Genomic DNA, 53,240 nt, shown 5'->3' with positions numbered 1-53,240 from the left:
CGGCCGTGAAGACCTTCAACATGACATCCGAGCTGCCGAGCCGGGAGCTCTGGACGATCTGACGGGCTCGGTCGGCCTTGAGCCAGCCGTCCTCGCCGAGCGTGATCAGCACCGGACAGTCGGCGCTGGAGGCCATCAGCGGCGCATGCGGCACCGGCACGATGCCGACGTCGCTCAGCGCGAATCGGCTGGCGAAGAAGGCGCGCTCGTGCAGGTCCCACAGGCCGCCGTCGCAGACGGCGGCGGCAAGCCGCGGCTCCTGCAACACCGCCCGCGCCACGAAGGAAGAGCCCCAGCCATCGGCAATGATCCCGACGCGCGCGAAATCGACCTCGCCGCGCGTCTCCAGATAGTCCATGACGGAAGGAATCGCGCTCTCGAGATCGCGGCGCCGCAACAGCGCATCGATGAAATCGTCGCGCTGCTCGCCGAACAGATCCAGCGCCAGCAGCGAGAAGCCACGCTCGCGCGCATGCGGCGCGAGCTTGAACAAGAACTCTTCCTTGCGGTGGCCGGGCTCGCCGATGCAGATCACGGTCGGCGCTCGCACGCTGCCCGACGGTGCCGGGAGGAAGTAGCCCTGCAGCGCATGTCCGTCGAGCCAGGGGATGGTCACGACCTCGCCGGCCGGACTGCGCGCCGAAAGGTAGCGGCGTGCGCATTCCTGCATCGCCAGCACCGCGACCCAGCGGCGCTCGTCGTCCTGCTCGAGCGGCATGGCCGCTGCACCATAATAGTTCATGGCGCGCAGCCAGTTGCGCTGTGCGCTCGCCATATGGCCTTCCGCGAAGGCGGCCTCGGCGCGCTGCCGGTTGGCTTGCGCCAGCCGCTTCCATTCGCGATGCCAGGAGCGATCGTCGCCGCGCTTCAGCTGCCGCGCGATCATCAGGCATTCGGCGATCGTGGCGCCGCCCTCCTGGGCCGCGGTGAGCAGCCGCGTGAATTCAGCGGAGATGTCCTCTCGCTCCGGGCAGAGGATCCAGTCGTCGGAGAGGCATGCGGGTATCATCGGAGCTGCGCTCTATCATCGCGTTACCCCTGATTGACTAAACCATTTCAGGTGTCCGACCAAGACGCCGCGCGCGGCATTACAAGCGTTCGAGATCACCTTCGCTTGAGCGACGATCCGTGACGCATGCATGACATTCCGATCCGACATGGAGAGCCGGGGATTGGCAAGAGGTGGCACGCAATATCACGCGCACACCCCTTGTCATGATGACTATCATACCTATATCGGCGCGCCCGCCGGCGGTCTCAACCGAGCTTCCAGCCGACCTCCTGCGTAAAGCTTTCGTAGAAGGCGCGGTCATAGGCCTGCTCGGGCGTGGCGCGCACGCGTTCGTCCAATCGCCTGGCGTCCTCGCCGACGAGGATGCGCCAGCGCTCCGCCTTGACCCCGTCGAGAATGATCTTGGCCGCTTGCGCGGCCGTCGTCGGCGCATCCTCCAGGAAGCTGCGGGCGCGCTCGGCGAACGCCGCCTGAATGTCCTCGTCCGACATCCTGTCGGCATCCGGCACGCCCGCCGCGACCATGCGCTTGCGGGTCAGCGCGACCTCGTCGGCATTGAGTCGCTCCGAGCCGTCGGCGCTCTGCACCTTGCGCGAATTGGAGACGATCGAGGTGCCGATATGGCCGGGCATCACCACCGAGCATTTGACGTGCGGCGCGTGCAGGCGGAGGTCGTTGATCAGGGCTTCGGTGAATCCCTTCACCGCGAACTTCGCCGAGCTGTAGGCAGTGTGCGCCTGGTTCATGCCGATCGAGGCCCAGAAGCCGTTGACGCTCGCGGTGTTGACGATGTGGGCCTCGTCCGCCGCGACCAGCATCGGCAGGAAGGTGCGCACGCCGAGATAGACGCCGCCCCAGCAGATGTTGAAGGTGCGTTCCCACTGCTCGCGCGTGTTGGTGAACAGGCTGCCGCCGCCGCCGATGCCGGCATTGTTGAACAACAGATTGACGCGATCGGTCTTCTGCTGCTCGGCGAGCTCGTCGCGAAACCGTTTCAGATGATCCTCGATCGAAACGTCGGCGACATGCGTGGTGACGCGCAAGCCTTGCGGCAGCTTCTCGGTCTCGCACAGCCGCTTGGTCTCGGCCATGGCCGCTTCCGAGACGTCGCACATCGCGACGTTGCAGCCCTCGGCCACCAGCTGCCGCGCGAGCTCGCGCCCCATACCCGTGCCGCCGCCGGTGATGACCGCGATCTTTCCAGCAAAATCCTTCATGGGACTGGAGTCCCTCCCTTGTCGGTATGTTTCTTCGTCGCCGCGCCGTTCGCCGACGCGCGCGCAAAATGTAGCAGCGCTGCACCGGCAGGTAAAAGCAGGCGCCCGCGGTGGCCGACATCGCTTATTTCGGCGGATGGACTATTCCGACGTTTCGTCGCGCCGCTGCCCCTCCGAGCCACACCCCCGCAATCGGACATAACCATCCGGTTCCCGTATTTGTCCGGCTTCGGTTTATAGGCAAATTTTTTACAATCCGAATCATCAAATGGACACCGGACGCTGGGTCGAGTCGGCCAGGCCAGCGTGTTGTTTGCGTGTCACAGGCTCTGGCACTCCGCTTGCATCCTCTTCGTGGTCCAGAACTACCGATGAGGTGACAGGAATGTTCGTGACCGTCGTAGCCGTGCTCTGCCGGCTTAGCGCAGCTAGCTCAGGCAGTTGCGTCGAGGAAATCGTGACCGACAGCAACATGACGCCCGAGATTTCGATGATGCAGTGCGCGGTCGGCGCACAGGCACCCCTTGCGAAATGGATGGGCGAGCATCCGATCTATCACGCCAATTGGCGCCTCGAGCGCTTCAAATGCGTGCCGGGTCACTACGAGATCAAGGGCCACGCCTGAAGATCCCGCAAAACTACTGACGCGAAGATAGAAGACGACGAGGAAACGCCCCGGAGGCCGCCTCCAATGGGCCCCGCGCCAGTCGACACGACGGCGCATCCCTGTGACAACGGTCACACGCCTCTCACGCCACCGCCCGCAAAATCATCGCCCGCGCGCGCCGGCCCTCCGGCGTCGGCATCAGCGCATAATTGTGCGGCTGGTCGCGGAGCAGATGCAGATCCACCGGCACGCCCACCGCCCTCGCCCGCTCCGCCAGATCGACGCTGTCGGGATAGAGCAGATCACGCGTGCCTGAGAAGATCGTCATGGGCGCGAGGAAGCGGAACGCGCCGTTGAGCGGACTGACGAAGGGGTGGCCGACATCGAGCTCGCCGGCATATAGCCTGGCAGCCTCGACGATGCCGGGAATGTCCTGGACCGGATCGCGCGCGGCGATCTCGATCTGCTCGGGACGGCTGACCGAGGCGTCGGCCGCCGGCGAGATCAGCATCAAGCGCGCCGGCTGTCGGTGCCCGCGATCGCGCAGCCATTGGCAGGCGGCGAGCGCAAGGCCCGCGCCGGCGGAATTGCCGACCACCGTCACCTTTGCGGACCCGGCATCCTCCAGCAGCATCCGCAGCAGCTCGGAAGTCCTTGGGACAAGGTCCTTCGCGGTGGCGCGCGGCGCCAGCGGATAGATCGGCACGACGCAGACGACGTTCGCCTTGCGCGTCATCTCGCCGACAAAGCGCCAATGCGCCGGCACGATCTCGTTGATGTAGCCGCCGCCATGCAGGAACATGACGAAGTTGCAGCCCTCATGGCCCGACGCCGGCGCGGTGTAATAGACCGGCCAGCCGCCCATCCTGGTCAGGATCGCTTCGACGCCGCGGCCAAGCCCGGTCGGCTCGAACGAGGCCGGCTGCAAGGCAAGCTTCTGCACATGCGCCTGCACCGCTTCGGCGGAGGCGAGCTGCTGCTTGTAGGGGAGCTGCCGCAGCACCGCGTTGAACAGACGGCTCTGCAGGCTCGGCGTGGGATCGTGGTTGCGCGGCGCGCACATCGCAGGACAAAACTGCAGGGACGACACAAGTCTTGCGACGCTCATGGTCCGTTCTCCGCCTGGCTTTCGCATCCATATGGCGACGAAGATGGTTGCGAGAAGGCCGCCATAGGCAGATATAATGCGAGCATTCGCTCGCTTTTCCTACTCGCATTCGGATCGCAATGCCATGGCCCGCACGCCACCGACAAATCCGCGCAAAAACGCCTCACAGGCGCGCTCACGCGCCACCGTCGACGCGCTGGTCGAGGCGACCGCTCGCATTCTGGTCCGCGACGGTTTCGAGAAGGCGAGCACCAACCGCATCGCGGAGATCGCCGGCGTCAGCGTCGGCTCGCTCTACCAGTACTTTCCAAGCAAGGAAGCCCTCGTCGCCGCTGTGATCGAGCATCACAACGAGGAGATCATGGGCATCGTCCGCGCCGCCCTCGTGGAAGTCGCCGACCTCCCGATCGAGAAAGCCGTGCGAAAACTCGTCACCGTCGCGATCGAAGCCCACCGCATCAACCCGAAACTGCACCGCGTGCTCGCCGAGCAGATTCCCCGCACCGGCCAGCTCAAAGACGTCGAAGCCTTCAACCGCGAGGTCCAAACCCTCGTGCGCAGCTATCTCGAAAGCCGCCGCAAGGAGATGCGCAAGGTCGATTTGGATGTAGCGACCTTCATCTGCGTCAGCGCGATCGAGTCGGTCGCGCACAACACGGTGCTGCACGGAGCCGAGATGCTGTCGGAGAAGATGGTGAAGGTGCTGGTGGACGAGACGACGCGGCTAGTGGTGGGATATTTGAGGTAGGTGGAACGATGCCCGAAACCTGGACGCGCTTGCTGGACTGCGAGGCCTAGTCGTGTTCGCTGTCGGGGCCATCACGCCTCTCCGGCTTTCGGCGTGGAAGGGAACGCCGGCTTTTCCCAAGGCTCCCCGCGCCTCAGCCCGTCGGCCAGCGCGCACGCGCATGCGGCCAGCAACGCCTCCCCCTTGTCCCGCGAGCTGCGTCTGGCGTCCCCTGCAACGCCAGTCGAAGTCACCTGCTCGAACGACACAAACCGCTTCAGCGTCGGCACCAGCGACGCAACAACGTCAAAGGCCGGCCCCTGCGCTTCCCCGAGACGATCGGCATCGACCAACTCGGGACATGCGGCCATCATCATGGACGTTTCAGCTTCGCATGCGTGCATGAGACCGGGCTGATCCTCCAGAATACTCGAGATCGCCTCCCGGGCCGCCATGAAATAGGTCGCTGTCGCGATCGGCGCATTCAGCTCACGCGTCAGATCTGTCGTGATCGCAGCCAAGGCCGCGATGTTTCCGGCATGTCCGTTGACAAGAACGATCTTGCGAAAGCCGGCCTCCAACACGGAGCGGCACAGGTCCCTCAAGAGCAGATAATATGTCTGAAGCGTCAGCGAAAACGTCCCTCCGAACGGGACATGGTGGTCAGCCAAGCCACACCATACCGTCGGTGTGACCACGACGGGCAGTTCTGAAGTCAACAAGCCAGCCACCCGTCGGCACACGTTCGTCACCAGCATGTCGTCGACGCCGGTCGGCAAGTGCGGACCATGTTGTTCCGTTGATGCGACGGGCAGAAGCACAATCGCGTCCCGCGCAGCGAGCGTTCGCAGAGTGGCCGCATCCAAGCAATTCCAAGTCGTGCATGCCATGACCATCATTCCGACGATATGACGACCGCGCCGGCGGCCCGGGTTACTTCTTGACCAACGGGCATTCGCTCTCGCTCAAGGGAAAGTAAGCCTCGCTACTCGGCACGGTTTTGATGATGTCATAGTAATCCCAGGGGGCGGTGATTTCCGACGGCTCCTTGACCTGCGCCAGGTAGAAGTCGTGAATAAGCTTTCCGTCTTCCCTGATGGTCGCTCCTCTCGCGTAGAAATCATCAATCGGGGTGGCACGCATTTTCTCCAGAACCGCATCGGTCGCGTCAGTACCGGCCGACATGGCGGCCTTGAGATAATGCAGCACGCCGGAGTAGGTGGCCGCCTGCGGCTCAGTCGGCATTGCGTTTCGAAGTTTGAAGAAGCGTTGCGAGAACGCTCTCGTTTCCTCATTCCGAGCCCAATACCATGCAGTCAGAGTGGTCAGACCTCGCGCGGTCTGGGCCCCCATGGCATGCACGTCGCTGATGAACATCAGTTCGGCGATCGGCTTCTGAGCGCCTGCGGTCATGCCGAACTCGTTCCATTGTTTCATGGAGTTTACGAGTTGGTCGCCGGCATTGGCGAAGGCGACGACCTTGGCACCAGAGGCTTGCGCCTGAAGAAGGAACGACCCGTAGTCGGCATTCCCGAGCGGATGGTAGACGGCCCCGAGGGCCTTGCCGCCGGTCGAGGCAAGCACTCGCTGCGACTCGAGCACCATGTTCTTCCCAAAAGCATAGTCGGCGGCGATGAAGTACCAGCTATCGAAGCCTTGAGAGACGAGTGTTCGAATTGGCCCTGCTACGAGGTTGTAGGAATCATGAAGCCAGGCCAGGCCTGTTTTGGTGCATTGTTTGCCGGTCAATTCGGTCGTCGCGACTGACGTATAGATGACGATCTTGTTCTTGTCTCTTGCCTGCGATTGGATGGCCAGCCCGACAGCCGAATTGCCGACATCCGCGACCATGTCGACGCCTTCGACATCGAACCATCTGCGCACGATGCTTACGCCTATATCCGCCTTGTTCTGATGGTCGGCCGATACGACCTCAACCTTGACCGAGGGATTCGTCCTCTGAAAGTCCTCAACCGCAAGCTTGGCCGCTACGACTGATCCCGGTCCATTGATGTCGGATAGCGGACCCGTCTGATCGTTGATGATACCGATCTTGATGAGGCCGCCTGAGAACTCCGCGGCATCGGCTTGGCCACAATGCGATCCGAACGCGATGATCGCCAGGAGAGCCGTCACGCGGGCACCTCGCCGCCCCTGACATCGCACCAACAATTCCTGCTTAGACCCATGGCTGGTCATTCGACGCTCCCAATATATGTCGCGTGGTCGCTTCAAGATTGCTGCCGTGAAGTCTGCCGTCGTGCGAAATGACATGGGCGTCGCAGCTGGTGGTCCGCGACCCCTGGCCTTGCCGCTTCCTAAGCCGGCACCGCCTTGCGCGACCGGAGCTTTTCCGCAGCCTGATCGACGGCGGCCTGACGCGCGCGGAGCCAGGGCAGCGAGGCTGATTTGATCTCCGACAGGAGCTCCGGAGGAGCGTTCTGGACCGTGAGATCGAACGGCGGCTCAGGTTGATATTCGAGGAACAGCTGCAACCTTTTCGCGACGTCCTCGCCGCAGATTTCGGCGGCGACCCGGAAAGCGAAATCCACCCCGGCCGTGACCCCTCCCCCCGAGATGCGATTGCGGTCGACGACGACGCGCTGGTCGACGGCGATGGCACCGAACGAGGCCAGCATGTCCCGCATCAGCCAATGGCAAGCCGATTCGTAACCCGTGAGAAGGCCAGCCGATCCCAGCACGAGGCTGCCGGCGCAGACAGACGTCACATAGCGCGCCGAACCACCCTTCTCGCGGACGAAGGCAATCACCTCGTCATCGCTCATGATCGACGTCATGCCCGGACCGCCGCCGATACAGAAAATGTCGAGGTCGGGGCACTCGCTGAACGTCGTTGTCGGCAGCAGCGGCAGTCCGACGTCGCTGACGATCGTCTCGATACGCTTCCAGAGCAGATGAACCTTGGCGTTCGGCAATCGGGCAAGAACCTCGAATGGCCCCGTCACATCAAGCTGGGTCATACCCGGGAAGCAGACGATCCCGATTTGAATGGGCTTGTCGGACATTTGTCGCCTCTTCCTTTGACTGATGCCGTCTCGTTCTTTGACTGGACGATGTTGACAGCCGCCGGACTTTGCCGAAATGTCAATCTACACGCATTTTCTGCCAAGGCTGCCATGCCCGCCGCTTCCCCCCGACGTCTCGTCTTCGTCTTGTTCGAGGATGGGCTTCTGCTCGATTTTGGAGGGCCGCTTCAAGTCTTTGAGTTGGCTTGCGAAAATGACGCATCGAATCCGCCTTACGTGTGGGAGATCTGCTCCGCCAACGGGGGGCTTGTTCGGACCTCCGCCGGCCTTGAACTGATGACGCGACCACTCCCTGTCGATTTGGAGGGCATCGACACCCTGGTCATCGGCGGTGGGCCCGGCGTTCACCGAGCCGCCACAGATCTCAAGCTCATCGCATTTTTTCGCTCGGCCGCTCCGCACGTCAGGCGCATCTGCTCGGTCTGTACGGGAGCATTTGTCTTGGCGGCAGCCGGCCTCCTTGCTGGTCGTCGCGCCACGACGCACTGGGGCTCATGCGACTTGCTGAGGACCCGCCATCCCGACACCACGGTCGAAGTCGATCCCGTGTTCGTTCATGACCGGGGCATCTGGACGTCGGCGGGTGTCACCGCCGGTATCGATCTGGCGCTCACGCTTCTGGAGGACGATTTGGGCCATCGCGAAGCGATGAGGGTCGCGCGAAGATTGGTGGTCTTTCTCAAGCGACCTGGAGGCCAAGCCCAGTTCAGTGTGCCGCTTTCAGTACAATCGTCCGACCATCCGGCATTTGAGGAGATCACCGCCTGGATCCAAGACAATCTGGGAGGAGACCTGCGCGTCGAACGATTGGCCGAGCAGGCGAAGATGAGCCCTCGCACCTTTGCCCGGCTATTCCGGAAAAGAACAGGTCAGTCCCCCGGCAAGACCGTTGAGGAATTTCGTGTCGAGGCGGCACGGCGGGCTCTCGAGGAATCCGAAGCCAGTATCAAGGAAATCGCTGTCCGTGCCGGCTTTCAAAGCGAAGAGCACATGAGACGGGCTTTCCGTCGGCGTTTGAGTGTTCTGCCGAACGAATATCGCGCCAGGTTTCACGCAGGCGGTGATCAGCTTCGCGAGCCGATAGCAGGGCAATAATCGGCTCAGCTGTCCTGCGCATTATGCTGAGCTGCATAGATAGGAACGCGCCATCGCCGGAGCACTTGCGTGATGGCAGCCTTCGGCAATCCACCCATCAAAATCTTACGGGTTTTGATCATCCCGCTAGATCGCCTCCATCCTCCCGCCGATGAAAAGGCGGCCATGCCCCGTATGACCAACCCCCAAAACCAATTCGGAAAACCGACATCCCCCCAATGACTTCGGTACTGTGCATGGGGTTGTTTTTGACATTTCCACTTTTAGCACCTCGTCGGGCAGCGATGTCGCGCAGCGCAACGCCGGCAGCAGGCTCGCGCCAACAGTCAATCCACCCGACAGATGCTTTGAAAAAATGGTCGGAGCGAGAGGATTTGAACCTCCGACCCCTAGTCTCCCAGATTAGCGCTGAACTTTGATATCGTTAGACTTTTCTGCAAACCGCCCGATTCCGGCGGTATTGAAATCACAGCGCTTTTGACCCCCGCTGCAAACCCGTTGTCCGCAACGGTCAAGTGCATGACTTCGACTCAAACACGGTCCGCACGTCGTCTTTGCTCCTGAACTCCGTCTGCTGCAGCGCGAAGTTGTAGAGCAAGAAGCCGGAGGAGTTAGTGCGAAGAATGATGCGATCAATGCAAGTGCCGCTCACCAATATCAAAGATTGCTGATTACGCGGCTCCGAGATTTCGCTAGCGGCCCAAAAACTTCCCGATGAATAAGAGAAGTTCGCTGCCGCGATCACTGTCCAAATGCCGAAGGCCTTAAAACTAGTTGTGCCTTCCTGAAATCCCGTCCACAGGCTGAGCAAAAAAACTCCCTGAAGAATTGCGATCGGTAACAATGCCAGGGTGAAGCTGTGACTCTCGATCATAGACCCCAGCACGTAGGGGATAACTAGCAGGGCAATCACAGCCAGGATGTTGTAAGGCACCTCTAACGTGTCGAGAGCGTTCCAATTCTTGATAGCCCAACGCTTAAGATCGCCGGCAACGTCCCCGGGCAGGATGGAGAAATAGAATGACAGGATTACATAGCAACCAATAGCAGCGGTCAGATACTGGAGAATTGCGATATTCGATCCTATCAGATCAGCAAACGAAAAAAGTTGTAAGAACTGCCCTTTTAGCCGCGAGAAGTAGCCTGCATTGAACGAAGCAATGCACAAGACGTACAACGCGGACAGTCCTGCGATGACCTCACCAAATGTGAATTTAGGCGCGTCCTGACTGTAGACGGTCTCGTCGTCGTGTGCATAGGGCATTGAAATTGTCTGGGTACAATTACTGGCGTCCGCCGAATCGCATTCAACCTTACCGAGCGCATGCTTTCAACAAGAAGGCGTAACTCCCCGCGCCTTCTTAACAAAATTCGTTCGCACCAGTGCTCAGCTAACCGCGGAGCCCTCGACTGCTGCCAACAGCGCCGCGCCATAGATTTCCTTCGGCCAGTAGTCGCCATCCACGCCCAGGCAGTGCTTGACCTGATCGGCGGTCATCCGTCCGCTGCACGGGCACGGCTCAAGATGCGCCAACCGCTCAGCCAACCCGGGACGGTCATGCAACAGCGGTCCCATTGCAATCTTGATCAGCTCAACGTCGCCCTGCCCGGCAACCTTGGTCGTCCGCTCGACAATGAGCGCGTAAAGTCCGTTCGGCAAAAAGCTTTCAGTTGTCATGTCAGCCCCATGTGTGATGCAACGGAACCGAAATGAATCGATTTGCGAGCTGGCAGCAAGCGGTCGACTTCGACAAAGGCGAAAATGTAAGTTGGTGCTGATATCGACCGCGAACGATATCCGGATGTTGGCGGCTGAAAATATTTTCGATGCAAGCCAACGCTTACAGCCCAGCGACCACCCGCAAATTTCCCAGGGTGACCGGGGCGATCCTGTAACGCAGCGTTACTGACCGGGGCGATTTGCGGCGTTACATGACCGGGGCGATTTGAGGCCGAGCGTTACATGACCGGGGCGATTTTCAGCCTTATCTAATTGAAAGCACAAGAAATCATGACCGGGGCGATCCTGTAACGCTGTGTCGTCTAAGTAAGAGAAGAGAAGTAAGAGGGTATATCTATTAGATAGTCGGCGCGGCGTTACAGCCACCGCCCTGGTCAGCCCACCTCCGGAATGGAAAACTGCTCCCGGAATGCAAACTCCTCCGCCGCCGTCGCGCCTGTAAGTATACAATTTCGACAATCCGAAATTCCGCTTGCGCGCAATTTGAAACCGTGAGATTATATTTGCGTCGGTGATCGCTCGCGAGAAAACGCGATCACGACTTCAGAGCAAACAAAGGGGAACTACACCACGCATCCGCAATTCAGCGGACGCGCAAACCCCTTTGGTCTATGTCTCTCACGTCGCGCCTCAAACAACTGATCGGACTCGAAACCAAGTCAGGCATCTCCTCGCCTGAGCCTTGGCTTGTCGAGATGTTCGGCGCGAGCCCAACCCTTTCAGGCGTGACCGTCTCGCCTTACTCCGCCATGTCCTGCGCGCCCGTCGCGTGCGCGGTGCGATCAATCAGCGAAGCGGCGGGCTCACTACCGCTCCACATCTATCGCAAGCTTGATGACGGCGGCAAAGAGAAAGCCCCCGAACACCCGCTCTACGCGCTCCTGCATGACGCGCCGAATACCTTCAGCCCCGCTGCCCTATTCCGCACCCAGCTCATGGCCGACGCGCTGTTGCAGCCGCACGGCGGCTTCGCGCTCATCAATCGCGTTGACGGTGGCAAGCCCGCTGAGCTGATCCGGCTTGATCCCCGGACCAACCCGGTAGCTGTTGACGACTCCGACGTTGAGCCGACTTACAAGCTCGATGGTCGCGAGATCGCGGGTACGGACCTGATCCATCTTCCGACCCCGGCTTATGATCCGCGCAAAGGCCTGGTCGGGGAAGGTCGCGAAGCCATCGCGCTCGCCCTGGTTTTGGAGCGCCATGCAGCGAGGCTGTTCGGTAAGGGCGCCCGCCCCAGCGGCGTCCTCACGGCCAAGGGCAACGCCACCCAGGAAGCGCTCACGAAAGTCGCCACGGCCTGGAATGCTGCTCACGGCGGCAACAAATCGGGCGGCACGGCAATCTTGCCCGGCGACTTCAACTGGCAAGCGCTAACGCTCAACAGCGTTGATGCTCAGTTCCTTGAAATGCGCACCTATGCGGTCGCGGAGATCGCCAGACTTTGGCGCGTCCCGCTGCATATGCTGATGCAGGTTGACCGCGCTCAGCCGCGATCGATTGAAGCCATCGGCCAAGAATTCCTCTCGCAGGCTCTACTGCCCCGACTGAAGTCTTTCGAGCAAGAGCTTGAGTTGAAGCTTCTGCCCCCGGAAGAGCGCAAGCAATACTGTATTGAATTCAACGTTGACGGCTTCGCCCGCGCCGACCTTCTCGCGCGCGCCCAGGCGCTCAGCGCTACTGTATCCGCTCGCATCCTGAACCCGAACGAAGCCCGCCAACTTGGCTTTGGCTATCCCGCCTATGAAGGCGGCGACATCTTCGAAAACCCCAATACCAGCTCAGCGCATCAGGGCGGCAAGCTCAACGGCAACGCCCAAGCGGAGGCCGCATGACGATGCGTTTAGTCCACCTGCACGGCAAGCTCGGCAAAGAGTTCGGCGCGTCCCATCGCTTTGACGTAGCGACGGCCGCTGAAGCGTTGCGCGCGCTCAACTGCGCTTTCCCCGGTCGCTTCGTCAAATCGCTTGAGCACGGGGCTTATAAGCTCGTGCGGGGCGACAAGCGCAGCGGGATGCAGCTCGACATCGATCTGATCAACCAGTTCAATCTGGGTCAAGCCGACCTGCACGTCATTCCGGTCGCAAAGGGCGCGGCCTCCAATACTGCGAAGGGCACCACCAAGATCGTGCTCGGTGCGGCCCTTGTCGGTGGCGCAATCTTTCTGTCAGGCGGCACACTTGCCACCCCGCTTGCGGCTTCTGGCATTTTGAGCGGTACAACTTACGGCACCTTGGCCGCGCTCGGTCTCGGTCTTGCGCTATCCGGCGCTTCTACTCTGCTCACCAAACCTGCCGGCGACCAAGCCCAGGCATCCAATTCGCTCAGCGTGAACGGCGGCAACATCGGCAATTCGGGCAAGCAAGGTAACGCCGTTCCTCTGATCTACGGCGAGTGCTTTGTCGGATCGACCCCGGTTCAAGCGTGGTCGGATGTGGAAGATATCAGCGTCTATGCCGACAACGCCGGCTCAATCGAGACCGCCTTTGGGGAGGCCGGTTGATGACTGATCTGTCTTACATCGCGTTCTTTGGCGATGGCGAACACACATTCCGCCTCACCAAGCGCGAGATTGAAGAGCTTCAAGTCAAGTGCGGCTCCGGTATCGGCGCTATCGCCAATCGCCTATTCGCGCGCAACTTCGCCCAGGCCGACATCAACGAAACTATCCGGCTTGCCCTCATCGGCGGCGGCATGACGCCCAAGCGCGCGCACGAGCTAATCGCGACCTATGTCGAAGGCCGCCCCCTCATCGAAACATACGAACTTGCCGCAAAGATCCTTGAGCGGACGTTGTGCGGCAATCCCAACGAAAAGGAAACTTCAAAGTGACTTTTGCCACCGGCACGCCCGTTAACGACGCCAACCCGCTGCCGATAGTCGTGACAAGCGACGGCTCGCGCGTCGATTACAGCGCGGCAGCGACCATTGCCAATGGACAAAGTCTCTCCGCGCCTATCGATCTGGCAAACCACGCACTGGCGAGCATCGAATTTCCGAGCGCGTGGACGGCTGCCGTGATCACGTTCCAAGTTAGCAGCGACGGGGTGACCTATCGCGATCTCTGGGACGAAAATGGCGAAGTCTCTTTTCAAGCAGCAGCGAACCGCGCCATCCGCCTTGCGTCATGGGGATGGTTCGCCATTCGCTACTTGAAAATCAGAAGCGGCACGTCGGCGGCGCCGGTCGCGCAAGCTGCCGATCGCGTCGTCAATCTTTACAGCGCCTATCGGAATAACTGATGGACCGCCTAGAGATCAAAGCAACGCTGAGCGTCAGTGACGAAGGCGAGATCACCGGCATCGCTTGGCCGTTCAATGCTGGCCCAGACAGCTATGGCGACCTGATTCAGAAAGGCGCCTTCAACATCGCTGTCACCGACATGCCCATTCTTTTCAATCACGACCCCAGCGACCTCATTGGCACCTGGACGGAAGTGAAAGAAACGGAGGAAGGCCTGATAGTGAAAGGCAAGCTGCATATGGATCGGCCGCGCGCGCGATCTGTGCTCGCCATGATCCGGGGCCAACTCGCCAGCGGTCTCAGCATCGGCTTCCGAACCAAAACCGCGATCAAGCAAGGCGCGCGGCGTCTCATCACCGCACTGGACGTGTTCGAAACGTCGATCGTGCGCAACCCCGCCCATCCGCGTGCCCGGGTAACCGGCACCAAATCCGACGACGCGGCGCGTGCCGTGGCCGATCTCATCAAGCGTTTCACGGCAACGCTGAAATCCTAGGAGCTAGACGACCCAATGAAAACTGCCCATGCACTCGAATTCAAGGATACCGGCGAGGCCGACGACCCGATCGCGTCGGTTGCTAAAGAGCTGGCGGACCTGAAAGCCGCCCTCGAAACGAAGGCCGCAAACGACAACACCAAGCTCACCGAGCGTTTGGACCGCATCGAGGCAAAGGTGAACCGGCCCGGCAATCGTGCCGCGAACGACAATGAGCCCGGTCTCGAAACCAAGGCGCTGAACAAGTATTTGCGCGGCGGTGCCGGCGCCCTGGACGACCTTGAGCGCAAGACGCTCAATCTTGGCACCACCACGGCGGGCGGATACGTCGTCAGCCCGGAATACGGCAAGAGCGTGCTGGAGAAGGTGCGCCAGTATTCGCCGCTTCGCGGTCTCGCCAGTGCTATGACCATCGGCACCACCGAAGTCTACATTCCGACGCTGGAAACCGACGCGGACGGCGAAGGCTGGGTCACGGAAACCGGCAACCGCACCGCTACCGAGCCGGTATTCGGCCAGCTCAACATCAAGACGTTCGAAAACGCCCGCTATATCCCCATCAGCCAACAGTTGTTGGAAGATGCGGATATCGACCTGCTTTCGTTCGTCGCGGGTCATATCGCCAAGATCACCGGCAAGGTGGAAGCGAAGGCTTTCATGATCGGCGACGGCAACGGCAAGCCGACGGGCCTGCTCAATACTCCCGCGAACTATGCATTCGTGAACGCTGCGGCGGACGGCTCCGACATCGTCACAGCACTGATTGACGCATTCTACAAGCTGCCCGGCGCCTATGCGGCCAACGGCTCTTGGATGATGCGCCGCGAGACCATGGGGCTCATTCGCAAAATGGCCGACATCGTCATCGGCACCAAAGGGCCGATCTGGTCGGATGGCCTCGCCAACGGCACCCCGCCGACGCTCTTGGGCCGCCCGGTCTATGAGTCGATCGACATGAGCCTTCTGCCGGCGACGACGGGCACAACCTACCCGGTGGTGTTCGGTGACATGGCGTCTGCTTACCAGATTGTCGATCGCGTCGGTCTCGCCGTTCGCACCGATGACCTGACGGGCGCGGATAACGGTATCGTCAAGGTTCGCTGGCGTCGTCGCGTCGGCGGCAAGCCGCTTCTGAGCGAAGCGGCCGTCGTCATCAAGTCGACGAAGCCCTAATGGTTATGCCGCTCGCAAATGACGAATTGGTCATCACGCTCTCGCCAAGCGTGACGCTGACCTTGCGCCCGTCTTTGCGGGCGGCATTCCGTCTCGCTCATTCCTACAGCGGCTTTGAGTCGCTGTTTCAGGCAATCAGCGAAGGCAATCTTACGGCAATTTCCGACCTAATCACCATGACCTGCGCCGATCAATTGGGCTGGGCTGAATATGCCCGCAACGAAGACCCGAGCATGATCCCTGCCCTCATGGCAGCGCGCGAACAGCTTCTCGCATTCATTCCCGCCCTATGCGGCGTCACTAACAGCGACTCGGAACCTCAGTCCGGTGAGCCTCTGTCATTCGAGGAGTATTTCACCCAGCTTTACCAGATCGGCACCGGCTGGCTTGGATGGACGCCGGAAGCGACCTGGGCCGCAACAGCGGCAGAGATCATCAACGCTAAGGAAGGTCGCGTTGAAATGCTTGCGGCCATCTTCGGCAAGCGCGACGACACCGAGACAATAGACGCGACCAAGGGCATGCCTGCCGATCTCCGCAAAGAGATCAACGCCATTGGAAAGGGTCGCTCCTAATGCCCTTCAAACCCCGTCGCGTCTGTAGCTGCGGCAAGCTCGTTTGGGCAGGCGAGCTTTGCCCCTGTCAGGTCAAGCGCAAGGCTGAGGCTGATCGCCTCCGGCCCAACGCACACCAACGCGGCTATGACTCCAAGTGGCGCCGCGAGAGCAAAGAATTCCTTGCCCTACCCCAGAACCGGTTCTGTGCATGTGGCTGTGGTCGCATCGCGGATTGTGTCGATCACAAGGTTCCCCATCGCGGCGACATGAAGCTTTTCTGGGACCGCACCAACTGGCAGCCCCTCGCCAGCTCGCCTTGCCATGCCAGCCGCAAGCAATCGAGGGAGCGCACACATGGCTAACCCAGAGCAGGCCCTTTGGCGCGCCGTTATCGCCCAAGCCATTGCCGACGCGTCCGGCAAGTCGGATTGCACCACGTTCGAGCGCCGAACGGCTCATGACTGGCTGCTCAGGTCCAATGGCAACTTCAATCGCGCGTGCGCGCTTGCCGACCTTGACCCCGATTATACCCGCAAGCTGGCACAGCAGCGCATCGAGCAACGCGCCGACAAGGCAGCTGTGAAGTCCGCAAAGGCTACCGAGAAGTCAGCAACCGCCACTCCAAAGGCCAGTTCCACCCGGCTCCGCAAAGGCCAGCTCTACGAATTCGGCGGTAAGCGCCTAACCATCCTGCAATGGGCCAAAGAGATCGGGTGCACTTACCCCGTGCTCTACTACCGGATCAGCAATGGTTGGCCGATCGAACGCGCCCTCACCACACCCTTTCGAAAGATGACCAGGAACACCGAATGCCAGCCCGCACCCTGACCCACAACGGCATGACCCAGACCATCAGCGCTTGGGCCAAGCACACCGGTCAATCACCTCAGTTGCTCTACTGGCGTCTGAGCCAAGGATGGACCATTGAGCGCACACTGACCACACCGGCACGCAAGCACACGTCTCGCCCTACCCGCAGCGCTATATTCGAGACTGAGTTTCACAAGCTTGTCTGCACGATCGATGGCGCGTTGCGCATCTACCGCAAGCGCGTCGGCTCGCTTGCGTTGGAAGAGCTAGACCGGGGGGCCACCAAAATGTTTCCGCGAAGTCGCTGCGACCGGTCCACTCCCGCCGCATAAGACAGCAGTTTTCTGGAGTTTTTCGACCATGCCCGGCATCACCCTGGACCAAGCCAAGGCCCACCTGAACGTCACGTTTGACGCTGACAACGCCTTACTTACGGACAAGCTGGCGGCGGCTAAGGCGTGGGTTGGCGCCTATACGGCCTCCGATGTGGATGCGGACGGCACCCCGGCCCCGGTGAATGAAGCCGTGCTCCAATTGACCGCACACCTCTATCAGAACCGGGAAGCATCATTGGTCGGCGTGACGGCTACCGAATTGCCGTTCGGTTTCCTCGACCTTTTGGCCCCCTATCGTGCGTTCTGTTTCGGCTGATGACTACTTCTGATCCCTCATTGATCCTGCAAGAGGCCATTCGGGCGCGCCTGATCGCGTCCGAAGAGCTTCTGGCGTTGGTGCCTCCGGACAACATTCGGGACGCTACGGGGCGCCCGGAGATCATGCCTGCAGTCTACGTCGGTGAGGGCAGCACCAACTTTGGGCGTTGGAACGCCACTAGTCAGCAGACCTTGCATGTCTGGTTTCAGGAACCCGGCTTGGAGAAGTGTAAGCAGGCCGTGTCCGCGATCGTCGCCGCCTTGAGGATGGACGCCCAGGTTGATGGCGTGCTGCACCTCGACGGCTGGGACTGCCACGACCTCACAGTGACCCTCACCCGGTTCATGCGCGATCCGCACGGCTCTTTCTCGCACGGCGTTATCTCGGCCGCCGGCATCATGAAGGTGGCCTAACATGCGCGCGGGTAACCTTGACCGCCTCATCGAAATTCAACGCCGCACCACCGGCCTGAAACTCAACGGCACGCCCATTGAGACGTGGGCCACGTTCGCCACCATGCGGGCACAGTTGCTCAAGAATGCCACCGATGACCGAGAGGACGCACGCGGGCACACCACCGACGCGGTGCTGACCTTCCGCATGTACTATTTCGCCAGCCTCAGCCTCAATGACCGGCTGCTCTATGAGGGGCAGCAATACGACGTGAAGCAGATCACCGAGATCGGCCGCCGCGTCGGGATGGACGTGACTTGCGAGCGCGTTGGGTAGATCATGAACCTATTGCAAGAATGCTATCATTGTCCTGATCTGATTGCCCGCGTCGTCCGTAACATGCTCAAGTTCGCTGGCTATAAACCTCAGACTTTGCAGCTCTTCCGGCGTCGCATCCCAAGCTTTGAGATCCCAGACAACGTGATCTACCACGCCCTTGAGTTGCTTAAAATCGTACAATTGCGCTTGGATGTCCGCCAGCCGTTGTGCGGTAGGCGGAGGAAAAGCGTCGAGGTTTTGCCAAGCTTCAACGAGCGCCTCAGGTGTCTCAAAGTCTATCGTCTTCATCTCCAGCTTGAAGGCTTTAGATGTAACGCGGGCTGGAATTTTGTCCCTCAGCATTTCAGCTTGGTGTCTCAAAACCTGCATCGCGAATTCGAGCCGCAAGCACAGTCCGAGCGCCTTCCGTTTGTCCTGGCGTTCAACGATGTGCCTATCAAACTCCACCTTCGCCATTGCAGCCTTGTAGGCCAAGGTCGCGGCGCCAAGCGCTACGAACGACGCCATGAGCGGCTGCCAATCTTTAAGAACGAAATTGGTGGGGCCAACCGTCAGCCATACAGCAAGGATCGCAGAGAGCAGCAAAAACGCAAAGGCGAGAAGGTCATATCGCTGATTCATTTCGACAAAATGCTCTGCGTCCTCGGAATTGTCGAGAGGGTTGCGGCATGACCCACCGAAAACCACAGCTTGCCGCTGATCGGCTCCGTCAACTGATCGTCTATGACCCCGCCACAGGCTTGATCAAGCGGCCCACGGGCGAGACCTTGCCTAACACCTGGGCTGCGCGGGTTCGTCTAGGAGAGCACGGCGTCTATCGAGCCAACCGTCTTGTCTGGCTCTACATGACCGGCGAGTGGCCGCCCCGCAGCGTGAGCTATCGGGACAATGACCCCGCGAATCTTCGCTGGGCAAACCTCCGCTTGGCCTCGCCTAAGCAGACAGCCTATGGCCGCAAGGCTCGCAATAAGCTCGGCATCAAAGGAGTTCGCGAAACCCCAAACGGCAACTACCGCGCATCGATCTACGTCAACGATCGCACCCTCAACCTGGGCACCTTCACCACTAAAGAGGCTGCGGCGGAAGCTTACGCCACGGCAGCGCGCAAGCACTTTGGCGAGTTTGCGAGGCCATGATGCGCGGTCGCAAACCCGAACTCACCGCCGACGCCAACGCGCTCGATGCTACGACCAAGCCGCCGTCCTGGCTGAGCAAGCACGCCAAGGCCGAATGGCGCCGCGTCATGCCGGAACTCGCCAAGCGCCGCATCCTGACCATCGCAGACCTGGGCTCACTGGAAAGCTATTGCGTCGCCATGGGCAGGGTTCGCCAGTTGGAAGAGCTCTTGCGCACCGAGATCGACCTAAAGCTTCTCCGCGCCCAGGACAAAAGCATGGTGACGGCGCGCCAGCTCGCGGCCGAACTCGGGTTGACCCCTGTTTCCCGATCGCGACCGGCAGTCCGCGAAAACGACACCCAGGACGATGATGAAAACCCCTTCAACATCGTCTGATACCTATCCGCACTGGATTTACGACAACTCGCCCATTCCCGACCCGCTCGGTTATGGCGAGCGGGCGGTCCGCTGGCTTAGGTCTTTGAAGCACCCGAAATCCACCCTGCCCCGCAAGCAATTCCAGCTTGATCCCTGGCAGGAACGGATTGTTCGCGCTATCTATGGGCCACGCGACGGCAACGGTAACCGGATTGTATCGACGGTTGTAATCCTGGTCCCGCGTGGCAACCGCAAAACAAGCCTGTCCGCTGCCCTGGCCCTGCTTCACACCATCGGCCCTGAACGGGTTTCCGGTGGCGAAGTGATCTTTGCTGCCAGTGACCGCAGTCAAGCCGGTATCGCCTTCAAAGAAGCGCGTGGCATCGTCCAAGCCGACGTAAAACACCTTGTCCCGGTGACGAAGGTCTATGACGCTTTCAACAGCGCCAAAAAGATCGCCTATCCGCGCGACGGGACCGAGCTTGAGGTCATTTCGTCCGATGCACCGAGCAAGGAAGGCCGCACGCCCGTATTCGTCCTGGCGGACGAAATCCACGTCTGGCGCGGCGATGGCCTTTGGAAGGTTCTCACCAACGGTCTGGACAAGATCGACAACAGCTTGCTTGTCGTCGCCACGACGGCCGGTCGCGGGCAGGACAATATCGCCCATGAGGTAATTGAGCGCGCCCGCAAGATCGCGCGCGGCGAGATCAATGACCCCACCTGCCTTCCCGTCCTCTTTGAGGCGCCACCCGACTGCGACTATGCCGACGAAGAGCTTTGGCGCCGCGTCAATCCTGGCAGCGCCCACGGCTATCCGTCCATTGCGGGTTTCCGCCGCCATGTCGCGCGGGCGAAAGACAGCCCGACCGAACGGGACAGCTTGCGCCAATACAAGCTGAACGTCTGGCTAGATCACTCAACCTCGCCCTTTGTTGATATGGCGACTTACGATCGCGGCGCGGCGCCGATCGATTATGAGACCTTGCGCGGCGCGCCTTGCTGGATCGGCGTCGATATGTCCAAGACCACCGACCTTTCGTCGGTCGTGGCGTGCTTCCGGGACGGTGAGACATACACGGTGTTGCCGCACTTCTTTTGCCCAGACGAAGATATTCGCAAGCGCGGCGACCTCGACGGGGTCAACTACGCCTCTTGGGCCAAGGATGGCTTTATCACTCCCACCCCGGGAAACGTGATCGATAACGCGGCGGTCGCGGACTATATCCGGAGCCTAGCGGAACGCTTTCAAGTCCAAGAAATCGGCTTTGACGTGGCCTATGCCCAGGCCGTCATGGCGCCCCTGATTGAAGACGGCTTTCCCGTCGTCACCATTCGCCAAGGATGGGTGACGCAATCGCCCGCCCTCAATACCCTTGAAGCTGCGATCATCAGCGGCAACTTCCGGCACGGCGGACACCCCGTCTTGCGCTGGAACTTCGCCAACGTGGCCATCCACAAAGACGCGAACGACAACCGCATCATTCACAAGAGCAAATCGACCGATCGCATTGACGGCGCGGCGGCGACTTGGATGGCCGTTTCCCGCGCGGCTGCAGGGGACAGCGGCCGTTCCTTCCTCGATAACCCGGCGATCACGGCTGACATGTTGGTGCTTGAATGAGCGACGATCTCGAAGCCTTCCTAGCAGCCCTCCCCGACAGACTCACCGAGCAGCTATCGGCAGTTGTCCGTGAGCAAGCGGAACGGCTTTCCCAGGCCCAGCGCGAAGCGTTGCAGGCCCTTGAGCAGTCGCCCGATGAAACCGGGCACCTTGAGGAGTCGTGCGTTGTGGTGCCCGGCTCCAATGACCTCGAATTCATCGTTCAGGCGGGCGGCGAGCTGACCACCAAGGAAGTCCGCGATGGCAGCGGCGTTCCCTATGACTACGCGGAAGGGTTCGAATTCGGCACCAGCCGCCAGCCCGCGCGCCCCTTCTTTTTCAACACGTACGAAGCCATGCGCGACGACCTGCAAAAGGCGATCGAAGACGCCATTACGGAGATTTTGGACAATGAGTGACGACAAGTGCGCCCGCAAAATCACCTGGGCCGGGGGCATCCATAAATTCACGCTGGCAGACCGCTGGGTGCAGCGTGTTATCTCATGGCGGGGTATCAATGGCTATTCGCCTTCGGCATCCCTCGCCCGGTTCGAAACCGGGAACTACACCACCGACGACGTTGAGCGCGTGATTGAGCTTGGCTTGCTTGGTGGCGGTGTCCCGGAACGGGAGGTTGAAGCGCTTTTGGACGCCCATGTGCGCGGAAAGCCGCTTGGTTCCAACGTCTTCCTTGCCAACGAAGTCCTGTCCGCGCTCTTCATCGGAGAAGCAAATTGAGAATCCCCGTTAGCGTCAACCTTGAGCAATTGAAGGAAGGCCTGAAACAGACTAGCTCGCTCACCCAATCAGCAACGCGCAACATCGCGAAGCAATTCCTCGACATGAACGAGGCTATCGGTGCTTCCATGGCCGGAAGTGCCGCCCGCATGGCCCTTGGTGTTGCCGGTCGGGTCGCCCTTGTCGTCGGATCTTTCAAGCTCATGTCGGCGGCGATCGAAGGCGCCCGCGACCAGCTCAAGACCATGGTCGATCTTGCCGACAAGTCACAGAATGTTGGCGTTGCCCCTGCATTCTTTCAGGCGTTCACGGCAGAGGCCTTGAAGCTTAAGGTCAGCGCTGGCGACCTCGAAGCCGCCCTTGATCACGCCTTCAACGCGACCAAGGAAAAGTCGCCTATCGACGTGTCGGAATGGACCGTTGGCGAAGAAAAGATCAGCGACGTTGAGAAGGCGTTGCGCGTCTATAACGAGACGCTGGCGAAGGGTGCGGGTCAGCGTCTTGAGGGCTTGGTTCTGTTCCGGGACGCGCGGACCCAGGAAGATCGAATTCAGGCCGTGCTCAAGGCCATGATCCAGTTGCAGAGCATCGGGCAGCAAGCCGCCGCCTATGACCTTGGCGAGAAAATGTTCGGATCGGCGCTGATCGACCGAATGCGGCAAGGCAAAACCTCCGCCGACAGCATGCTTGCGACGATCAAAGAGGCCGCTGCGAACTCGGACGGCATTTTCAGCAACGCCCTGGTGCAACGCGCCAAAGAGATGGACCTTCGGCTGGACTTGGCCCATCAGCGCCTCACGACCGCATTGAAGCCGAGCTGGGACGATCTCGCGTCGGTGCTCCTCACCATCAAGGGCTATTGGTCCGATACGGTCGATCTGATCGCGCGGGCGGTCGAATATTCGAACAAGCTCGGTCTCACCTCAGAAACGGCGCGGAAGCGAAATGAACTCGCCGCGATCAATGACGCGATCAAAAACGGGACCGCGCTTGGTGGCCTGCCCCAGGTCACGAACATTCCGGGCGTTGCGTCGATCTATGACGCGATCGGCGCTGAGAAGCCTCAGGACGCCTTGCGGCGGCGCCGCGACCAGCTACAGGCTGAGATCGATGCTTCGGAGCGCGGCGTTCTGGAAGGGCCGGAGGCGCCGACAAAGTCGCGCGGCACTGGTGCGGCACCGACCAAGATCAGCACCGGCAGCAACGTGGACAAGCTCAACACCGCCGCTGACAGTATCGAAAAGCGCACGGCCGCGTTGAATGCGGAAGCCCAGAGCCTCGACCTGAGCACGGCGGCCCGCGAGCGTAACAAGATCGCGGCCCAGCTTCAGGAAGTCGCCATGCAGGCCAATGCGGCGGCGGGCAAGGGCGAAGGCGTCGTTACGGCCGAACAGCGCCAGCGCATTGAGGAAGTCACTGAGGCCTACAGCAAGGCGACCCAAGCCGTGGAGAAGGCCACCGTTGCGCTATCCATTCGGCGGGGCAGTCAAACCGCCCTCCTCGATCCTCAGGACGTTCAAATAGCGGAGCAGCTTAGGGGCCTCTATCCGGACGTGTCGCAGGCCCTTAATTCGGTTGAAGCGCAGGCCATGCGCACCAATGAGGCTATGCGGTCGATCGGCAACACCATGTCGTCGTCGCTCACCACCGGCCTCACCGACATTCTGGACGGCACCAAGAGCGTAAGCGACGGTTTCGCCTCCATGGCAAAAAACATCGTCCGGGCGATCGAAGAGGCTGCGATCAAGATGCTGATCGTTCAGCCGCTGATGCGTGGCTTGTCTGGCGGCCTTGGCTTTGCAGATGGCGGGATGATTCCGAAGTTTGCGGACGGCGGCGAAGTATCAGGTCCGGGCGGCCCCCGGGATGACCGGGTTTTGGCCCGCGTGAGCCCTGGCGAGTACATCGTCAATGCCCGCTCGACCGCGAAGCACCGCGCGCTCCTGGAACAGATCAATCGGGCGCCCCGATTCGCGGATGGCGGCATGGTTGGCGGCGGCGCGGCGCCCATGTTCGGCGGGCAAGGCGGCAACTTCATCATGGGCGACATTCACGTCAACGGCGGCGCTCCCAACGGATCACCGGCCGATAATCGCGCCCTTGCACAGCAAATCGCTCAGCAAGTCCGAATCGCTGCGAAGCAGATGATTGGCGAGGAATTGCGAACCCAGACGCGCCCGGGCGGCATGCTGAAGCGCTAGGCCGATCGTGCCCGCCCCCGACCGCTATATTCCTGATTGAACCCAAAATAAGAGCCTCAGGGACCCGCATCCCTGAGGCTCAACAGAAGGAGTTTCCGACGTGACGGCGTCAGAACTACAACTAGAGTATAGCACGAATTCGAAGGCCAGTTGGTCCGAGCCCGCTATGGCGGGTATGTCAGACGAACAGTTGGAGCGCAGCCTTTTCCCCGATGGCTGCCAGCCGGGGCGATGCGTAACGATCGGCGGCGATGCGCCCAATACCGCCTTGGAAGATTTGATGGCCGCGCTGGATGCTCTCGACGATGGCGCCGCACCGCCGCCTATCGTCGAGACGCCTCCGGCCCAGATCGAACCTGAAGCACCCTCAGCCCTGCTCTTCGCGTCAAAGGCCGCCGCCAATGCCGCCATGCTTAGAGCCGCCCGCGAGGCCCGGCACCGGAGAAACCTAGAACGTGAGCGCCTTGAGGAAGACGCGAGGTTGGCCGCCAAGGCAGAGCGCAAACGCAAGTTGGCATGCGAGCGCCAACGGCGGAAACGGGACAAAGACCGCGCGCCCATATTCGAGAATGAAGACGATCTTCTCGCGAGCCTTGATAGCGGCGGCGCCCCGATCCCTTATGAACCAACCGGATATGTGCGCGAATTCGACAAGCGCCTCGCGGCTCTACTGGCAGCAACAGTCAACCATGCCGGCGATCCATTCCTGAAACAGCTTCAGAACCGGGCGCACGAATACGCTGTCGCATGGGTCACGCGCGAGCTTGTGCGGAAGCGGTGCGCCGGCAAGGTCTCCGCTCGTAACGTGGCGCGACACCATCCCGACAAGTCTATGACGAAGCGCCGCGCCGAGCGGCTGCTAGAGGTGGTCGCCAAACTGGAGATGCCGGGTCGCCCTTGGCGTCTAGCGTGACAGAGGGTGGTGCCGTTCCCGATCCGGGAGGGTGGTGCCGATTCAGCCGAAAAGCGTGACAGGGTGGTGCCAGTGAGGGTGGTGCCGTTTTAGGCCTAGCGTGACAGGGTGGTGCCACTCCGGAATCTAAGACATTGAATTTACTAATCTCTAACGGCACCACCCTCTGTCACGCTGTGCCGTCTAAAAGAAAGAAAGAGAAGAAAGAGGGTATACCTAGATTCTATTATTAGACGGGAGAGCGTGACAGGTTTGCGTCACCCTTCCCGGAATGGATACCGCTCCCCGATTATGAAAATCCGCCGGGTTGCAGCGATTTCTTTCCTTCGGAATCTCCGTAGAATTTCCCGCTATATTCCTCAGAGCAGACGGCGTCTCTCAGTCGGCTCCGCCTGCTCTCCGTCCGTCGGGACCAGCCGGTGTTTCCTTCCGCCGGCTGGTTTCGGACGTGCGGGACGGAACCGACTGAGTGACAACGGAGAGAAGATAAATGACCATCAGCGTGATCCGGCATGACGACTCCAGTCTGACTGTCAGACTTCCAGCGTTTGAATTTGAGATTCCTGGTCCGATTGATTCCAGCGAAGCGCTCATCGAAAAAATTGTTGAGCGCACCCACGAGGTGCTGGAGGACCATTTCGAGGCCAGCGCCCGGTTTATCACGGACGGAAGCGAGCCTGCTCCCAAGGTTGCAACCGGAAGCGCCAGCGACCCAGGCATTGCTGCCGGCATCGCCGGGGCATTGGAGATGTTTGGAATCCGTCGATAGCGACATGAATCAGCCGGTCAAACGCATGCTCACGAAACAGGAGGCGGCCGACTACTGCGGCTGCAACACCCTGTCCGCTTTTGACCGGTGGATTCAAAAGGGACTTATCCCCAGGGCAATGCCCGGAACGAACCGCTGGGACCTCAAGGCCCTTGACTCTGCCCTAGACCGGGCATCGGGCCTTGTGACAGAATCTGCCCTGGAAATGACCCCATACCAGCGGTGGAAGGCTGAGAATGCGCGTAAGACCCAAGCCGCTTAAGCTCAAGGGCATCAACCGCGTTCCCAAGCGTCAGGCTGACGGCACGGTCAAAATCTATCTCTACCACCGCGCCACCGGCATTCGCCTGGACCCCGACCGGCTTGCTGAGACCTACGCTGAGGCGGAGAAGCGAACCCGTCGCAAGAGCGAAAAGACGTTCACCGATCTCATTCGCCTGTTCGATACTTCCAGCACCTACGCCGCGCTGAGCGAGGAGTCTCGCAAGCAGTATCCATGGAAGTTCAAGCGCATCGAACAGAAGTGGGGCACCGTCCCAGAGGATACGTTTAATAACCCGGACGATGCCGACGCATTCGCGGCGGACGCCCTCGCGTGGCATCAGGAGCTAGGCAAGACCTCGCGCCGATCTGCCGATAACCTCATGTCGGCGCTCTGCCGTGTGCTTTCATTCGCGAAAGAGCAGCGCCGCATCAAGCACCACCCTATTCCGACGTTCCACCGGCTCTACAAAAGCGACCGGGCCGACAAGACGTGGTCGGAGGAGCTACAGCAGCAGTTCATCAGGACAGCGCGGCCGGCAATGGCGACGGCCATGATCCTAGTCCGAAATACCGCCATGCGCGCCAGCGATGTCCGCAAGTTCGCCTGGACGCGCTACGACGGGCAGCGGGTGCAAATTCGGTCAAGCAAGACCGGCAAGATGCTCTGGATCCCCGCAACGCGGGAGCTGAAGGCCCATCTCGACGCCCTGCCCCGCGACGGCGCCCTGGTCATGTTGACGACTACCGGCAAGGCCTACAGGAAGCGCTACTTCAACGATCACTGGCGCGAGGACTCGGATGCCGTCGGCGCTGGCGATCTGAACTTTCACGACAATCGGGGCACGGCCGCTACGTTGCTCGCTGAGGCCGGCGCAACCGCTCCGGAGATCGCCGAGGCGCTGACTTGGACGGTAGATAAGGCGCAGCGTGTGATCGATGCCTATTTGGCTCGCCGCGGCGTATTGGCGGCGAACGCCTATGCAAAGCTCGAAGACTACCGAGATCGAGCGGCGATTTCATAAGGCGATTTGCGCGTCGATTATACCCGTTAATCATCAGGTGATCTGTCGATTTCCGAGGGTGCCCGCCCTACATGCTGGCAACAGCCCCTCAATGGAGATCATCCCGAATGACTGTTGAAGACGACCCGGCATGGGCCGAATACAGCAAGTGCTATGACAACCACCGCGAGGCCATGGAATATTACCGCTCGCTTCCCGAAAATCACCCGGACAAGGGCGCTGCCTACGCTGCCGTCCTATTGGCTCAAGGCGCGCTGAACGCCGCGGGCAACAAGATCGCACCGGAATATAAGGGTCCGGGATAACTACCTCGCAGGAACGTCAGAGGAACAATTCTGCAAACCACCTGCAAACGGGCGGTTGGCTACAAACCGACCGCCCAAAGATGCGATTGATTCTATTGGTAAAAATGGTCGGAGCGAGAGGATTTGAACCTCCGACCCCTAGTCTCCCAGACTAGTGCGCTAACCGGGCTGCGCCACGCTCCGAACGTCGTTCCATTAGCTAGGATCGGCGCGATGCGCAAGGCGAGGTCGCAGCATTTTGGTGCCTCTCCTTGATCGGCTCGGAGCCCGGAGCGCCCCGGGGAACTGGCCGCGCGGTCCGAATACCGCCCCTACCCGTCCTTCAGCGCCTGATCCAGCATCTCGCGGCAGGCGACGAGGTCTGCGAGCGCCTTCCCGAGGCGCTCCCGGTCCAGCGCGCTGGGCGCGGCGGGGGTGCCGCCCTTGCGGAAGGTGGTGAGGATCTCCTCGTCGTCGATCTCGCTGAAGCGGAAGTCGATGCCTTCCTCTTCGTCGCCCTGGTAGTCGTCATCGTCGGTGTCGGTGACGCCCTTGATCGGCGCCTCCTCGTCCTCAGGCTCCATCAGGCTGGCGCCGATGGCGTCCTCGATGGCGCCGAACGAGACCGCGGCGGCGCTGTCGGCAAGGCCCTGCACCGATTTGACACCGTGCTCCTTCAGGATCCGCTGCACGCCGCGGATGGTGTAGCCCTCGCCGTAGAGCAGGCGGCGGATGCCCTTGAGCAGGTCGACGTCGTCGGGGCGGTAATAGCGGCGGCCGCCGCTGCGCTTCATCGGCTTGATCTGGGAGAAGCGGGTTTCCCAGAACCGCAGCACGTGCTGCGGGATGTCGAGCTCCTGCGCTACTTCGCTGATGGTTCGGAACGCATCCGGCGCCTTGTCCAAATGCCAAATCCTTCGCGGGAGGCGTTACGCCTCGGGTTGAGCCTTGCTGGCATCACCATTGGTGCGGTGCTGGGCATTGATCCGCTGCTTCAGGATCGCCGATGGCTTGAACACCATGACGCGGCGCGGCGAGATCGGTACCTCGGTGCCGGTCTTCGGGTTGCGTCCGATGCGCTGACCCTTCTTGCGCACCATGAAGGACCCGAACGAGGACAGCTTCACCGTCTCGCCCTTTTCCAGGCAATCGGTGATCTCCTTCAGCACGAGTTCCACGAAAGCGGACGATTCCGTGCGCGACAGGCCCACCTTCTGGTAGACGGCTTCGCACAGATCGACACGCGTTACGGTTTTACTTTGATCGGTCATCGCCCTGCCCCACATCACGGCGAACAATTGTTGTCTGAAATTATGAGCTTACGATACGGCGGTCAACAGCGCTCATCAATGCAGGCGCATCGATAATCCCAGCTGATTCCGGCAAAATTTTATCGACTGTGGCTCTACCAGCGCACCAACGCGGAGCCCCAGGTGAAGCCGCCGCCCATGGCTTCCAGCAGCACCATATCGCCCTTCTTGATGCGGCCGTCCTTGCGCGCCACCGTCAGCGCCAGCGGGATCGAGGCGGCCGAGGTGTTGCCGTGGCGGTCCACCGTCAGCACCACCTTCTCCGGCGCGATGTGGAGCTTGTGGGCGGAGGCGTCGATGATTCGCTTGTTGGCCTGGTGCGGCACGAACCAGTCGATGGTCTCGGCATTGAGCCCGGTCGCCTGGAAGGCGTCGACGATGACGTCGGTGATCATGCCGACCGCATGCTTGAAGACCTCGCGGCCTTCCATGCGCAGATGACCGACGGTCTGGGTCGAGGACGGCCCGCCGTCGACGAACAGCTTCGCCTTGTGGCGGCCGTCGGAGCGCAGATGCGTGGTCACGACGCCGCGGTCGGTTGCGGCGTTGCCCGGCTGCTCCTGCGCCTCCAGCACGACCGCACCGGCGCCGTCGCCGAACAGCACGCACGTGCCGCGGTCGTTCCAGTCGAGAATGCGCGAGAAGGTCTCGGCGCCGATCACCAGCGCGCGCTTGAAGGCGCCGGTGCGCAGGAAATTGTCGGCGGTGGCGAGCGCGAACACGAAGCCCGAGCACACCGCTTGCAGGTCAAACGCCGCGCCGTGATTGATGCCGAGCGCGTTCTGCACGGCGACGGCGGTCGCGGGAAAGGTGTTGTCCGGCGTCGAGGTCGCCAGCACGATGAGGTCGATCGACTGCGCGTCCACGCCGGCATCGCCGAGCGCGGCCTGCGCCGCCCTGATCGCCAAATGCGAGGTGAACTCGCCCTCGGCCGCGACGTGCCGCTCGCGAATGCCGGTGCGCTGCACGATCCACTCGTCGGAGGTGTCGATACGCGCCGCCAATTGGGCGTTGGTCACCACCTGCTCCGGCAGATAGGAGCCGCAGCCGAGCACGACCGAACGAATTTGAGTCACGAAACAGCCTCCTGCGCGGCCTGCACGGAATTGAGTGCACCACCCTCGCGGTTGAGCATCTGATTGATCTTGTTCAGGAGATCGTAGTGAGCCATCTCATAGCCAACATCGATCGCATAGGCAAAGCCTTCGGCGCTGGTTCCGCCGTGGCTCTTGACCACCAGTCCGTTCAAACCCAGGAACACGCCGCCATTGGACTTGTTCGGGTCCATCTTGTCCCGCAGGGCCTGGAAGGCGCTGCTGGCAAAGAGATAACCGAGCTTGGACAGCCAGCTCCGTTTCATCTCGTTGCGGAGTAATTCGGCCATCTGCCGGGCGGTTCCCTCGGCGGCCTTGAGCGCGATGTTGCCGGCATAGCCTTCGGTCACGATCACGTCGGCGACGCCCTTGCCGATGCCGTCACCCTCGACGAAGCCGATATAGTCGAGCTCCGGCAGGTTCCGCGCCCGCAGGATTTCCCCGGCCTCGCGAATCTCCTCGTGGCCCTTGATCTCCTCGGTCCCGATATTGAGCAGGCCAACCGTGGGCCGCTTCTTGTCGAACAGCACGCTCGCCGTCGCCGCCCCCATGAGCGCGAGCGACACCAGATGGTGCGCGTCGCCGCCGATGGTGGCGCCGAGATCGAGCACGACGGATTCGCCGCGCCTGGTCGGCCATATCCCCGTAATGGCCGGGCGGTCGATCCCCTTCAGCGTGCGCAGGTGGAAGCGCGACATCGCCATCAACGCGCCGGTATTGCCGGCGGAGACTGCGACATCCGCCTCGCCCTTCTTCACCGCGTCGATGGCAAGCCACATCGAGGACGTCTTGCGGCCGCGCCGCAGCGCCTGGCTCGGCTTGTCCGAACCGCTGACGGCGACGTCGGTATGGATGACCTTCGAGGCGGCCTTGAGCTCGGGATGCTTCTCGAGCTCGGGCTCGATCTTGGCGCGGTCCCCGACCAGCAGGTACTCGGTGTCGCGATGCCTGCCAAGCGAGATGGCCGCGCCCGGAATGACCACGGCGGCGCCGGCGTCGCCCCCCATGGCGTCAAGCGCAATACGAACCTTGCTTGGCATAAAAGTCCTGGAAAACCTGATCTGGTGCGGTCTTGCGCGAGCGGGCCGCAGAATGAGTTCGCCATGGACATGGCGACCGGTCAGGCGCCACGCCGCGCCCCGACCGGGGCGCGACAATAGCGTTTTGTTATCCCGAAACAACCTCTTGCCCCCAGGCTTTTGCATCCCGGGCGATCCGGGGGCGGACCCCGGAATTTGCAAGAAATACATTGAAATCAGTCAGATAAAGGGCTTTTTGAAACCATCCAGGCAGATGCCTCGTGCACCGTTGCAAGGCTATCCCAGGGGGAAGGGCCGGCTATTCGCCCTTCTTGTTGTCCTGCAGCGCCTTCAACGCGGCGAAGGGATGGTCCTCCGGATCAGGCGCGGTGACCTCCGCCTCGAACACGGCGCCCTCCTTGCGCGGATAGGGGTCGACCGCCAGGAACAGCGCGTCGGTGGCGATCCGGCCAAGATCGATCATGCCGTTGACGATCGGTTCCGGCGGATCGATCACCTCCGGCGGCTCCTCGTCGTCCTGCCCCTCCTCGATCAGGTCGGCCATGCGGCGCACCTCGGCCTCGGGCGCGAACATCAGGTCCACGTCCTCCTCGATCTCGCTCTCCATCGGATCCAGCGTGACCACGCAGGTCTGGCCGACCCTGGCCCTGATGGTGCCGGTCACCTGAACCCGGCCGCCGCTCCTGGGCACAATGTCGAGGTCGGCGTGGGCGGACAGGACCTCCCGCAGGCCGCCGACCTCGGCGATGGCCTGCCGCTCGGCGGCCGAGGCCTCGAGCTTGCGATGCAGGCCGGTGTCGGGGATCTGCGCGACGATGACCGGGGAGCGCCAGGGATCAGGTCTGGATTCGGCATTCGATCGACTCATGGCGTGAGATCCTCCCTGAGAGCCGGGGGAAACGTGAAGGATGCGGCCAGCAGCGCTGCCTCGCCGGTCCGGCCGAGATCGGCCTCGCTGGCCCGGGCATAGGCCGCGAGCAGTCTGGCCTGATCCAGGCCGGTCCCATTCAAGATATTCTTGCAGATCGCCGCTGCCAGTGCCTCGCCGCCGGCCTCGATGGCTTGGTCATAGGCCTGAACCCGGCCGTAAAAGGCCTCGCCGAAGGCCCGCATCCGCTTCGGCACGGTCTGGTCGCCGATCCCCATCTCGCGCAGATTGTCGTCCATGTCCTCGCAGAAGCGGTCGAACAGCGCCTGCGACAGCTCGGTGGCGCTTTGGACCGTGCGCAGGCGCCGCAGCAGCAGCCACAGATGCAGCAGCAACAGATCGAAACGCCCGTTAACCGTGTCGGGCACGCCCAAGTCCCGGTAAAATATGGGTTCTCGCGCCTGCGTCACGATCATGCCATAGATGGCTTCAATGGTGCCCCTCGGGGTTACCAGGGGTTTCCTGAAGTGATTGAACGGCCAAAGCATTGTGGTTTCCGCAAGCGGGCGCGCGCGTGTTGCATTCAGACGCCCTGCCCGGTACTTCAGCGCCTCGCGCGACGCAAGGGGACGGAATCAGTTCCGCTATGACGATAACGATCGAGACCAGCCAGCGCGCGGTTAAGCGGCGCGGCCTTCATGCACGCTGGCGCGGCGCTCATTTGCGCTGGCGCGGCCTGCGCCTGCTCGCCGCGGCGGCCCTGGTCGGCGCCGCGCTCGCGGGCTGCACCGGCGAGCAATTCCAGAAGGGTTACATCCTGCCGCCCGGCGCGCTGGAGCAGATTCCGATCGGCGCGAGCCAGGATCAGGTGCTGATCGTGATGGGCACGCCCTCCACCGTCGCAACCCTCGACGGCGAAGTGTTCTACTACATCTCGCAGCGCTCGGAGCGCATGGTCGCCTTCATGAACCAGAGGGTGGTGGACCAGCGCGTCATCGCGATCTATTTCGACAAGAACCGGCGTGTGCGCCGGCTTGCGAATTACGGCCTGCAGGACGGCAAGATCTTCGACTTCATCAGCCGTACGACGCCGACCTCGGGCCAGGAGATGAGCTACCTCACGCCGCTGTTCAAGCTGCTCAGCTTCAACTGAGGTCTCGACAAGCGTTTTCGCGCGACGTCAATTCCGCCGCAAGGTAAATGGGCTCGCGCCTGCGGCGTCGTGCCACCCTTCGCGCGCTCTTTGCCGTCGCGCGCGACTTGCCGTCGCACCCGCGGTTTCCTACGCTCCCTGCAAAGCAAAAAGCTGGGAGCGGATTCGTGTCCAAGAAACTTCAGAACACTCAATTTCAAAACACTTTGCTGTCCCGCCGCCGCGTGCTCACCGCGGCTGCCGGCATTTCGGCCGCAGCCATCCTGCCGCGATCGAGCCTTGCGGACTGGAAGCCGACCGAAAACGTCCGTCTCGTGGTGCCGGCCGCGGCCGGCGGCTCGACCGACGTGATGGGCAGGCTCCTGGCCGCGCATCTGCAAACCGCATGGGGCCAGTCGGCCGTCGTGGAAAACCGCTCCGGCGGCGGCGGCACCATAGGCACGGCCGAGGTGGTCCGCGCCAAGCCTGATGGCCATACCATCCTGATCGGCAATCCCGGTCCGAACGCGATCGCCTACAGCATCTTCAAGAACCTCACCTACAAGCCGGACCAGCTTCAGCCCGTCAGCAACATCATCCGGATCCCGAACATCGTGTCGGCGCATCCGAAGACCGGCATCAAGTCGATCGCCGAGCTGATCGCCTATCTCAAGGCCAATCCCGACAAGCTCAGCTACGCCTCCTCGGGCGTCGGCCAGAGCCCTCACCTCACGGGCGCCTGGTTCCTCCAGCTCACCGGGCTGAAGATGACGCACATCCCCTTCCGCGGCGCCGGCCCCGCGCTGCAGGCCGCACTCGCCGGCGACATCCAGATCCTGTTTGACAATCTCTATCCAAGCCTGCCGCAGGTGCAGAACGGCACGCTCAACGGTCTCTGCGTCACCACCACCGAGCGCAGCGACCTCGCGAAGGACCTGCCGACCATGCGCGAGAGCGCGCCGGAATTGGCGAATTTCGACGTCTCGTCGTGGTTCTCGGTGTTCCTGCCGAAGGGCGTCTCACCGGAGGTGCTGAACGCGCTCAATCTTCAGGTCAAGGCGATGCTGGAGCGCGACGACATCAAGAAGCAGATCCTCGCCATGGGCGCCCGCGCCGACTACGGCACGCCCGAGCAATTCGCCGCCTTCGTGGACGCCGAGACGAAGAAGTTCGCCGGCATCATCCAGAAGGAAGGACTGCAGATGGACGTGCAGTGACGCTGCGACGAACCGGCATCCCGCCTTGCGCGAGAGCGCGCTAAAGCGCGATGAGATTTGGATGACTCGTCATCGCGCTTTAGGTTCTTGTTTGCGCATGATCTTTTCGGAAAACCGCTTCGCGCTTTTCCGGATCATGCTTTAGGCGGGCTCGGCCGACGGCTGTCCGACCAGATCGGCGATGGCCGAAATCGAGTCGAGCCGCGTCAGGTCGAAACCGATGTCGGCAAAGTTGATCCCGTAGTCGGTCTCGATGCTCATCACCAGCTCGACTGCGTCGAGTGAATCGAGACGTCCGCTGGTGAACAGCAAATCCTCGTCATGAAGCGGCGCGCCGTCGCCCTTCATGAGCAGGCGCTGCTCGATATAGCGCCGCATTTGCGATCTGATTTCAGGGCCGGCTTTCGCGGTCATGTCGTCACTCCCAGGAGATAGAACAGGAATTCGGCGCGTTGCCAGAGCGTATGCTCGCGGTCCAACGGCGCGTCGAAGACGTGGATGAGACAGAAGAAGGTCAAGACCCACAGGCAAGGCAGCACGCGGCGACGCAGCCAGCCGCGCGAGGCCGGCTGCGGCGCGCGGCGCATCTGCGACAGCCCGACGCTGACGGCGAGCACAAACGTGTAGAACGCATGCGACTGCTCAGCGACCACGGCCCGCCACAGGCCCATGTCGCCGACGAAATGAATGTCGCGGATGAAATGGAACAGCAGATTGCCGACGCACGCCGCCATGAAGGTGGCGAAGAACATGCGCAGCCGGCGATGACCGCGGAAATAGCGGACGAAGGTCGGGTAGAAGAAGTGATCGACCAGCAGCTCCTTGTAATAGAAGTAATAGCGATTCCAGAACTCGGCGATCGTCGTCGATTCCAGCGGCCGCCAGGTGTTGCGCAGCAGGCGAAAACCGGCCAGCCGCGCCGTCGCGACGATGACGCCGCCGAACACCGTCATGCCCAGGACGTCCTGCACGAAGAAGCTGACGAGGCTGGCCCACCCGACAAGACGCGGCAAGGGAGAGCCTGCGAGATAGTGCAGCAGGTTGTCGTCGAACAAGGGCAGTTGCAAATGACCGTGGACGAGCACGCCGAGACAGAGCCTGACGTTCGCCAGCAGCAGGCTCCAGGCCGCGAGCTTGATCCCCTTCAATTGCGCAACTGCGAGCTCCTCGGGCGTCTTGGCCTCGAAGCGTTCGAGGTAGGACAGTCCCTTCCCGACCGGCGTCAGCGACGATCCCCAGAACGGATGAAAGACGCTCAAGCGTTGCCATATCGGAGACGGCGTCCTGCCGGCATCGGCCAGACCGTAAGCAAGGAACCAGAGATAAGGCTGCGATGTCATCAGAAACGACCAAAGCAGCACGCGCGGCATGCCGGCCGTCATCTCCGCTTGCGTCAGCGCGACGAGCCCCAGGAATGCGAGCACCAGGCTGAGCGTCGGACGGCGAAGCGCCGTGCCGGCTGAACCCTGCATGGCCAGCAGTCCCGCAAACAGCGCGAACACCGCTACCAGCGTGACCGCCTCCAGCAGCGGCTGATGGATCCGGTCCGCAACGCCTTCGTTGACGGCCACCCGCTCGAGAAACGCGCGGTCGATCAGGAACCCGCTCCGGTAAAGCAGCAGCACGGTTGCGAAGAGGATCAGAACACGCCGGTACCGCCCGGCATAGGCGCACGCCAGCGCGAGACCTGCCACTGAAAAATCCATACCGATCTGCCAGAACAGCACAGCGAGCAGCGCGACCGTGCAGCACAGCAGCACGCGGCCGCGACCTCGCTGGAGGCCTGCCACGAGATTCGGGTCCCGATCGATCTGCGGGATCAACCGCCACGACGGCTTCGCGAGAAAGCCTGTGGCCGCGTCGTAGAACTGGCTCTCGACACTCATTGGAATGCGCGCATGAGTGCTGCGGGCGATGGCATCTACGATGCCCTCGCGGCGGCCTCGCCAAGCAGCGCGGCGACCGAGCGCCGGTCCGCCTTGCCATTGGCGTTGACGGGAATGTCCTCCAGCCAGATGAAGCGGCTCGGCACCATATAGGCCGGAAGGCGCGCGGCGCAGTGCTGGCGCAAATCGCTGTCCGCCGTTCGCGCGCCCGAATAGGCGGCCAGGAGCCGGCTTGCGCCGCCGGCATCGTGAAGCACCACGGCGAGGGCCCGGGTGATGCCCTTGCATGCCGCCAGAGCATGGTCGATCTCTTCCAGCTCGATCCGATATCCCCGGAGCTTGACCTGATTGTCCGCACGACCGCGAAAACGGAGCACACCCGTTTCGGCATCGGCCTCGACGAGGTCCCCGGTCCGGTAGAGGATCGATCGATAACCGTCGACCAGCGGGTCCTGGCGGAAGCGGCGGGCCGTCTCCTGCGGATTGTTGATGTAGCCGAGCCCGACGCACGGGCCTCCCAGCCACAGCTCGCCGGCGATGCCCGCGGTGACCGCCTGCATGTCCTCGTCCAGAATGCGGTAGCTGAAATTGGGATTGAGCCGTCCCAACGGGGCCAACCCGTCGTTGGTGTCAAACACGGACTCGATGATCTCGAAGCCGCTGCAGATGCAGCTCGTCTCGGTCGGGCCGTAACAATTGATCAGCTTCGCTCTGCCGGCAAACGCGTCGTGGAAACGGCGCAGCCGCGCCAGCGGAAATCCTTCGCCACCGAACATGAAGCGGCTGACGCTCGGCAGCCATTCGGGACTCAACAGGTGCATGGAGTCCAGGAACATGAAGAGCGTCGGCACGGCGAAGAAGAACGTGCACTGATGCCTCGTGATCTCCGCCACCAGCTCCGCGGGCGGCCTTCCCTTCAGCGCATCGAGCGCCACAATGGCCGCACCGTTCAGCAATCCGGCATAGATGTCGAAGACCGAATTGTCGAAGTAGATCGGGTTGACGTTGGTCAGCCGGTCTTGCGGTCCAATTCCAAGGTCGCTCCTCGCCCACGCGATCAAGTGAAGCACGCCCTGATGGGGAATGACCACGCCCTTCGGCTCACCCGTCGATCCCGAGGTGAACATGACATAGGCCGGATCGGTCCCGGTGATCAGGGACGTCAGCGGCAGATTGTCGTCGTCAAGCTTCGACAACTCATGATGCAAGGCCGCTCGGGCGCCTGCATTGCCGATCACCGTCCGCGGCCCCATCCCCTCGCGCACGCTGACGATCTCGGCGGGCCGGCATCGCTCCAGCATCAACCGGGCCCGTTCCGCCGGGGCCACGGGATCCAGGAACGCATAGGGCGCACCGATCTTGATGCAGGCCAGCGCAAGAGCATAAGCCTCGGCAATCTTCGGCAGTTCAAGACATACGACGGCGCCCTTGCCCACGCCCCGCGACGTCAGCCATCGCGCCAACCGGTTCGCCAATTTGTTCAGCTCTGAAAACGTGCAGCTGTCGCCTTCGCAGAACAGCGCGACAGCGTCCGGCGCGCGCGCCGCGACCTCCTCGAAGCGCAGCCCCAAATTACAGGCGGTCATATCGCGGCCTCGTCCGCTTCATGGACGCCGGGATGGTCCGGCGCAGGCGACAACGAAGGTGCGATCTCGGCAAAATCGCGCTGGTCGAGCGCAATCACGGCCGCTGGCGATTCCAGCTCCGGAAACCTCGTCCGCAACATGGTCACGAGCTTCATGCCAAGATGCTGGAGGAACGCGGCGGCCATCGGGTCGGTCACCAACGGCCTGTCCTGACCGGCCAGAACGCGATCTTGAACCGGCGCCCGTCGGGGGTTTGCTCGATGCTGAGGACGGCGTTCGTCACGCCGGGATGCGCCATCAGGGCGCGCTCAATCTGGCTCATCGGCAGCGCACCCAACGGACCCTCCTGTGGCAGCCGGCAAGCAACGGGTACCTGACCATGTCGCGACCGCGCACGATGTGAATGGACTCCTAGGCCCGCGGCGGAGCTGGCCAGGTGCCGGCGGCAATCTCCCGTATTCTTAGAGCGCAGCCGGTTAAACAACCTTAAATGTGATGCACGCTCAGGATGCGGAGCTCCGGCATCCTCCGGTCCAGGTTCCACCTTCGACGCGGCGCGGACCGCGCCCGAGACATGGCTCGACCGGACCTGCCGACCGCCGGCGGCGCGACGCTCGCACGGTCCGGGCCAGAATGTCCCTTGACTTAGAGCGCGCTCGAACTCGTAGTTTGCCTGCGTCGTGATGAGAGACAGACATGAAGATCGGCGAACTTGCGAAGCGGTCCGGACTGACGGCTCATACGATCCGCTACTACGAGCGGATCGGACTGTTGCCTTACGCCGACCGGGATCGATCCAGCCGACGTGACTACGACGCCTCGATCCTTGCCTGGATCGAGTTTCTCGGCCGCCTGAAGACAACAGGCATGCCGATCCGGGACATGCTGCTTTACGCGGACCTCCGGGATCAGGGCAGCGGCACCGAAGCCGAGCGGCGGGCGCTGCTGGAGCGCCACCGCGAAAGCGTGCGTGCCCACGTCGACGAGCTCAATGCCTGTCTTCTCGTCCTCGACACCAAGATCGGCGGTTATGCCGAAACGGAACAGAGGATGAAGGATTATGATGCAACACTTTCCGAACGCCGGCGAAAGCCGGTTGGAGCGCGGTCGGCGCGCACTCGCTGAAATCGACGGAGAGGCCGGCCACAAGGTCGTGGCGGCGCTTGGCGAGATCGCCCCGGACTTCGCCACCTATATATTCGAGTTTCCATTTGGCGACATCTACTCACGGCCCGGGCTCGACGTCCGTTCGCGCGAAATCGCGACGATCGCAGCGCTCGCGGCCCTGGGCAACGCCGCACCTCAGCTCAAGGTGCATATCGAGGCGGGTCTGAATGTCGGGCTTGGCCGAGAGGAGATTGTCGAGATCCTGATGCAGATGGCCGTCTATGCCGGCTTCCCGGCGGCCCTCAACGGCCTGTTCGCAGCGAAGGAGGTCTTCGCGCAAAGAGCCGAGGACGGATCGGAGCCGAAAGCCTGAGGTTCGCCCCTCGAGGTGTTTCGTCGTGCAGCCGCGCCGCCCCCAACGAAAAACCCCGCGGCTTGCGCCGCGGGGTTTGTCTTGAGCCTCTACCCGCCGCTCAGTGCGCCAGGATCGCCAGCAGCAGCAAGGCCACGATGTTCGTGATCTTGATCATCGGGTTCACCGCGGGGCCCGCCGTGTCCTTGTAGGGATCGCCGACGGTGTCGCCGGTGACGGCCGACTTGTGGGCATCAGAGCCCTTGCCGCCGAAATGGCCGTCCTCGATGTACTTCTTGGCGTTGTCCCAGGCGCCGCCGCCCGAGGTCATGGAGATCGCGACGAACAGACCCGTCACGATGACGCCGAGCAGCATGGCGCCGACCGCGGAAAACGCGGCCGACTTGCCGGCCACGCCGCCACCCGCGATCGCGTAGATCAGGAAGTAGACGACGATCGGTGACAGCACCGGCAGCAGCGAGGGGATGATCATCTCCTTGATCGCCGCCTTCGTCAGCAGGTCGACCGCCTTGCCGTAATCAGGCTTGTCGGTGCCTTGCATGATGCCGGGCTTCTCGCGGAACTGACGCCGCACCTCCTCGACGATGGCGCCGGCCGCCCGCCCGACGGCGGTCATGCCCATCGCGCCGAACAGGTAGGGCAACAGGCCGCCGAACAGCAGGCCGACAACCACGTAGGGATTGTTCAGCGAGAAGTCCGGATTGACGCCGGCGAAGTAGGGATACTTCGCGGAGCCGGCAACGAAGTACTTGAGATCCTCGTTGTAGGCCGCGAACAGCACGAGAGCACCCAGACCGGCCGAGCCGATCGCGTAGCCCTTGGTCACCGCCTTGGTGGTGTTGCCGACCGCATCGAGCGCGTCGGTCGATTTGCGCACCTCCTTGGGCAGTCCCGCCATCTCGGCGATGCCGCCGGCATTGTCGGTGACGGGGCCGAAGGCGTCGAGGGCGACGATCATGCCGGCCAGTGCCAGCATGGTGGCGGTCGCGATCGCGATGCCGAACAGGCCGGCGAGGCTGTAGGTGACCAGGATGCCCGCGATGATCACGATCGCAGGCAGCGCGGTCGCTTCCATCGAGATGGCAAGGCCCTGGATCACGTTGGTGCCGTGGCCGGTCACCGAGGCCTGGGCGATCGACTTCACCGGACGGTAGTCGGTGCCCGTGTAGTATTCGGTGATCCAGATGATCAGCGCGGTGACGACGAGGCCGACCACGCCGCATTCGAACAGCGCCATGCCGGTGTAGTTGACGCCCTCGAGCTTGCCGAAGCCGATCAGGTAGTAGATCACCAGCGCAATGCCGATCAGCGACAGGACACCAGTTGCGATCAGGCCCTTATAGAGCGCGCCCATGATCGACTGGCTCGGCCCGAGCTTGACGAAGAAGGTGCCGATGATCGAGGTGATGATGCAGATGCCGCCGATCGCGAGCGGCAGCGTCATCATGTTGGCGAGGATCGGCGTCTTGGCGAAGAAGATCGCCGCCAGGACCATGGTGGCGACCGCGGTCACCGCGTAGGTCTCGAACAGGTCGGCAGCCATGCCGGCGCAGTCGCCCACGTTGTCACCGACGTTGTCGGCGATGGTGGCGGGATTGCGCGGATCGTCCTCGGGGATGCCGGCCTCGACCTTGCCGACGAGATCGCCGCCGACGTCCGCACCCTTGGTGAAGATGCCGCCGCCGAGACGGGCGAAGATCGAGATCAGCGAGGCGCCGAAGCCGAGCGCCACCATGGCGTCGATGACGGTTCGGCTGTCAGGCGCAAGCTTCAACGAATGGACCAGGAAGGCAAAGTAGAGGGTCACCCCTAACAGTGCGAGACCTGCGACCAGAAGGCCGGTGATCGCGCCCGCCTTGAAAGCGAGTTCGAGGCCGCCGGCAAGCGAGGTCGTCGCAGCCTGGGCCGTCCGCACATTGGCCCGGACGGAGACGTTCATGCCGATGAAGCCGGCCGCGCCCGACAGGACGGCGCCGATCAAAAATCCGATCGCGACATAGAGACCGAGGAAATAGGCAAGCAGCACGAAGATCACGATGCCGACGATGCCGATCGTGGTGTACTGGCGCCGCAGATACGCCTGTGCGCCTTCAGCGACCGCTCCTGCGATCTCCTGCATGCGCGGCGACCCCGCATCCGCGCTCAACACCGAAGACGTCGCCCAAATCGCGTAGACGACGGAAAGCACTCCGCAGAGCACTATCAACCATAATGCTGTCATGTGATGTTTGCCTCAGATCCTTGATGTACCCCCGGCGCCTTTTATTGTCCGTTGTGCAGTGCGGCGCCTTGATTTCGAACAAAGCCGCCCCTTGCCCAAAAGGGGCGGCTTCAGTCAGCCGCAAGCTTGCCAAAATCAAATTGAGGGTGCAACGCCGGATAACGCCGAAAACGCCGATCTCGGCAGGTATTTAGAACCAAGTGCTGAGAACCAAGATGCCGGTTTGGAGCAATTCCTAGAAGTGGCTGTAGGACAGCCGCGTCAAAGCCAGTTCCTGGCCCAGCCCATCCAGGAAGCGCGGCCTCTGCGTCCCCGCGACGATCGTGCCGATCGCCGTGACGGCAAGGCCGGCCGCCCGCCCCGCGGCAATCAGCGCATCGGCTTGCGCCGGCGGGACCGTGCACAGCACCTCGTAATCGTCGCCCCCCGCGAGCAGCGTCTCGACGCCAACGACGTTGCGGGCGACCAGGCCTGCTGCCGCGGCCGAGAGCGGCACGCTTGCCACGTCGACCGTGGCCGAGACGGCGGACGCCGCGCAGAGCTTCACCAGATCGCCGGCGAGCCCGTCGGAGACGTCCATCGCCGCGGTCGCATGATCGCGCACGGCCCGCGCCAGCACATTGCGCGGCTGCGGCACGCGATAGCGCGAGACCAGGGCGTCCTTTGCGGCGGGGCTGTTGGCGAGCGCTGCCGCGGCAGCGCCGCCGGTGAGCACGTCGAGGCCGAGCGCCGCGTCGCCGATCGTGCCCGTCACCAGAATGCGATCGCCAGGCCTTGCGCCGGTACGGCCGACCATACGCCCCTGCGGCACGCGGCCGAAGGCCGTGATCGAGATCATCTGCGGACCCGGCGTCGAGACCGTGTCGCCGCCGAGCAGAGGACAAGCGAATTCCCTTGCGTCTTCGCCCAGCGCGTCCGCAAAGGGCCGCAGCCAGGCATCCTCCTTGCTGCGCAACGCCAGCGACAGCACGAAGCCCGCCGGCACCGCGCCCTTGGCGGCGAGATCGGACAGGTTCACCCGCAGCGCCTTGCGCGCGATGGTGCCGGCCGGATCGCCGGCAAGATAGTGCACGCCCTCGACGACGGCATCTGTGGTGACGACGATGTCGTCGCCGGACGACGACAGCACCGCGGCGTCATCGACCAGACCGAACGCACCGGGATCGGTCGCCAGCGGCTTGAAATAGCGCGCGATGAGGCTGTCTTCGGCGGAGGGATTTTGTGGGTTTGCCACTGGCTTATCCCCACAAACAGGTGTCATCGCCCGACTCGACCGGGCGATCCAGTATTCCAGAGAGGCTCGTTTCAAATCGATAGGCCGCGCCGTACTGGATCACCCGCCTTCGCGGGTGATGACAGCGGAGAATGGGGCTCGCGTATTGCTTCAATGCAACGCCCCCCAGCACGACTATCGCCCGAACTCGTCGCCGCGAAACTGGCGGCCGATCTGGTCGAGCACCGCATTGACCATGCCGGTCTCCTCGCGGTCGACGAAGGCGTTGGCGACGTCGACATATTCGGAAATGACGACGCGGCCCGGCACGTCCTTGCGATGCTCCAGTTCGTAGGCCCCCGCCCGCAGCACCGCGCGCAGGATCGCCTCGATCCGCTTCAACGGCCAGCCCTTCGACAGCGCCTCGTCGATCAGGGGATCGAGCTTCTTCTGGTCGCGTACGACGCCGGACACGACGTCGCGGAAGAAGGCGGCTTCCGCCGGCAAGTAAGTGTCGCCCTCGACCTCGTTGCCGAGCCAATGGCTCTCGAACTCGGCGAAGATGTCGTTGATGCCGGCGCCGGCGATGTCCATCTGGTACAGCGCCTGCACGGCCGCGAGCCGCGCCGCACCGCGCCGGTTCGCTTTCTTCTCGTTAGGCCCCGCCGGCTTTTTGGTGTTGTCGGCCATGGCTCTAGGCCCGCGCCAGACGGCGTTTGATGCGCAGCATCGCGAGCGCCGCGCGCGCGGCATCACCGCCCTTGTTGAGCTCGCTGGCGCGCGCCCGCGCCCAGGCCTGGTCCTCGTTGTTGACGGTGAGGATGCCGTTGCCGAGCGGAAGCTTGCGCGCAACCGCGAGGTCCATCAGCGCGCGCGAGGATTCCTGCGAGACGATCTCGAAATGAATGGTGTCGCCACGGATCACGCAGCCGAGCGCGATCACCGCGTCATAAGGCTTGCCGTTCGCCGCAGCCGCATCGATCGCGATAGCCACGGCGGCCGGAATCTCCAGCGCGCCCGGAACCGTGATGACGTCATGGCTCAGGCCGGCCGCCTTCAGCTCGGCAATTGCGCCGTCCAGAAGTGCGTCCTGGAGATCGTCATAGAACCGCGCCTCGACAATCAGCGCGCGCGCGCCGGAAATGTCGGTCTGGTCCTTCAGGGGTGCGCGCCGCGCGTCTGCCATGGTCTACCTATTCTGTCATTGCCGGGCTTGACCCGGCAATCCATCGGGCAAGCCCCTCATAAGAGGATGGATGCGCGGGTCAAGCCCGCGCATGACGAACTTTATGCGCCGTCACTTCATTTCCGTCAGCCGCGCCGCATAGCGGGCCATCAGATCGACCTCGATATTGACCTCACTGCCCGCCTTCCAGCCACCGATCGTGGTCACCGTCAGCGTGTGCGGGATGATCAGCACCGAAAAGGTCACGTCCTTCACCGTATTGACCGTCAGCGAGACGCCGTCGAGCGTGATCGAGCCCTTGGTGGCGATGAACCGCGCCAGCTCCCGCGTGGTCGAGAGCTCGAACCGGGCCATGTCAGGCAGGTCCTCGCGGCTGACGATGGTCGCAATGCCATCGGCGTGGCCGGCGACGATGTGGCCGCCAAGTTCGTCGCCGATCTTGAGCGCACGCTCGAGGTTGAGCTTCGTGCCCTGCTTCCAGTGCTTCGCCGTCGTTAGCGCCAGCGTTTCCGCCGCCGCATCGACGTCATACCAGGTTTTGTCGCCTGCGACGCCGGAAGCAACCACCGTCAGGCAGACGCCGTTGCTGGCGATCGAGGCGCCGTCGGCGATTGTGGTCTGATCGTAGCTGCAGGCGATACGCAGCCGGTGCAGCTGGCCCTGTGCCACGGGCGTGAAGCTGACGATCTCGCCGATATCGGTGACAATGCCGGTGAACATTACGCGCGCTCGTAGACGGTGAGAGTATCCTTGTCGAATGTTTCGCTAGCATGAACCTTGTAGGCCTGCGACTGCGTGATTTTCGACAGGGGCAATGCATCGAGCGCATCGACGCCGTCACTGCCCACCGCTTCCGCGCCGCGGAACAGCCAGATCTCGTCGACCAGACCGGCCGCGACGAACGAGGACGCCACCCGGCTGCCGCCCTCGACCATCAGGCGGGTGATGCCCTTCCCGGCCAGCGCCCGCAGCACCGCCGGCAGATCGAGCCCGGAGGCATTTGCCGCCGGGACACGGATCACTTGTGCGCCGGTCGCACCCAGCCGCGTCGCCGCGGCGGCTTCCGCGAGCTCAGACCCCACCACCCAGAGCGGCGTCTCGCGCGCGGAGCCTATCAGTCTGCTCGCGCCGGGAAGCCGCAGGCTCTGATCGAGCACCACGCGCACCGGCGAGCGCGCCGCCATGCCCGGCAGGCGGCAGGTGAGAAGCGGATCGTCTGCCAGCACCGTTCCGATGCCGACCAGGATGGCATCGCTCTGCGCACGGAGCAGATGCACGCGGTTGCGCGCCGCCTCCCCGGTGATCGCGACCGGCTTGCCGCCGGCCGCGCCGATCTTGCCATCGGGCGACACCGCAAGCTTCAGGATCACATGGGGGCGCTTGTCGCGGATGCGGCGGAAATGCCCGGCATGGTCGAAGGCGGCTTCCGCCGCGCACAGGCCCACGTCCACAGTAATGCCGGCGGCGCGCAGGCGCGCATGGCCCTGCCCCGCAACTTCCGGATTGGGATCCTCGATCGCCGCCACCACGCGCTTGATGCCGGCCGCGATCACCGCATCGGCGCAAGGCGGCGACTTGCCGAAATGCGAGCACGGCTCCAGCGTGACGTAGAGCGTGGCACCGCGTGCCGCTTCACCTGCCCGCCGCAACGCCTCGGGCTCGCCATGCGGCCGCCCGCCCGGTTGCGTCCAGCCGCGACCGACGATGACCCCGTCCTTGACGATGACGGCGCCGACGGCCGGATTGGGCCAGGTGCGCCCCTGCCCGCGCCTGCCCAGCGCCAGCGCCAGCCGCATGAAGCGAAGATCGGCGTCCTTGGCCTCGCGGGCCTTCTGCGCGTACTGGTCTTCCAGGATACGGAAGATCATTTGCGGATCGCGGCGAGCCGCGCTTCCTCCTCACCGGAGAGCTCGCCGAGCACATCGGCGAAATCCTTGGCCTCGCGGAAATTGCGGTAGACCGAGGCGAAGCGCACATAGGCGACGTCGTCGAGCGTGCGCAGATGCTCCATCACGGTCTCGCCGATCACCTCGGACGAGATCTCGGCCTCGCCCCCGGTCTCGAGCTCGCGCACGATGGTGGAGACCATCTTCTCCACGCGCTCCGGCTCGACCTGACGCTTGCGCAAGCTGATCTGCACCGAGCGCATCAGCTTGTCGCGATCGAACGGCACGCGGCGGCCGTTGCGCTTGATCACCGTGAGCTCGCGCAGCTGCACGCGCTCGAAGGTGGTGAAGCGGAAATTGCAGGCGACGCATACGCGCCGCCTGCGGATCACGGACGAGTCCTCGGTCGGACGCGAGTCCTTCACCTGCGTATCGAGACTGTTGCAGTTCGGACAGCGCATCCGCTTGACCCAACCTTACTGATAGATCGGGAACCGATCGGTGAGCGCCTTGACCCGTTCCTTGATCGCAGCTTCCACCAGCGGCGCCTTGCCGTCGGCGGACTGCGCGATCGCGTTGAGGACCTCGGCGATCATGCCGCCGACCTGCTGGAATTCGGCGACGCCAAAGCCGCGCGTGGTCGCGGCCGGCGTGCCCAGACGAATGCCGGAGGTGACGAACGGCGACTCGGGGTCGAACGGAATGCCATTCTTGTTGCAGGTGATGGCGGCGCGAACCAGCGCCTTCTCCGAGGCGTTGCCCTTCAGGCCCTTCGGCCTGAGGTCGACCAGCATCAGATGGTTGTCGGTGCCGCCGGAGACGATGTCGAAGCCGTGGCCCTTCATCGCTTCCGCCAGCGCCTTGGCGTTCTCGACGACGTTCTTGGCATAGACCTTGAAATCCGGACGCAGCGCCTCGCCGAAAGCGACCGCCTTCGCCGCGATCACGTGCATCAGGGGGCCGCCCTGCAGGCCCGGGAAGATCGCCGAGTTGAACTTCTTGGTCAGCGTCTCGTCATTCCACAGCATCAGGCCGCCGCGCGGGCCGCGCAGCGATTTGTGCGTCGTCGTCGTGGTGATGTGCGCGTACGGCACGGGCGAGGCATGCACGCCACCGGCAACGAGGCCGGCGAAGTGCGCCATGTCGACCAGGAGATAGGCGCCGACGCTGTCGGCGATCTCGCGGAAGCGCTTGAAATCCCAGGCGCGCGAATAGGCCGAGCCGCCGGCGACGATCAGCTTCGGCTTGACCTGCTCGGCCTGCTTGGCGACCGCATCCATGTCGATGATCTGGTCCTCGCGGCGCACGGTGTAGTGCGCGGCCTTGAACCACTTGCCGCTCATGTTCACGGGCGAACCGTGGGTGAGATGGCCGCCGGCCGCGAGATCGAGACCCATGAAGGTGTCGCCGGGCTGCAGCAGGGCCAGAAACACCGCCTGGTTCATCTGGCTGCCGGAGTTCGGCTGCACGTTGGCGAAGTTCGCGCCGAACAGCTTCTTGGCACGATCGATCGCGAGGTTCTCGGCGACGTCGACCCACTCACAACCGCCGTAATAGCGCGCGCCCGGATAACCTTCCGCATATTTGTTGGTCATCACCGAACCCTGCGCTTCCAGCACGGCCCGGCTGACGATGTTCTCGGAGGCGATCAGCTCGACCTCATGGCGCTGCCGGCCGAGTTCGCCCTTGATGGCGGCGGCGATTTCCGGGTCGGCCTGTTCGAGCGAGGCGGTGAAAAACGAATCGGGCGCGGAGGCGGTTTTGGCTGACGTCATCTTGAGAATATCTCCACCGCCGCAGCCTTGTGGCGGGCTACGGGCGGTCTGGTGTGGCGATCGGAAGCGGCGCGCGCGATCTACCACATCGCCCGCAACAGGCCAAGGGTTTGCGGGTCGAGGACCGGATTTATGCCAGATATGGTGGAGAACGGAGTTTCCGGGGATCGGGCCGGTTAGAGAGAACCGCCCGTCCGCCTCATCCGGAATGGGGCCGCTTCGGCCCTAGCTGCTTATGCCTGGAGGCGCGGACTCCGGCAGGCGTCGCCTTACAGCCCCGTATACCCCGCCTTCACCGGGTCCACGCTGCCGTCGAGCTGGCGCAGATAGGTCAGGCCGCACACCGTCAACCTGTGCGGGTCCTTCTCGCCGGCTTCCATCAACGTCGTGAGATAGCTCGTGACCTTGGCCCGTGCCTCCTCGCTGGCCGCGGCGGTGCGGTTGGCGAGCAGGTCATAGGTCTGCATGATGCGGTCGATCGCGGCTTCCATGGCACCCTCTGGTTCTTTTGGATTTTCGGAGTCTTGATCAAGCAACCGCGCGAGCCTTGGACTGCGTCTCGAACCAATTGATCGCCTTGTTGGCGAGCCTGATCTTGTTGAATTCGCCGCGCTGGATCAGCTTGATGATGACCTCGAGCAGGCGTTCGTCGGTGACGAGCGTATCGGGGATGGCGCCGGAGCGGCGAAGGTAGTTCGCCGCGATCGCGTAGGCCTCGCTCACGAGTTCCACGTTCATCGCCTGAAGCCCGCGCTCGACCAGCATCGTCCTGTCTCCGATCCGAAGGAGATAAGCGCCGGACCCGGAACTGGTTCCTCGCATCCGCGAATTTTTTCGCAGTGCAAAAATGTAAACGCACCGGTCCGGGGCAACTCCGGACCAGTGCGCTTGGGGAAGTCAGGCACGTCAAGGGCAGGCTTGCCGGTCTTGTTGCGGGCCGGCTTGGCCTTGGTCCCTTCAGAAAACTCAGAGGCGATAGAGGATCTGGTCGGTCCAGAACCGCTCGAGGCGGTGCAGCGACTTGTTGAGGGTCGAGAATTCCTCACCCGAGATGCCGCCGACCTGCTCCACCGTCTTGACGTGCTTCTGGTAGAGCGCATCGACGATGCGGCGGACTTCCTGGCCCTGCGGGGTCAGGCGAATGCGCACCGAGCGGCGATCAACGCGCGAGCGCTGATGATCGAGGAAGCCGAGCTCGACGAGCTTCTTCAGATTGTAGGAGACGTTGGAGCCGAGATAATAGCCGCGCGTGCGCAGCTCGCCCGCGGTCAGCTCCTTGTCGCCGATGTTGTAGAGCAGGAGCGCCTGCACCGAGTTGATGTCCGCACGGCCGCGGCGATCGAATTCGTCCTTGATCACGTCGAGGAGCCGGCGATGCAGCCGCTCCACCAGAGTCAAAGCTTCCAGATAGAGCGACTGCACCGAACCCTGCTGGCCGGAGACGCGCTCTGCGGTATCTGCCGCAGTTGCGACGGCTTTCATCATGACACTTCCCCTGTTGTCGTTTTTATCGACACTTATTCGACGAAACTTGTGTCCCGTCTGATAGGTGCAACTTAAGGGGCTCGTTTGAAGATCGGCTTAAATAAGAGAATAAAGAGATCATGAATTTAAGACAGTGAATTGCGGATTAAGCCTGTGCCACAAGCACTTTTCGCAACCCTCTGTTGACCTTCGCAAGGTCCTGTTCACCCTCCGTCCGCCCCTGTTGTCGCATTCCAGAACAGCCCCGGTTCGTTTCGAAACGGGCGCGTAAGAGCTGTGGCGGAACCGCCCTGGTCAACGAAAACTTACCGCAAATTTTAGGCAACCAGCGGTCAACCGAACACAACACTCTCGTGTCCCGGACAAGCGCTGCAAAGCGGCGCGCAGAGCCGGCACCCGGATGTTTCAAAGCGAGAACGCGGAGAGATGGCCCCGGACGCCCGCAATTTTTGCGGCGACGTCGTCGCCCTATGGCGGCCGTTCGCGCGCGGCCATCCAGGCCAGCGCGAGATAGGCGGCGAGCATGAAGGCCTCGACGCCGACGACGATCAGGCTGCCGCCGTAGATGCCCGGGAACATCAGCTCGATCACCGCCATCGACACCACGGTCGTCAGCCACACCACCGCGCCCCACGGCGTTGCCAGCCACAGGCCGACCGCGGCGACGAGCTCGATCACGGCGAAGTAGACCGTCGCGGCCTGCCAGGCCATCGCCTGGTTCTCGAACGCCTCGTCCTCGCCGCCGACAAAGCCCGTGACCTGCGCCCAGTGATAGAGACCTTTCAGGATCGAGAGCAGCGCCATCACCCGCAGGAACAGCACCAGGCGGCGCGTCCAGACATTGTCGTCGGACTCGGCCCGCTCCGACGAGATCGCAGCGACGGACATCGCATTGTCTCTGGCAGTGTCCCTAGCGCCGTCGCGGGCGCCATCGCGGGTGGAAATCTCGGACATGAGCCCCTTCTGGCTGCTTCGCCCTGCAAAATCAATCGGCTACCCATCCCTTGCGGCAGGTCAAGCCGCGGTGACGGGAACCGTGCGAGCTGGTATAAGAATAATTCCAGCCGGAGGAAGAGTGATGGCGATCAAATACGGACGTCCGATCGAATTGCGCGAGGTTTCGCGCAGCGAGGGCACCGCGGTGCCCCATGCCCTCGATCTGACCGTCCGGCCGCGCCGCAACCGCAAGGCCGAATGGGCCCGGCGCATGGTGCGGGAGAACGTGCTCACCACCGACGATTTGATCTGGCCGCTGTTCCTGATCGACGGCAACAACAAGCGCGAGCAGGTCGCCTCGATGCCCGGCGTCGAGCGCCTCAGCGTCGACCAGGCGGTGCGCGAGGCCGAGCGCGCCATGAAGCTCACCATCCCCTGCATCGCGCTGTTTCCCTACACCGAGCCGTCCTTGCGCGACGAGGAAGGCTCCGAGGCGACCAACCCGAACAATCTGGTCTGCCAGGCCGTGCGCGCGATCAAGAAGGAGTTTCCGGAGATCGGCCTGCTCTGCGACGTCGCGCTCGATCCCTTCACCAGCCACGGCCATGACGGCCTGATCTCCGACGGCAGAATCTTGAACGACGAGACGGTCGCCGTGCTGGTGCGCCAGGCCCTGGTGCAGGCCGAAGCCGGTTGCGACATCATCGCGCCCTCGGACATGATGGACGGCCGCGTCGCCGCCATCCGCGAGGGGCTGGATCGCGCAGGCCAGTCCCACGTGCAGATCATGGCCTATGCGGCCAAATACGCCTCCGCCTTCTACGGCCCGTTCCGCGATGCCATCGGCTCGGCCAAGACGCTGACCGGCGACAAGCGCACCTACCAGATGGACAGCGCCAATTCCGACGAGGCCCTGCGCGAGGTCGAGCTCGACATCGCCGAGGGCGCCGACATGGTGATGGTGAAGCCCGGCATGCCCTATCTCGACGTGGTCCGCCGCGTGAAGGACACCTTCGCGATGCCGACCTTCGCCTACCAGGTCTCGGGCGAATACGCGATGATCGCGGCCGCCGCGAACAACGGCTGGCTCGACGGCGAGCGCGCGATGATGGAGAGCCTTTTGGCGTTCAAGCGCGCCGGCGCCGACGGGGTGCTGAGCTATTTTGCGCCGAAGGCGGCGGAGAAGCTGCGGACGCAGGGGTAAGCTGGCGCGTCATCCTCACTGTCGTCCCCCGCCCCCGAATCGCCGGAATATTTCGGCTTGTTAATCCCAGCGCACCCTTGGCACGCGGACGGCCTGTTCCCATGTCCTGCCACGGGAGCTTCCCCCTTGAGCTTCCCCTTGGGAGAACGGACATGTCGTATTCGGACTCGGGCAATGCCTGGCGCAATGACGGCGGGGTGCAACCGCACGCCTACGACCCCTATTTGCACCCGGAACAGTTCCGCGGCGTCGCGACGCGCCGGGCCTTCGCCTTCCTGATCGACATGGTCGTGATCTCGGTGCCGGTGATCCTCGGCTACCTCTTCATCGCGTTGTTCGGCGTGGTCACGCTGGGCCTCGGCTGGGCGCTGTTCTGGCTGGCCTGGCCGGCCTCGGTGATCTGGGCCATCGTCTATTATGGCGCCTGCATCGGCGGTCCTTCGTCGGCGACGATCGGCATGCGGCTGATGGATCTGGAGCTGCGCACCTGGTACGGCGCGCCCGGCTATTTCGTGCTCGGGGCCACCCATGCCGTGCTGTTCTGGGTGACCGTCTCGTTCCTGACGCCCTTCGTGGTGCTGGTCGGCCCGTTCAACAGCCGCCGGCGCCTGCTGCACGATTTCGTGCTGGGAACGGTCGTGGTCAACAATTCCGTCCGCGCGCCGGTGCCGCAGGCTTCGCGGACCTGGTGATCAACCGCCTACTAACCGGGATTCGCTAAGCTGACTGCCGATCTGCCTTGCTGCCTTGCCGAGCAGACCAATTGACCGGGGGCTTCCGTAGCGCGATGCTGACATTCACTTCGGAGGCCCACGACGTCCCTTGACCCAGCACTCGCGCGACACCCCCCAATTTTACCTGACGGCGCCCTCCCCGTGCCCCTATCTGCCGGGCCGGCATGAGCGCAAGGTGTTTACGCACCTCGTGGGTGAGCGCGCCGGCGACCTCAATGACCTCCTGACCCATGGCGGCTTCCGCCGCAGCCAGTCGATCGCCTACCGGCCGGCCTGCGACCAGTGCCGCGCCTGCGTTTCAGTCCGGGTCGTCGCCAACGAGTTCCGCCCCTCCCGCAACTTCCGCAAGGTGATGGCGCGCAATGCCGATATCATCGGCGAGCAGCGCAGCGCGGTGCCGACCTCCGAGCAATATTCCGTATTCCGTGCCTATCTCGACGCCCGCCACCGCCACGGCGGTATGGCCGACATGACGGTGCTCGACTACGCCATGATGGTCGAGGACAGCCACGTCGAGACCCGCATCATCGAGTATCGCAAGCGCGGCCCCGACAGCGGCATCACCGGCCGCGGCGAGGAGCTGATCGCGGTCGCGCTCACGGACGTCCTCAGCGACGGCCTGTCGATGGTCTATTCGTTCTTCGAGCCGGGCCAGGTCTCACGCTCGATGGGCACCTTCATGATCCTCGACCACATCGCTCGCGCCCGCAGGCAGGGACTGCCTTACGTCTATCTCGGCTATTGGATCGAGGGCTCCAAGAAGATGGACTACAAGGCCCGCTTCCTGCCGCAGCAGCGCCTCGCCCCCTCGGGCTGGCTGCGCATCGACGCCCAGGGCGATGCGGCATCCGAGCCGCAGGACTGACACCTTCCGGGATCGTGCCTGTCAGGAGGCGGCCGCTTCAAGGCGGTGCGTTGCGCCGATCTTCGCGCCGGCGATGAATTTCAGTGCTGCGATCCCGGGCAGGAAGAAGTAGCCGCCTCCGCGCGCGCCGGTGAACGAAGCCAGCGTGACCTCGCCGCCGCTCGGCGATCCCGGAATGGTGAAGCTCTTGCCGCCGGCCTGCGACCCCACGATCGGATCGTCCTGCTTCTCGAGCGTGCCGAAACGCGGATTTTGCAGCCAGCGCTGGTGGATGAATTCGAACTGACGCTCGAGATCGGCATTGCACGCGATGAAAAAGATGCCTTCGCGATGTCCGGTCTCGGTCTTCTCGCGATAGGGCCGCCCGCGGCGGAGCAGCCGGTGCAGCTTCGATGATTTGATGCTCGATGGCACGTCGATCCCGAGGGAATCGCGCGGGTTGGACCGGCGGATATGCGCGCCCTTCGGACAGACGAAGCCATTGGCGTCCTCGACGCGATAGCGGAAGGCGTCGGCCGCCGAATTCGACCCTGGAGGCCCCTGCCAGCCGAGCGGCATGCCGTCCTTCCGACGTCCCATCAGTTTTTCGCAGGTCGGTAAGCCATTGGCGGCTT

65 protein-coding genes and 1 tRNA gene (2 of these 66 cut by a window edge) are annotated in these 53,240 nt (G+C 62.7%); 32 read left to right on the top strand and 34 right to left on the bottom strand.

Features of this window, described 5'->3' with window-relative positions; all coding sequences use genetic code 11:
• Together XH83_RS15405 and XH83_RS15400 are read right to left on the bottom strand one after the other, a co-directional pair.
• A protein-coding gene (locus tag XH83_RS15405) for an alpha/beta hydrolase (RefSeq protein ID WP_194407793.1) crosses the window boundary here: on the bottom strand, positions 1-1,009 show its 5' portion. 107 nt of this gene lie to the left of the window's left edge; 1,009 of the gene's 1,116 nt are visible here — the first part of the coding sequence; the start codon lies at positions 1,007-1,009; its stop codon lies off the left edge, out of view.
• A 248-nt stretch (positions 1,010-1,257) separates the two neighbouring features.
• Positions 1,258-2,229, bottom strand: a complete 972-nt coding sequence (locus tag XH83_RS15400) for an SDR family oxidoreductase (RefSeq protein WP_194407792.1) — start codon at positions 2,227-2,229, stop codon at positions 1,258-1,260.
• A 385-nt stretch (positions 2,230-2,614) separates the two neighbouring features.
• Here XH83_RS15400 and XH83_RS15395 point away from each other — a divergent pair, with 385 nt between their 5' ends.
• Entirely contained in the window at positions 2,615-2,854 is a 240-nt protein-coding gene (locus XH83_RS15395) for a hypothetical protein (protein WP_194407791.1), read from the top strand.
• Between the two features lie 124 nt (positions 2,855-2,978).
• Here XH83_RS15395 and XH83_RS15390 read toward each other — a convergent pair whose 3' ends face one another.
• The gene (locus XH83_RS15390; RefSeq protein WP_194407790.1) at positions 2,979-3,944 is read right to left on the bottom strand and encodes an alpha/beta hydrolase fold domain-containing protein; all 966 of its coding nucleotides are present in this window, start codon (positions 3,942-3,944) and stop codon (positions 2,979-2,981) included.
• Between the two features lie 124 nt (positions 3,945-4,068).
• Between XH83_RS15390 and XH83_RS15385 the strand changes: the two genes are divergently transcribed.
• Positions 4,069-4,692, top strand: a complete 624-nt coding sequence (locus tag XH83_RS15385) for a TetR/AcrR family transcriptional regulator (RefSeq protein ID WP_194407789.1) — start codon at positions 4,069-4,071, stop codon at positions 4,690-4,692.
• A gap of 71 nt (positions 4,693-4,763) precedes the next feature.
• Here XH83_RS15385 and XH83_RS15380 read toward each other — a convergent pair whose 3' ends face one another.
• The 3 genes from XH83_RS15380 to XH83_RS15370 form a co-directional block, all read right to left on the bottom strand.
• Positions 4,764-5,492 (bottom strand): creatininase family protein, encoded by a 729-nt coding sequence (locus XH83_RS15380; protein ID WP_246776474.1) that lies wholly within the window; start codon positions 5,490-5,492, stop codon positions 4,764-4,766.
• Between the two features lie 112 nt (positions 5,493-5,604).
• A complete protein-coding gene (locus XH83_RS15375; protein WP_194407788.1) occupies positions 5,605-6,870 on the bottom strand; it encodes an ABC transporter substrate-binding protein in 1,266 nt (421 codons plus the stop codon).
• A 119-nt stretch (positions 6,871-6,989) separates the two neighbouring features.
• Positions 6,990-7,697 (bottom strand): DJ-1/PfpI family protein, encoded by a 708-nt coding sequence (locus XH83_RS15370; protein WP_194407787.1) that lies wholly within the window; start codon positions 7,695-7,697, stop codon positions 6,990-6,992.
• A 48-nt stretch (positions 7,698-7,745) separates the two neighbouring features.
• Here XH83_RS15370 and XH83_RS15365 point away from each other — a divergent pair, with 48 nt between their 5' ends.
• Entirely contained in the window at positions 7,746-8,813 is a 1,068-nt protein-coding gene (locus XH83_RS15365; protein ID WP_246776473.1) for a GlxA family transcriptional regulator, read from the top strand.
• Between the two features lie 511 nt (positions 8,814-9,324).
• Here XH83_RS15365 and XH83_RS15360 read toward each other — a convergent pair.
• Positions 9,325-10,077 (bottom strand): hypothetical protein, encoded by a 753-nt coding sequence (locus XH83_RS15360; protein WP_194407786.1) that lies wholly within the window; start codon positions 10,075-10,077, stop codon positions 9,325-9,327.
• Positions 10,078-10,200: 123 nt separating this feature from the next.
• Entirely contained in the window at positions 10,201-10,491 is a 291-nt protein-coding gene (locus tag XH83_RS15355) for a hypothetical protein (protein WP_194407785.1), read from the bottom strand.
• Positions 10,492-11,165: 674 nt separating this feature from the next.
• Between XH83_RS15355 and XH83_RS15350 the strand changes: the two genes are divergently transcribed.
• From XH83_RS15350 to XH83_RS15295, 12 genes are all read left to right on the top strand, one after another.
• On the top strand, positions 11,166-12,389 hold the full coding sequence (locus XH83_RS15350; protein WP_194407784.1) for a phage portal protein: 1,224 nt from the start codon (positions 11,166-11,168) through the stop codon (positions 12,387-12,389).
• Positions 12,386-13,057, top strand: coding sequence for a tail assembly protein (locus XH83_RS15345; RefSeq protein WP_194407783.1), 672 nt, complete (start codon positions 12,386-12,388; stop codon positions 13,055-13,057). The genes XH83_RS15350 and XH83_RS15345 overlap by 4 nt, the downstream gene beginning before the upstream one ends.
• Positions 13,057-13,386 carry a gene transfer agent family protein gene (locus tag XH83_RS15340; RefSeq protein ID WP_194407782.1) on the top strand — a complete coding sequence of 110 codons (330 nt, stop codon included), beginning with the start codon at positions 13,057-13,059 and terminating at the stop codon, positions 13,384-13,386. The genes XH83_RS15345 and XH83_RS15340 overlap by 1 nt, the downstream gene beginning before the upstream one ends.
• A complete protein-coding gene (locus tag XH83_RS15335) occupies positions 13,383-13,796 on the top strand; it encodes a hypothetical protein (protein ID WP_194407781.1) in 414 nt (137 codons plus the stop codon). The genes XH83_RS15340 and XH83_RS15335 overlap by 4 nt, the downstream gene beginning before the upstream one ends.
• Positions 13,796-14,293 (top strand): HK97 family phage prohead protease, encoded by a 498-nt coding sequence (locus XH83_RS15330; protein WP_194407780.1) that lies wholly within the window; start codon positions 13,796-13,798, stop codon positions 14,291-14,293. Before XH83_RS15335 ends, XH83_RS15330 begins: the two co-directional genes overlap by 1 nt.
• A gap of 15 nt (positions 14,294-14,308) precedes the next feature.
• Complete coding sequence (locus tag XH83_RS15325) at positions 14,309-15,466, top strand: phage major capsid protein (RefSeq protein ID WP_194407779.1); 1,158 nt, start codon at positions 14,309-14,311, stop codon at positions 15,464-15,466.
• Positions 15,466-16,041: a hypothetical protein gene (locus XH83_RS15320; RefSeq protein WP_194407778.1), complete on the top strand. Its 576-nt coding sequence runs from the start codon at positions 15,466-15,468 to the stop codon at positions 16,039-16,041. The genes XH83_RS15325 and XH83_RS15320 overlap by 1 nt, the downstream gene beginning before the upstream one ends.
• Before the next feature lie 336 nt (positions 16,042-16,377).
• Positions 16,378-16,851, top strand: a complete 474-nt coding sequence (locus tag XH83_RS15315) for a hypothetical protein (protein ID WP_194407777.1) — start codon at positions 16,378-16,380, stop codon at positions 16,849-16,851.
• Positions 16,833-17,165, top strand: coding sequence for a hypothetical protein (locus tag XH83_RS15310; protein ID WP_194407776.1), 333 nt, complete (start codon positions 16,833-16,835; stop codon positions 17,163-17,165). Before XH83_RS15315 ends, XH83_RS15310 begins: the two co-directional genes overlap by 19 nt.
• A gap of 28 nt (positions 17,166-17,193) precedes the next feature.
• Positions 17,194-17,484: a head-tail connector protein gene (locus tag XH83_RS15305; protein WP_194407775.1), complete on the top strand. Its 291-nt coding sequence runs from the start codon at positions 17,194-17,196 to the stop codon at positions 17,482-17,484.
• A complete protein-coding gene (locus tag XH83_RS15300) occupies positions 17,484-17,900 on the top strand; it encodes a DUF3168 domain-containing protein (RefSeq protein WP_194407774.1) in 417 nt (138 codons plus the stop codon). Before XH83_RS15305 ends, XH83_RS15300 begins: the two co-directional genes overlap by 1 nt.
• Before the next feature lies 1 nt (position 17,901).
• Positions 17,902-18,216 carry a phage head closure protein gene (locus XH83_RS15295; RefSeq protein ID WP_194407773.1) on the top strand — a complete coding sequence of 105 codons (315 nt, stop codon included), beginning with the start codon at positions 17,902-17,904 and terminating at the stop codon, positions 18,214-18,216.
• 9 nt (positions 18,217-18,225) lie between these two features.
• Here XH83_RS15295 and XH83_RS15290 read toward each other — a convergent pair whose 3' ends face one another.
• Positions 18,226-18,840 carry a hypothetical protein gene (locus tag XH83_RS15290; protein ID WP_194407772.1) on the bottom strand — a complete coding sequence of 205 codons (615 nt, stop codon included), beginning with the start codon at positions 18,838-18,840 and terminating at the stop codon, positions 18,226-18,228.
• A 47-nt stretch (positions 18,841-18,887) separates the two neighbouring features.
• Between XH83_RS15290 and XH83_RS15285 the strand changes: the two genes are divergently transcribed.
• The 10 genes from XH83_RS15285 (at position 18,888) to XH83_RS15240 (ending at position 27,529) form a co-directional block, all read left to right on the top strand.
• The gene (locus XH83_RS15285) at positions 18,888-19,355 is read left to right on the top strand and encodes an HNH endonuclease (protein ID WP_194407771.1); all 468 of its coding nucleotides are present in this window, start codon (positions 18,888-18,890) and stop codon (positions 19,353-19,355) included.
• Positions 19,352-19,732 (top strand): phage terminase small subunit P27 family, encoded by a 381-nt coding sequence (locus XH83_RS15280; protein ID WP_246776471.1) that lies wholly within the window; start codon positions 19,352-19,354, stop codon positions 19,730-19,732. The genes XH83_RS15285 and XH83_RS15280 overlap by 4 nt, the downstream gene beginning before the upstream one ends.
• The gene (locus XH83_RS15275; RefSeq protein WP_194408276.1) at positions 19,707-21,338 is read left to right on the top strand and encodes a terminase large subunit; all 1,632 of its coding nucleotides are present in this window, start codon (positions 19,707-19,709) and stop codon (positions 21,336-21,338) included. The genes XH83_RS15280 and XH83_RS15275 overlap by 26 nt, the downstream gene beginning before the upstream one ends.
• Positions 21,335-21,736 carry an HK97 gp10 family phage protein gene (locus XH83_RS15270; RefSeq protein ID WP_194407770.1) on the top strand — a complete coding sequence of 134 codons (402 nt, stop codon included), beginning with the start codon at positions 21,335-21,337 and terminating at the stop codon, positions 21,734-21,736. Before XH83_RS15275 ends, XH83_RS15270 begins: the two co-directional genes overlap by 4 nt.
• Positions 21,729-22,055, top strand: a complete 327-nt coding sequence (locus XH83_RS15265) for a GTA-gp10 family protein (RefSeq protein ID WP_194407769.1) — start codon at positions 21,729-21,731, stop codon at positions 22,053-22,055. Before XH83_RS15270 ends, XH83_RS15265 begins: the two co-directional genes overlap by 8 nt.
• Positions 22,052-24,256, top strand: a complete 2,205-nt coding sequence (locus tag XH83_RS15260; protein ID WP_194407768.1) for a phage tail tape measure protein — start codon at positions 22,052-22,054, stop codon at positions 24,254-24,256. The genes XH83_RS15265 and XH83_RS15260 overlap by 4 nt, the downstream gene beginning before the upstream one ends.
• Before the next feature lie 166 nt (positions 24,257-24,422).
• The gene (locus tag XH83_RS15255) at positions 24,423-25,169 is read left to right on the top strand and encodes a hypothetical protein (RefSeq protein ID WP_194407767.1); all 747 of its coding nucleotides are present in this window, start codon (positions 24,423-24,425) and stop codon (positions 25,167-25,169) included.
• A gap of 490 nt (positions 25,170-25,659) precedes the next feature.
• Positions 25,660-25,938, top strand: a complete 279-nt coding sequence (locus tag XH83_RS15250; protein ID WP_194407766.1) for a hypothetical protein — start codon at positions 25,660-25,662, stop codon at positions 25,936-25,938.
• A gap of 236 nt (positions 25,939-26,174) precedes the next feature.
• Positions 26,175-27,224, top strand: a complete 1,050-nt coding sequence (locus XH83_RS15245; RefSeq protein WP_194407765.1) for a tyrosine-type recombinase/integrase — start codon at positions 26,175-26,177, stop codon at positions 27,222-27,224.
• A 107-nt stretch (positions 27,225-27,331) separates the two neighbouring features.
• Complete coding sequence (locus XH83_RS15240; RefSeq protein WP_194407764.1) at positions 27,332-27,529, top strand: hypothetical protein; 198 nt, start codon at positions 27,332-27,334, stop codon at positions 27,527-27,529.
• Positions 27,530-27,634: 105 nt separating this feature from the next.
• Here XH83_RS15240 and XH83_RS15235 read toward each other — a convergent pair.
• From XH83_RS15235 to XH83_RS15205, 7 genes are all read right to left on the bottom strand, one after another.
• Positions 27,635-27,712: transfer RNA gene (locus tag XH83_RS15235), tRNA-Pro, on the bottom strand.
• A gap of 128 nt (positions 27,713-27,840) precedes the next feature.
• The gene (locus tag XH83_RS15230; protein ID WP_194407763.1) at positions 27,841-28,413 is read right to left on the bottom strand and encodes a MerR family transcriptional regulator; all 573 of its coding nucleotides are present in this window, start codon (positions 28,411-28,413) and stop codon (positions 27,841-27,843) included.
• Positions 28,414-28,437: 24 nt separating this feature from the next.
• A complete protein-coding gene (locus tag XH83_RS15225) occupies positions 28,438-28,779 on the bottom strand; it encodes an integration host factor subunit alpha (RefSeq protein WP_018456841.1) in 342 nt (113 codons plus the stop codon).
• Positions 28,780-28,913: 134 nt separating this feature from the next.
• A complete protein-coding gene (locus XH83_RS15220; protein WP_194407762.1) occupies positions 28,914-29,894 on the bottom strand; it encodes a beta-ketoacyl-ACP synthase III in 981 nt (326 codons plus the stop codon).
• Positions 29,891-30,952 (bottom strand): phosphate acyltransferase PlsX, encoded by a 1,062-nt coding sequence (plsX, locus tag XH83_RS15215; protein WP_194407761.1) that lies wholly within the window; start codon positions 30,950-30,952, stop codon positions 29,891-29,893. The genes XH83_RS15220 and plsX overlap by 4 nt, the downstream gene beginning before the upstream one ends.
• A 298-nt stretch (positions 30,953-31,250) precedes the next feature.
• Positions 31,251-31,820 carry a DUF177 domain-containing protein gene (locus tag XH83_RS15210; RefSeq protein WP_194407760.1) on the bottom strand — a complete coding sequence of 190 codons (570 nt, stop codon included), beginning with the start codon at positions 31,818-31,820 and terminating at the stop codon, positions 31,251-31,253.
• Positions 31,817-32,368, bottom strand: coding sequence for a ubiquinol-cytochrome C chaperone family protein (locus XH83_RS15205; protein ID WP_194407759.1), 552 nt, complete (start codon positions 32,366-32,368; stop codon positions 31,817-31,819). The genes XH83_RS15210 and XH83_RS15205 overlap by 4 nt, the downstream gene beginning before the upstream one ends.
• 98 nt (positions 32,369-32,466) lie before the next feature.
• Here XH83_RS15205 and XH83_RS15200 point away from each other — a divergent pair, with 98 nt between their 5' ends.
• Both XH83_RS15200 and XH83_RS15195 read left to right on the top strand, forming a co-directional pair.
• Entirely contained in the window at positions 32,467-32,973 is a 507-nt protein-coding gene (locus XH83_RS15200) for an outer membrane protein assembly factor BamE (RefSeq protein ID WP_194407758.1), read from the top strand.
• A gap of 206 nt (positions 32,974-33,179) precedes the next feature.
• Entirely contained in the window at positions 33,180-34,169 is a 990-nt protein-coding gene (locus tag XH83_RS15195; protein ID WP_194408274.1) for a tripartite tricarboxylate transporter substrate binding protein, read from the top strand.
• 141 nt (positions 34,170-34,310) lie between these two features.
• Here XH83_RS15195 and XH83_RS15190 read toward each other — a convergent pair whose 3' ends face one another.
• Genes XH83_RS15190 through XH83_RS15170 form a run of 5 tightly spaced genes read right to left on the bottom strand, consistent with a single transcriptional unit; the run spans position 34,311 to position 37,978 of the window.
• Positions 34,311-34,583, bottom strand: a complete 273-nt coding sequence (locus XH83_RS15190) for an acyl carrier protein (protein WP_194407757.1) — start codon at positions 34,581-34,583, stop codon at positions 34,311-34,313.
• Complete coding sequence (locus tag XH83_RS15185; protein ID WP_194407756.1) at positions 34,580-36,055, bottom strand: hypothetical protein; 1,476 nt, start codon at positions 36,053-36,055, stop codon at positions 34,580-34,582. Before XH83_RS15185 ends, XH83_RS15190 begins: the two co-directional genes overlap by 4 nt.
• 35 nt (positions 36,056-36,090) lie before the next feature.
• A complete protein-coding gene (locus tag XH83_RS15180) occupies positions 36,091-37,641 on the bottom strand; it encodes an amino acid adenylation domain-containing protein (protein WP_194407755.1) in 1,551 nt (516 codons plus the stop codon).
• On the bottom strand, positions 37,638-37,838 hold the full coding sequence (locus XH83_RS15175) for a hypothetical protein (protein ID WP_194407754.1): 201 nt from the start codon (positions 37,836-37,838) through the stop codon (positions 37,638-37,640). The genes XH83_RS15180 and XH83_RS15175 overlap by 4 nt, the downstream gene beginning before the upstream one ends.
• Positions 37,835-37,978 carry a hypothetical protein gene (locus XH83_RS15170; RefSeq protein WP_194407753.1) on the bottom strand — a complete coding sequence of 48 codons (144 nt, stop codon included), beginning with the start codon at positions 37,976-37,978 and terminating at the stop codon, positions 37,835-37,837. The genes XH83_RS15175 and XH83_RS15170 overlap by 4 nt, the downstream gene beginning before the upstream one ends.
• Before the next feature lie 359 nt (positions 37,979-38,337).
• Here XH83_RS15170 and XH83_RS15165 point away from each other — a divergent pair, with 359 nt between their 5' ends.
• Together XH83_RS15165 and XH83_RS15160 are read left to right on the top strand one after the other, a co-directional pair.
• Positions 38,338-38,766: a MerR family transcriptional regulator gene (locus tag XH83_RS15165; protein WP_194407752.1), complete on the top strand. Its 429-nt coding sequence runs from the start codon at positions 38,338-38,340 to the stop codon at positions 38,764-38,766.
• Positions 38,705-39,121, top strand: a complete 417-nt coding sequence (locus XH83_RS15160; protein ID WP_194408273.1) for a carboxymuconolactone decarboxylase family protein — start codon at positions 38,705-38,707, stop codon at positions 39,119-39,121. Before XH83_RS15165 ends, XH83_RS15160 begins: the two co-directional genes overlap by 62 nt.
• Before the next feature lie 100 nt (positions 39,122-39,221).
• Here the strand turns inward: XH83_RS15160 and XH83_RS15155 are convergent, their stop codons facing one another.
• From XH83_RS15155 to XH83_RS15100, 12 genes are all read right to left on the bottom strand, one after another.
• Complete coding sequence (locus XH83_RS15155; RefSeq protein ID WP_194407751.1) at positions 39,222-41,342, bottom strand: sodium-translocating pyrophosphatase; 2,121 nt, start codon at positions 41,340-41,342, stop codon at positions 39,222-39,224.
• Positions 41,343-41,577: 235 nt separating this feature from the next.
• Positions 41,578-42,603, bottom strand: a complete 1,026-nt coding sequence (gene thiL / locus XH83_RS15150; RefSeq protein WP_194407750.1) for a thiamine-phosphate kinase — start codon at positions 42,601-42,603, stop codon at positions 41,578-41,580.
• Between the two features lie 147 nt (positions 42,604-42,750).
• Positions 42,751-43,245, bottom strand: a complete 495-nt coding sequence (gene nusB, locus XH83_RS15145; RefSeq protein WP_194407749.1) for a transcription antitermination factor NusB — start codon at positions 43,243-43,245, stop codon at positions 42,751-42,753.
• A 4-nt stretch (positions 43,246-43,249) separates the two neighbouring features.
• Positions 43,250-43,741, bottom strand: a complete 492-nt coding sequence (gene ribH, locus XH83_RS15140; protein ID WP_194407748.1) for a 6,7-dimethyl-8-ribityllumazine synthase — start codon at positions 43,739-43,741, stop codon at positions 43,250-43,252.
• 111 nt (positions 43,742-43,852) lie between these two features.
• Entirely contained in the window at positions 43,853-44,461 is a 609-nt protein-coding gene (locus XH83_RS15135; RefSeq protein WP_194407747.1) for a riboflavin synthase, read from the bottom strand.
• The gene (gene ribD / locus XH83_RS15130; protein ID WP_194407746.1) at positions 44,461-45,609 is read right to left on the bottom strand and encodes a bifunctional diaminohydroxyphosphoribosylaminopyrimidine deaminase/5-amino-6-(5-phosphoribosylamino)uracil reductase RibD; all 1,149 of its coding nucleotides are present in this window, start codon (positions 45,607-45,609) and stop codon (positions 44,461-44,463) included. The genes XH83_RS15135 and ribD overlap by 1 nt, the downstream gene beginning before the upstream one ends.
• Entirely contained in the window at positions 45,606-46,088 is a 483-nt protein-coding gene (gene nrdR, locus XH83_RS15125; RefSeq protein ID WP_011087793.1) for a transcriptional regulator NrdR, read from the bottom strand. The genes ribD and nrdR overlap by 4 nt, the downstream gene beginning before the upstream one ends.
• Before the next feature lie 15 nt (positions 46,089-46,103).
• Positions 46,104-47,402, bottom strand: a complete 1,299-nt coding sequence (gene glyA, locus XH83_RS15120; RefSeq protein WP_194407745.1) for a serine hydroxymethyltransferase — start codon at positions 47,400-47,402, stop codon at positions 46,104-46,106.
• A gap of 269 nt (positions 47,403-47,671) precedes the next feature.
• Positions 47,672-47,893 carry a hypothetical protein gene (locus tag XH83_RS15115; protein WP_194407744.1) on the bottom strand — a complete coding sequence of 74 codons (222 nt, stop codon included), beginning with the start codon at positions 47,891-47,893 and terminating at the stop codon, positions 47,672-47,674.
• A gap of 37 nt (positions 47,894-47,930) precedes the next feature.
• Positions 47,931-48,167, bottom strand: coding sequence for a hypothetical protein (locus XH83_RS15110; protein ID WP_194407743.1), 237 nt, complete (start codon positions 48,165-48,167; stop codon positions 47,931-47,933).
• Between the two features lie 201 nt (positions 48,168-48,368).
• Positions 48,369-48,887: a transcriptional regulator LdtR gene (gene ldtR / locus XH83_RS15105; RefSeq protein WP_018320040.1), complete on the bottom strand. Its 519-nt coding sequence runs from the start codon at positions 48,885-48,887 to the stop codon at positions 48,369-48,371.
• Between the two features lie 468 nt (positions 48,888-49,355).
• The gene (locus XH83_RS15100) at positions 49,356-49,841 is read right to left on the bottom strand and encodes a DUF6163 family protein (RefSeq protein WP_194407742.1); all 486 of its coding nucleotides are present in this window, start codon (positions 49,839-49,841) and stop codon (positions 49,356-49,358) included.
• A 124-nt stretch (positions 49,842-49,965) separates the two neighbouring features.
• On the opposite strand from XH83_RS15100, the gene hemB reads away from it, so the two are divergent.
• The 3 genes from hemB (at position 49,966) to XH83_RS15085 (ending at position 52,626) form a co-directional block, all read left to right on the top strand.
• Entirely contained in the window at positions 49,966-51,027 is a 1,062-nt protein-coding gene (gene hemB, locus XH83_RS15095; protein WP_194407741.1) for a porphobilinogen synthase, read from the top strand.
• Positions 51,028-51,179: 152 nt separating this feature from the next.
• Positions 51,180-51,719, top strand: a complete 540-nt coding sequence (locus XH83_RS15090) for an RDD family protein (protein WP_194407740.1) — start codon at positions 51,180-51,182, stop codon at positions 51,717-51,719.
• Positions 51,720-51,849: 130 nt separating this feature from the next.
• Positions 51,850-52,626 (top strand): arginyltransferase, encoded by a 777-nt coding sequence (locus tag XH83_RS15085; RefSeq protein ID WP_063194860.1) that lies wholly within the window; start codon positions 51,850-51,852, stop codon positions 52,624-52,626.
• Between the two features lie 21 nt (positions 52,627-52,647).
• On the opposite strand, the gene XH83_RS15080 is transcribed toward XH83_RS15085, so the two are convergent.
• Positions 52,648-53,240, bottom strand: the 3' portion of a protein-coding gene (locus XH83_RS15080; protein WP_194407739.1) for a Dyp-type peroxidase domain-containing protein. 862 nt of this gene lie beyond the right edge of the window; the window shows 593 of its 1,455 coding nt (coding positions 863-1,455); the start codon falls outside the window, past its right edge — the gene reads right to left on this strand; its stop codon occupies positions 52,648-52,650.

The sequence above is a fragment of the Bradyrhizobium sp. CCBAU 53351 genome (assembly GCF_015291745.1).
In the GTDB taxonomy this organism is placed as follows: Bacteria; Pseudomonadota; Alphaproteobacteria; order Rhizobiales; family Xanthobacteraceae; genus Bradyrhizobium.
Note: the sequence above shows the minus strand (reverse complement) of the source record. Positions and strands in the feature narration are given on the sequence as shown.

What these genes read in the sequence shown, in the direction of transcription:
- XH83_RS15115 (WP_194407744.1), bottom strand. Translation starts at nt 47,893, where the DNA reads ATGGAAGCCGCGATCGACCGCATCATGCAGACCTATGACCTGCTCGCC.
- XH83_RS15295 (WP_194407773.1), top strand. Translation starts at nt 17,902, where the DNA reads ATGCGCGCGGGTAACCTTGACCGCCTCATCGAAATTCAACGCCGCACC.
- XH83_RS15350 (WP_194407784.1), top strand. Translation starts at nt 11,166, where the DNA reads ATGTCTCTCACGTCGCGCCTCAAACAACTGATCGGACTCGAAACCAAG.
- XH83_RS15400 (WP_194407792.1), bottom strand. Translation starts at nt 2,229, where the DNA reads ATGAAGGATTTTGCTGGAAAGATCGCGGTCATCACCGGCGGCGGCACG.
- thiL (WP_194407750.1), bottom strand. Translation starts at nt 42,603, where the DNA reads ATGACACCTGTTTGTGGGGATAAGCCAGTGGCAAACCCACAAAATCCC.
- XH83_RS15250 (WP_194407766.1), top strand. Translation starts at nt 25,660, where the DNA reads ATGACCATCAGCGTGATCCGGCATGACGACTCCAGTCTGACTGTCAGA.
- XH83_RS15265 (WP_194407769.1), top strand. Translation starts at nt 21,729, where the DNA reads ATGAGTGACGACAAGTGCGCCCGCAAAATCACCTGGGCCGGGGGCATC.
- XH83_RS15275 (WP_194408276.1), top strand. Translation starts at nt 19,707, where the DNA reads ATGAAAACCCCTTCAACATCGTCTGATACCTATCCGCACTGGATTTAC.
- XH83_RS15305 (WP_194407775.1), top strand. Translation starts at nt 17,194, where the DNA reads ATGCCCGGCATCACCCTGGACCAAGCCAAGGCCCACCTGAACGTCACG.
- XH83_RS15100 (WP_194407742.1), bottom strand. Translation starts at nt 49,841, where the DNA reads ATGTCCGAGATTTCCACCCGCGATGGCGCCCGCGACGGCGCTAGGGAC.
- XH83_RS15180 (WP_194407755.1), bottom strand. Translation starts at nt 37,641, where the DNA reads ATGACCGCCTGTAATTTGGGGCTGCGCTTCGAGGAGGTCGCGGCGCGC.
- XH83_RS15365 (WP_246776473.1), top strand. Translation starts at nt 7,746, where the DNA reads ATGTTGACAGCCGCCGGACTTTGCCGAAATGTCAATCTACACGCATTT.
- XH83_RS15290 (WP_194407772.1), bottom strand. Translation starts at nt 18,840, where the DNA reads ATGAATCAGCGATATGACCTTCTCGCCTTTGCGTTTTTGCTGCTCTCT.
- XH83_RS15090 (WP_194407740.1), top strand. Translation starts at nt 51,180, where the DNA reads ATGTCGTATTCGGACTCGGGCAATGCCTGGCGCAATGACGGCGGGGTG.
- XH83_RS15300 (WP_194407774.1), top strand. Translation starts at nt 17,484, where the DNA reads ATGACTACTTCTGATCCCTCATTGATCCTGCAAGAGGCCATTCGGGCG.
- XH83_RS15330 (WP_194407780.1), top strand. Translation starts at nt 13,796, where the DNA reads ATGGACCGCCTAGAGATCAAAGCAACGCTGAGCGTCAGTGACGAAGGC.
- plsX (WP_194407761.1), bottom strand. Translation starts at nt 30,952, where the DNA reads ATGCCAAGCAAGGTTCGTATTGCGCTTGACGCCATGGGGGGCGACGCC.
- XH83_RS15210 (WP_194407760.1), bottom strand. Translation starts at nt 31,820, where the DNA reads ATGAGTCGATCGAATGCCGAATCCAGACCTGATCCCTGGCGCTCCCCG.
- glyA (WP_194407745.1), bottom strand. Translation starts at nt 47,402, where the DNA reads ATGACGTCAGCCAAAACCGCCTCCGCGCCCGATTCGTTTTTCACCGCC.
- XH83_RS15345 (WP_194407783.1), top strand. Translation starts at nt 12,386, where the DNA reads ATGACGATGCGTTTAGTCCACCTGCACGGCAAGCTCGGCAAAGAGTTC.
- hemB (WP_194407741.1), top strand. Translation starts at nt 49,966, where the DNA reads ATGGCGATCAAATACGGACGTCCGATCGAATTGCGCGAGGTTTCGCGC.
- XH83_RS15135 (WP_194407747.1), bottom strand. Translation starts at nt 44,461, where the DNA reads ATGTTCACCGGCATTGTCACCGATATCGGCGAGATCGTCAGCTTCACG.
- XH83_RS15205 (WP_194407759.1), bottom strand. Translation starts at nt 32,368, where the DNA reads ATGCTTTGGCCGTTCAATCACTTCAGGAAACCCCTGGTAACCCCGAGG.
- XH83_RS15280 (WP_246776471.1), top strand. Translation starts at nt 19,352, where the DNA reads ATGATGCGCGGTCGCAAACCCGAACTCACCGCCGACGCCAACGCGCTC.
- XH83_RS15360 (WP_194407786.1), bottom strand. Translation starts at nt 10,077, where the DNA reads ATGCCCTATGCACACGACGACGAGACCGTCTACAGTCAGGACGCGCCT.
- XH83_RS15165 (WP_194407752.1), top strand. Translation starts at nt 38,338, where the DNA reads ATGAAGATCGGCGAACTTGCGAAGCGGTCCGGACTGACGGCTCATACG.
- XH83_RS15240 (WP_194407764.1), top strand. Translation starts at nt 27,332, where the DNA reads ATGACTGTTGAAGACGACCCGGCATGGGCCGAATACAGCAAGTGCTAT.
- XH83_RS15245 (WP_194407765.1), top strand. Translation starts at nt 26,175, where the DNA reads ATGCGCGTAAGACCCAAGCCGCTTAAGCTCAAGGGCATCAACCGCGTT.
- XH83_RS15225 (WP_018456841.1), bottom strand. Translation starts at nt 28,779, where the DNA reads ATGACCGATCAAAGTAAAACCGTAACGCGTGTCGATCTGTGCGAAGCC.
- XH83_RS15325 (WP_194407779.1), top strand. Translation starts at nt 14,309, where the DNA reads ATGAAAACTGCCCATGCACTCGAATTCAAGGATACCGGCGAGGCCGAC.
- XH83_RS15285 (WP_194407771.1), top strand. Translation starts at nt 18,888, where the DNA reads ATGACCCACCGAAAACCACAGCTTGCCGCTGATCGGCTCCGTCAACTG.
- XH83_RS15155 (WP_194407751.1), bottom strand. Translation starts at nt 41,342, where the DNA reads ATGACAGCATTATGGTTGATAGTGCTCTGCGGAGTGCTTTCCGTCGTC.
- XH83_RS15385 (WP_194407789.1), top strand. Translation starts at nt 4,069, where the DNA reads ATGGCCCGCACGCCACCGACAAATCCGCGCAAAAACGCCTCACAGGCG.
- XH83_RS15185 (WP_194407756.1), bottom strand. Translation starts at nt 36,055, where the DNA reads ATGAGTGTCGAGAGCCAGTTCTACGACGCGGCCACAGGCTTTCTCGCG.
- XH83_RS15110 (WP_194407743.1), bottom strand. Translation starts at nt 48,167, where the DNA reads ATGCTGGTCGAGCGCGGGCTTCAGGCGATGAACGTGGAACTCGTGAGC.
- XH83_RS15340 (WP_194407782.1), top strand. Translation starts at nt 13,057, where the DNA reads ATGACTGATCTGTCTTACATCGCGTTCTTTGGCGATGGCGAACACACA.
- XH83_RS15390 (WP_194407790.1), bottom strand. Translation starts at nt 3,944, where the DNA reads ATGAGCGTCGCAAGACTTGTGTCGTCCCTGCAGTTTTGTCCTGCGATG.
- XH83_RS15310 (WP_194407776.1), top strand. Translation starts at nt 16,833, where the DNA reads ATGCCAGCCCGCACCCTGACCCACAACGGCATGACCCAGACCATCAGC.
- XH83_RS15190 (WP_194407757.1), bottom strand. Translation starts at nt 34,583, where the DNA reads ATGACCGCGAAAGCCGGCCCTGAAATCAGATCGCAAATGCGGCGCTAT.
- XH83_RS15255 (WP_194407767.1), top strand. Translation starts at nt 24,423, where the DNA reads ATGGCGGGTATGTCAGACGAACAGTTGGAGCGCAGCCTTTTCCCCGAT.
- ribH (WP_194407748.1), bottom strand. Translation starts at nt 43,741, where the DNA reads ATGGCAGACGCGCGGCGCGCACCCCTGAAGGACCAGACCGACATTTCC.
- XH83_RS15160 (WP_194408273.1), top strand. Translation starts at nt 38,705, where the DNA reads ATGCAACACTTTCCGAACGCCGGCGAAAGCCGGTTGGAGCGCGGTCGG.
- XH83_RS15315 (WP_194407777.1), top strand. Translation starts at nt 16,378, where the DNA reads ATGGCTAACCCAGAGCAGGCCCTTTGGCGCGCCGTTATCGCCCAAGCC.
- XH83_RS15395 (WP_194407791.1), top strand. Translation starts at nt 2,615, where the DNA reads ATGTTCGTGACCGTCGTAGCCGTGCTCTGCCGGCTTAGCGCAGCTAGC.
- XH83_RS15270 (WP_194407770.1), top strand. Translation starts at nt 21,335, where the DNA reads ATGAGCGACGATCTCGAAGCCTTCCTAGCAGCCCTCCCCGACAGACTC.
- ribD (WP_194407746.1), bottom strand. Translation starts at nt 45,609, where the DNA reads ATGATCTTCCGTATCCTGGAAGACCAGTACGCGCAGAAGGCCCGCGAG.
- XH83_RS15320 (WP_194407778.1), top strand. Translation starts at nt 15,466, where the DNA reads ATGGTTATGCCGCTCGCAAATGACGAATTGGTCATCACGCTCTCGCCA.
- XH83_RS15375 (WP_194407788.1), bottom strand. Translation starts at nt 6,870, where the DNA reads ATGACCAGCCATGGGTCTAAGCAGGAATTGTTGGTGCGATGTCAGGGG.
- XH83_RS15370 (WP_194407787.1), bottom strand. Translation starts at nt 7,697, where the DNA reads ATGTCCGACAAGCCCATTCAAATCGGGATCGTCTGCTTCCCGGGTATG.
- nusB (WP_194407749.1), bottom strand. Translation starts at nt 43,245, where the DNA reads ATGGCCGACAACACCAAAAAGCCGGCGGGGCCTAACGAGAAGAAAGCG.
- ldtR (WP_018320040.1), bottom strand. Translation starts at nt 48,887, where the DNA reads ATGATGAAAGCCGTCGCAACTGCGGCAGATACCGCAGAGCGCGTCTCC.
- XH83_RS15200 (WP_194407758.1), top strand. Translation starts at nt 32,467, where the DNA reads ATGACGATAACGATCGAGACCAGCCAGCGCGCGGTTAAGCGGCGCGGC.
- XH83_RS15355 (WP_194407785.1), bottom strand. Translation starts at nt 10,491, where the DNA reads ATGACAACTGAAAGCTTTTTGCCGAACGGACTTTACGCGCTCATTGTC.
- nrdR (WP_011087793.1), bottom strand. Translation starts at nt 46,088, where the DNA reads ATGCGCTGTCCGAACTGCAACAGTCTCGATACGCAGGTGAAGGACTCG.